The 56,732-nt window shown below is 64.2% G+C and carries 51 protein-coding genes, 1 tRNA gene and 1 pseudogene; 18 read left to right on the top strand and 35 right to left on the bottom strand.

From position 1 onward, the window contains the following. Positions 1–58 precede the first annotated feature (58 nt). From F6X61_RS06305 to F6X61_RS06270, 9 genes and pseudogenes are all read right to left on the bottom strand, one after another. The gene (locus F6X61_RS06305) at positions 59–814 is read right to left on the bottom strand and encodes a hypothetical protein (RefSeq protein ID WP_153785867.1); all 756 of its coding nucleotides are present in this window, start codon (positions 812–814) and stop codon (positions 59–61) included. Positions 815–828: 14 nt separating this feature from the next. Next, positions 829–1,031: pseudogene (locus F6X61_RS27525) on the bottom strand (RHS repeat-associated core domain-containing protein); the annotation flags it as partial. A gap of 176 nt (positions 1,032–1,207) precedes the next feature. Then, a complete protein-coding gene (locus F6X61_RS06300) occupies positions 1,208–1,564 on the bottom strand; it encodes a hypothetical protein (RefSeq protein ID WP_153785866.1) in 357 nt (118 codons plus the stop codon). Next, positions 1,564–6,294: an RHS repeat-associated core domain-containing protein gene (locus F6X61_RS06295; protein WP_256671313.1), complete on the bottom strand. Its 4,731-nt coding sequence runs from the start codon at positions 6,292–6,294 to the stop codon at positions 1,564–1,566. Before F6X61_RS06295 ends, F6X61_RS06300 begins: the two co-directional genes overlap by 1 nt. Next, positions 6,291–7,031, bottom strand: a complete 741-nt coding sequence (locus tag F6X61_RS06290) for a DUF4123 domain-containing protein (RefSeq protein WP_178125783.1) — start codon at positions 7,029–7,031, stop codon at positions 6,291–6,293. The genes F6X61_RS06295 and F6X61_RS06290 overlap by 4 nt, the downstream gene beginning before the upstream one ends. Continuing rightward, complete coding sequence (gene tssI / locus F6X61_RS06285) at positions 7,021–9,063, bottom strand: type VI secretion system tip protein TssI/VgrG (RefSeq protein WP_153785864.1); 2,043 nt, start codon at positions 9,061–9,063, stop codon at positions 7,021–7,023. Before tssI ends, F6X61_RS06290 begins: the two co-directional genes overlap by 11 nt. Before the next feature lie 321 nt (positions 9,064–9,384). Next, entirely contained in the window at positions 9,385–10,026 is a 642-nt protein-coding gene (locus F6X61_RS06280; protein ID WP_153785863.1) for a LysE family translocator, read from the bottom strand. Between the two features lie 79 nt (positions 10,027–10,105). After that, a complete protein-coding gene (locus F6X61_RS06275; RefSeq protein WP_153785862.1) occupies positions 10,106–10,438 on the bottom strand; it encodes a type II toxin-antitoxin system HicB family antitoxin in 333 nt (110 codons plus the stop codon). 146 nt (positions 10,439–10,584) lie between these two features. Further along, the gene (locus tag F6X61_RS06270; protein WP_153785861.1) at positions 10,585–11,550 is read right to left on the bottom strand and encodes a threonine dehydratase; all 966 of its coding nucleotides are present in this window, start codon (positions 11,548–11,550) and stop codon (positions 10,585–10,587) included. 76 nt (positions 11,551–11,626) lie between these two features. Here F6X61_RS06270 and F6X61_RS06265 point away from each other — a divergent pair, with 76 nt between their 5' ends. The 3 genes from F6X61_RS06265 (at position 11,627) to F6X61_RS06255 (ending at position 14,126) form a co-directional block, all read left to right on the top strand. After that, a complete protein-coding gene (locus F6X61_RS06265; RefSeq protein ID WP_256671312.1) occupies positions 11,627–12,991 on the top strand; it encodes a PLP-dependent aminotransferase family protein in 1,365 nt (454 codons plus the stop codon). Between the two features lie 467 nt (positions 12,992–13,458). After that, positions 13,459–13,707: a hypothetical protein gene (locus F6X61_RS06260; RefSeq protein WP_153785860.1), complete on the top strand. Its 249-nt coding sequence runs from the start codon at positions 13,459–13,461 to the stop codon at positions 13,705–13,707. 149 nt (positions 13,708–13,856) lie between these two features. Further along, on the top strand, positions 13,857–14,126 hold the full coding sequence (locus F6X61_RS06255; protein WP_153785859.1) for a DUF3077 domain-containing protein: 270 nt from the start codon (positions 13,857–13,859) through the stop codon (positions 14,124–14,126). 136 nt (positions 14,127–14,262) lie between these two features. Here F6X61_RS06255 and F6X61_RS06250 read toward each other — a convergent pair whose 3' ends face one another. Next, a complete protein-coding gene (locus F6X61_RS06250) occupies positions 14,263–14,520 on the bottom strand; it encodes a DUF2790 domain-containing protein (RefSeq protein ID WP_125465102.1) in 258 nt (85 codons plus the stop codon). A 245-nt stretch (positions 14,521–14,765) separates the two neighbouring features. Here F6X61_RS06250 and F6X61_RS06245 point away from each other — a divergent pair, with 245 nt between their 5' ends. Next, positions 14,766–15,215 carry a GNAT family N-acetyltransferase gene (locus F6X61_RS06245; RefSeq protein ID WP_178125782.1) on the top strand — a complete coding sequence of 150 codons (450 nt, stop codon included), beginning with the start codon at positions 14,766–14,768 and terminating at the stop codon, positions 15,213–15,215. On the opposite strand, the gene def is transcribed toward F6X61_RS06245, so the two are convergent. The 3 genes from def to F6X61_RS06230 all read right to left on the bottom strand — a co-directional run bounded on the left by def (position 15,170) and on the right by F6X61_RS06230 (position 17,040). After that, the gene (gene def, locus F6X61_RS06240; RefSeq protein WP_153785858.1) at positions 15,170–15,706 is read right to left on the bottom strand and encodes a peptide deformylase; all 537 of its coding nucleotides are present in this window, start codon (positions 15,704–15,706) and stop codon (positions 15,170–15,172) included. The two genes, F6X61_RS06245 and def, sit on opposite strands and share 46 nt — an antisense overlap. Further along, positions 15,703–16,662 (bottom strand): YihY/virulence factor BrkB family protein, encoded by a 960-nt coding sequence (locus F6X61_RS06235; protein WP_153785857.1) that lies wholly within the window; start codon positions 16,660–16,662, stop codon positions 15,703–15,705. The genes def and F6X61_RS06235 overlap by 4 nt, the downstream gene beginning before the upstream one ends. 198 nt (positions 16,663–16,860) lie before the next feature. Beyond that, positions 16,861–17,040: a CsbD family protein gene (locus F6X61_RS06230; RefSeq protein ID WP_125465105.1), complete on the bottom strand. Its 180-nt coding sequence runs from the start codon at positions 17,038–17,040 to the stop codon at positions 16,861–16,863. A 243-nt stretch (positions 17,041–17,283) separates the two neighbouring features. Here F6X61_RS06230 and F6X61_RS06225 point away from each other — a divergent pair, with 243 nt between their 5' ends. After that, positions 17,284–18,756 carry a nitrous oxide reductase family maturation protein NosD gene (locus F6X61_RS06225; RefSeq protein WP_153785856.1) on the top strand — a complete coding sequence of 491 codons (1,473 nt, stop codon included), beginning with the start codon at positions 17,284–17,286 and terminating at the stop codon, positions 18,754–18,756. Positions 18,757–18,850: 94 nt separating this feature from the next. Beyond that, a complete protein-coding gene (locus F6X61_RS06220) occupies positions 18,851–19,081 on the top strand; it encodes a YheU family protein (RefSeq protein ID WP_110996347.1) in 231 nt (76 codons plus the stop codon). On the opposite strand, the gene csrA is transcribed toward F6X61_RS06220, so the two are convergent. Both csrA and F6X61_RS06210 read right to left on the bottom strand, forming a co-directional pair. Next, entirely contained in the window at positions 19,078–19,260 is a 183-nt protein-coding gene (gene csrA / locus F6X61_RS06215; protein ID WP_153785855.1) for a carbon storage regulator CsrA, read from the bottom strand. The two genes, F6X61_RS06220 and csrA, sit on opposite strands and share 4 nt — an antisense overlap. A gap of 325 nt (positions 19,261–19,585) precedes the next feature. Then, positions 19,586–20,401, bottom strand: coding sequence for an SDR family oxidoreductase (locus tag F6X61_RS06210; protein ID WP_153785854.1), 816 nt, complete (start codon positions 20,399–20,401; stop codon positions 19,586–19,588). Positions 20,402–20,630: 229 nt separating this feature from the next. Between F6X61_RS06210 and F6X61_RS06205 the strand changes: the two genes are divergently transcribed. Beyond that, positions 20,631–20,783 carry a DUF3309 family protein gene (locus F6X61_RS06205; protein ID WP_110996334.1) on the top strand — a complete coding sequence of 51 codons (153 nt, stop codon included), beginning with the start codon at positions 20,631–20,633 and terminating at the stop codon, positions 20,781–20,783. Position 20,784: 1 nt separating this feature from the next. On the opposite strand, the gene F6X61_RS06200 is transcribed toward F6X61_RS06205, so the two are convergent. The 6 genes from F6X61_RS06200 to F6X61_RS06175 form a co-directional block, all read right to left on the bottom strand. After that, a complete protein-coding gene (locus tag F6X61_RS06200) occupies positions 20,785–21,996 on the bottom strand; it encodes an EAL domain-containing protein (RefSeq protein ID WP_153785853.1) in 1,212 nt (403 codons plus the stop codon). 17 nt (positions 21,997–22,013) lie between these two features. Continuing rightward, positions 22,014–25,586 (bottom strand): transporter substrate-binding domain-containing protein, encoded by a 3,573-nt coding sequence (locus F6X61_RS06195; protein ID WP_178125781.1) that lies wholly within the window; start codon positions 25,584–25,586, stop codon positions 22,014–22,016. Positions 25,587–25,626: 40 nt separating this feature from the next. Beyond that, a complete protein-coding gene (locus F6X61_RS06190; protein WP_110996337.1) occupies positions 25,627–26,253 on the bottom strand; it encodes a response regulator transcription factor in 627 nt (208 codons plus the stop codon). 227 nt (positions 26,254–26,480) lie between these two features. Beyond that, a complete protein-coding gene (locus tag F6X61_RS06185) occupies positions 26,481–28,145 on the bottom strand; it encodes a cation acetate symporter (protein WP_110996338.1) in 1,665 nt (554 codons plus the stop codon). Then, positions 28,142–28,453: a DUF485 domain-containing protein gene (locus tag F6X61_RS06180; RefSeq protein WP_153785851.1), complete on the bottom strand. Its 312-nt coding sequence runs from the start codon at positions 28,451–28,453 to the stop codon at positions 28,142–28,144. Before F6X61_RS06180 ends, F6X61_RS06185 begins: the two co-directional genes overlap by 4 nt. Before the next feature lie 217 nt (positions 28,454–28,670). Then, positions 28,671–29,531: a glycine betaine ABC transporter substrate-binding protein gene (locus tag F6X61_RS06175; RefSeq protein ID WP_110996340.1), complete on the bottom strand. Its 861-nt coding sequence runs from the start codon at positions 29,529–29,531 to the stop codon at positions 28,671–28,673. 299 nt (positions 29,532–29,830) lie between these two features. On the opposite strand from F6X61_RS06175, the gene F6X61_RS06170 reads away from it, so the two are divergent. After that, positions 29,831–31,378, top strand: a complete 1,548-nt coding sequence (locus F6X61_RS06170) for a beta (1-6) glucans synthase (protein WP_153785850.1) — start codon at positions 29,831–29,833, stop codon at positions 31,376–31,378. Positions 31,379–31,547: 169 nt separating this feature from the next. On the opposite strand, the gene moaB is transcribed toward F6X61_RS06170, so the two are convergent. After that, on the bottom strand, positions 31,548–32,087 hold the full coding sequence (gene moaB, locus F6X61_RS06165; protein ID WP_153785849.1) for a molybdenum cofactor biosynthesis protein B: 540 nt from the start codon (positions 32,085–32,087) through the stop codon (positions 31,548–31,550). A gap of 182 nt (positions 32,088–32,269) precedes the next feature. On the opposite strand from moaB, the gene F6X61_RS06160 reads away from it, so the two are divergent. Further along, on the top strand, positions 32,270–33,157 hold the full coding sequence (locus tag F6X61_RS06160; protein WP_153785848.1) for a LysR family transcriptional regulator: 888 nt from the start codon (positions 32,270–32,272) through the stop codon (positions 33,155–33,157). Here the strand turns inward: F6X61_RS06160 and F6X61_RS06155 are convergent. Further along, complete coding sequence (locus F6X61_RS06155) at positions 33,145–33,924, bottom strand: AraC family transcriptional regulator (protein WP_153785847.1); 780 nt, start codon at positions 33,922–33,924, stop codon at positions 33,145–33,147. The two genes, F6X61_RS06160 and F6X61_RS06155, sit on opposite strands and share 13 nt — an antisense overlap. A gap of 331 nt (positions 33,925–34,255) precedes the next feature. On the opposite strand from F6X61_RS06155, the gene F6X61_RS06150 reads away from it, so the two are divergent. The 5 genes from F6X61_RS06150 (at position 34,256) to F6X61_RS06130 (ending at position 40,834) form a co-directional block, all read left to right on the top strand. Continuing rightward, positions 34,256–35,872 (top strand): APC family permease, encoded by a 1,617-nt coding sequence (locus tag F6X61_RS06150; protein WP_153785846.1) that lies wholly within the window; start codon positions 34,256–34,258, stop codon positions 35,870–35,872. 114 nt (positions 35,873–35,986) lie between these two features. After that, positions 35,987–36,913, top strand: a complete 927-nt coding sequence (locus F6X61_RS06145) for a 4-hydroxyproline epimerase (RefSeq protein WP_153785845.1) — start codon at positions 35,987–35,989, stop codon at positions 36,911–36,913. Positions 36,914–36,954: 41 nt separating this feature from the next. Further along, entirely contained in the window at positions 36,955–37,902 is a 948-nt protein-coding gene (locus F6X61_RS06140) for a dihydrodipicolinate synthase family protein (RefSeq protein WP_153785844.1), read from the top strand. Positions 37,903–38,006: 104 nt separating this feature from the next. After that, positions 38,007–39,584 carry an aldehyde dehydrogenase (NADP(+)) gene (locus F6X61_RS06135; protein ID WP_153785843.1) on the top strand — a complete coding sequence of 526 codons (1,578 nt, stop codon included), beginning with the start codon at positions 38,007–38,009 and terminating at the stop codon, positions 39,582–39,584. A gap of 2 nt (positions 39,585–39,586) precedes the next feature. Beyond that, positions 39,587–40,834 carry an FAD-dependent oxidoreductase gene (locus F6X61_RS06130; protein WP_153785842.1) on the top strand — a complete coding sequence of 416 codons (1,248 nt, stop codon included), beginning with the start codon at positions 39,587–39,589 and terminating at the stop codon, positions 40,832–40,834. Positions 40,835–40,915: 81 nt separating this feature from the next. Here the strand turns inward: F6X61_RS06130 and xenA are convergent, their stop codons facing one another. Continuing rightward, positions 40,916–42,007 carry a xenobiotic reductase XenA gene (xenA, locus tag F6X61_RS06125; protein WP_153785841.1) on the bottom strand — a complete coding sequence of 364 codons (1,092 nt, stop codon included), beginning with the start codon at positions 42,005–42,007 and terminating at the stop codon, positions 40,916–40,918. 51 nt (positions 42,008–42,058) lie between these two features. On the opposite strand from xenA, the gene F6X61_RS06120 reads away from it, so the two are divergent. Beyond that, the gene (locus F6X61_RS06120; RefSeq protein WP_153785840.1) at positions 42,059–42,394 is read left to right on the top strand and encodes a helix-turn-helix transcriptional regulator; all 336 of its coding nucleotides are present in this window, start codon (positions 42,059–42,061) and stop codon (positions 42,392–42,394) included. A gap of 198 nt (positions 42,395–42,592) precedes the next feature. On the opposite strand, the gene mqo is transcribed toward F6X61_RS06120, so the two are convergent. The 8 genes from mqo to dapA all read right to left on the bottom strand — a co-directional run bounded on the left by mqo (position 42,593) and on the right by dapA (position 50,930). Then, a complete protein-coding gene (gene mqo / locus F6X61_RS06115; protein ID WP_125465125.1) occupies positions 42,593–44,230 on the bottom strand; it encodes a malate dehydrogenase (quinone) in 1,638 nt (545 codons plus the stop codon). A gap of 345 nt (positions 44,231–44,575) precedes the next feature. Next, positions 44,576–44,764: a YhfL family protein gene (locus tag F6X61_RS06110; protein WP_110992320.1), complete on the bottom strand. Its 189-nt coding sequence runs from the start codon at positions 44,762–44,764 to the stop codon at positions 44,576–44,578. Between the two features lie 371 nt (positions 44,765–45,135). Further along, on the bottom strand, positions 45,136–46,719 hold the full coding sequence (locus tag F6X61_RS06105) for a methyl-accepting chemotaxis protein (RefSeq protein ID WP_153785839.1): 1,584 nt from the start codon (positions 46,717–46,719) through the stop codon (positions 45,136–45,138). 510 nt (positions 46,720–47,229) lie between these two features. Further along, positions 47,230–47,319 (bottom strand) — tRNA-Ser (locus tag F6X61_RS06100). A 91-nt stretch (positions 47,320–47,410) separates the two neighbouring features. Then, on the bottom strand, positions 47,411–48,121 hold the full coding sequence (gene purC / locus F6X61_RS06095) for a phosphoribosylaminoimidazolesuccinocarboxamide synthase (RefSeq protein WP_103444794.1): 711 nt from the start codon (positions 48,119–48,121) through the stop codon (positions 47,411–47,413). 29 nt (positions 48,122–48,150) lie between these two features. Beyond that, positions 48,151–48,909: an MBL fold metallo-hydrolase gene (locus tag F6X61_RS06090; protein ID WP_153785838.1), complete on the bottom strand. Its 759-nt coding sequence runs from the start codon at positions 48,907–48,909 to the stop codon at positions 48,151–48,153. After that, entirely contained in the window at positions 48,910–50,025 is a 1,116-nt protein-coding gene (bamC, locus tag F6X61_RS06085; RefSeq protein WP_153785837.1) for an outer membrane protein assembly factor BamC, read from the bottom strand. A 17-nt stretch (positions 50,026–50,042) separates the two neighbouring features. Further along, positions 50,043–50,930, bottom strand: coding sequence for a 4-hydroxy-tetrahydrodipicolinate synthase (gene dapA / locus F6X61_RS06080; protein ID WP_153785836.1), 888 nt, complete (start codon positions 50,928–50,930; stop codon positions 50,043–50,045). 260 nt (positions 50,931–51,190) lie between these two features. Here dapA and F6X61_RS06075 point away from each other — a divergent pair, with 260 nt between their 5' ends. Continuing rightward, complete coding sequence (locus tag F6X61_RS06075) at positions 51,191–51,751, top strand: glycine cleavage system protein R (protein WP_110992325.1); 561 nt, start codon at positions 51,191–51,193, stop codon at positions 51,749–51,751. A 10-nt stretch (positions 51,752–51,761) separates the two neighbouring features. Next, positions 51,762–52,235 (top strand): peroxiredoxin, encoded by a 474-nt coding sequence (locus F6X61_RS06070; protein WP_153785835.1) that lies wholly within the window; start codon positions 51,762–51,764, stop codon positions 52,233–52,235. 125 nt (positions 52,236–52,360) lie between these two features. On the opposite strand, the gene F6X61_RS06065 is transcribed toward F6X61_RS06070, so the two are convergent. Beyond that, positions 52,361–53,431, bottom strand: a complete 1,071-nt coding sequence (locus tag F6X61_RS06065) for an AI-2E family transporter (protein WP_153785834.1) — start codon at positions 53,429–53,431, stop codon at positions 52,361–52,363. A 21-nt stretch (positions 53,432–53,452) separates the two neighbouring features. Beyond that, entirely contained in the window at positions 53,453–53,692 is a 240-nt protein-coding gene (locus F6X61_RS06060) for a sulfurtransferase TusA family protein (RefSeq protein WP_110992328.1), read from the bottom strand. Positions 53,693–53,798: 106 nt separating this feature from the next. Between F6X61_RS06060 and F6X61_RS06055 the strand changes: the two genes are divergently transcribed. After that, positions 53,799–55,235, top strand: coding sequence for a M48 family metalloprotease (locus F6X61_RS06055; protein ID WP_153785833.1), 1,437 nt, complete (start codon positions 53,799–53,801; stop codon positions 55,233–55,235). Between the two features lie 87 nt (positions 55,236–55,322). Here the strand turns inward: F6X61_RS06055 and nadA are convergent, their stop codons facing one another. Next, a complete protein-coding gene (nadA, locus tag F6X61_RS06050) occupies positions 55,323–56,381 on the bottom strand; it encodes a quinolinate synthase NadA (protein ID WP_125465132.1) in 1,059 nt (352 codons plus the stop codon). Positions 56,382–56,732 lie beyond the last annotated feature (351 nt).

Below are 56,732 nucleotides of genomic sequence, written 5' to 3'. Positions count from 1 at the left end.
CTGACAAAAATTGACAACATCTTCAACTAGAACACCAGAGCAAACACCGCACAACCTTCTAAAGCTCATGCCTTACATCATCAAAATTTTCATAGAGCTTCACCAACCTATTACAGGCAGCCATTATCGCTACCCTTTCAGGCCCAACACCTTCAGATCGGACGTTTTTTTCACACCAATCACGGATATAAAAAGCCCCAACAGACATGGAACAAACGACATACTCATCCATATAACCAAATGACATCTCAACCCCTTTGCCACTCAAATGCGCTGGGATATTTTCCGGATCCTCATCACACCCCAGATAAACCCCAGACATACCTACACTTATCCCCTTGAAATTCAAGAGAGACTCAAGCAGATCCTCAATACAACCATTCACACCAAAGCCAGAACAAAGAAAAACACCCAAAAGGCAATCTTTTGGAATTTCATTCTTAACAAGGACCGTCATACCACCGTAAAGCCTCACCAACTTATCACAAGAGTTACTCACCCTCTCCTTTTCCGCGACCACATTAGCACCACACCACTCCTCTATGAATTTAGCACCTTCAACCATAGAGCAAACAACATACCTATCCATATACTCAAACGACATATCAAAACCCTCAATATCCAGATAATCGGGAATACTGAGGGGATCGCTATCACACCCAAGATAGACACCTGCCACTTCCAACCCAACACACTTTAAGTCCAGAAGCCCATCGAGCAAAACACCTATAAAACTCCGACACTCCAAGCTACTCGTTACTTCAAAAACATCCATACAAGCTTTCATTACCTTCTCATCGTTAGCGCCAATCATATTACCCCCTTCAAATACCCATTGACCCCACCCGCCAATCCAATCGGATCCGGCGTCAGATACCACGCGGTGTAATGCAGCCCGGCTTCTTCATCGTAGTACTGCCCCTGAAACCGCAGGGGTTGTCGATGTGGTCCACGTCCGGGCGCAGGACATGGCCGTAGGCGCGGTAGCGCGCCAAGCAGCGAACGCGCCCGCTGCTCGATGTCAGAACCTGCAGTCGAGGTGCTAGTGCAGGGTTTCGGCGGGACCATCGCCGTCGCGCAAAAACATTGCTATGTAGCGGAAGCCACCATCCCGTCTACGGAACTGCTCGACAGACCTGAGAGTCCCCCTGCGAGCAGGGACTTACCCTTCTCCAGATTGCCCCTGCAAGCCCCAGATTTAACTTAACTATTTCAATAATAGATCCCTTATGTATGCACTGCGAACCCCACCTCCAATCCAAAAATCCCTCACAGCATTTATAACCTCTGAATCCGCACGAAGCGCAGAGTAGGCTTTCTCATGCAGAAAATGATTAGCCCCCTCATCCAACATATATCCATACAAGCTCTCCACCAAAATACATCCGACAGCAGCCCTAACCATCCAAGACTCCTTACATTCTTCAAGAATATGAATCGCCGGAGAAATCAACGAAACATCCGCCAATATAATCTCCCAATCCTCCCCCATTTCCTCAATAGGAAGACCTAGCAACTCAGAAACCCGCACACATACATCTAGCGGCGCACCATAGTAGGTCATCAAGGCATCTCCCCTGGAAAAGCCGTTATCATTCGCCCTAACCCATTCCTAACTATTGTCACTTTAAACACTGGTGAGAATGTCCCATCTGGATTAACTAACCTAGCGGGCACATGACTTGGAAGATCCACAACAACTTTCCCAACCCCCGGTACAGAACTAACAAATTCCGCCGCAGCAAAGTCATCCAGCCATTGTCCATTCGCTCTATTCATTTTCTCAGCTCTACTCTTAAGAAATCGTGTATTCTCCTTCCCATGACGAGTAAATGCATGTCCGTATTTACTTCCATCATACGGATCAATAGGGGCGCGAACATCATCCGTACGGTGTGCTTTTTCGAGAATTGTGCACGACTCTTCTCCAGGGCAATTACTTAACCCCAGCGGATCCACCCACCGCGTCGGATTCACACCATACAAATACCCATTGACCCCACCCGCCAATCCAATCGGATCCGGCGTTAGATACCGCCCTGTCTGTGGGTTGTAATAACGGTGCCGGTTGTAATGCAGCCCGGTTTCTTCATCGTAGTACTGCCCCTGGAAGCGCAGGGGGTTGTCGACCTGGTCCACGTCCAGCCGCAGCACGTGGCCGTAGGCGCGGTAGCGCGCCGACCAGCGGATGCGGCCGTTGGCGGCGGTCAGCTCCTGGGGAGTGCCGAGGTGGTCGAGGTGGTAGTGCAGGGCTTCGACGGGGGTGTCGCCGTCGCGTAGCAGCATCACCATCGGGCGGAAGCTGCCGGGTTCGTACACGTAACTGCGCCAGCGGCCCTGGGAGTGCTCGGCCAGCAGGCGCTCGCCCTGCCAGATGAAGGCGGTTTCGGTGCCGTCGACGTCCTTGGACACGCGCCGGCCAAAGGCATCGTAACGGTAGCGGGCCTGGCGGCCGTCGGGCAGCTGGACGCTGGCCAGGCGGTGCTGGCTGTCGTACTGGTAATGGGTGACCAACTGCTGGCCGTGGCCGCGGCGTTCACTGGCCTGGTTGCCGAAGCGGTCGTAGCTGTAGTGGCAGTCGCCGTGCATCAGCAGGCGGTTGGCCTGCACCTGCACGTCGCGGGGGTCGCCGCGCAGGCCGCTCTGGGCCAGGAGGTTGCCGGCGGGGTCATGGACGAAATACTCGGCCAGTTCGCCGCGCACGCTGGTCAAGCGGTCGAGCGGGTCGTAGTGGTAGCTGCGGGTGCCGCGGCGGGTGTCCTCCAAACGCGCCAGGTTACCGCTGTCGTCGTAGTGGTAGCGGCGCATGAACACCGGGCCTTCCTTGCGATCGACACGCTGGCTTACCAGGCGGCCCTGGCCGTCATGCTGGAACTGGCTGAGCAGCTCGCCCTGCTCGCGGGCCAGTTCCTGGCCGAGGCCGTGGCGGTGGGCGGTGAGGCGCTGGCCGTCGAGGTCGATGGTTTGCAGGTGGCCACCGGGCTGGTAGCGGTAGTCGAGGCGGCTGCCATCGGGCAGGCGGCAATGGCTGACCTGGCCCATCACGTCGTAGCCGTAGTGCAGGGTCGCCCAGCCCTGGTGCTCGGTAACCAGGCGGTCGCAGAGGTCGTACTCGTAGGCCAGCGGCCAGTGGCCGTCGTCCACCCGCACCAACCGGCCCAGGGCGTCGTACTGGTGGCTGACCTGCTGACCATCGGGCAGGGTCTTGACCAGTAGCCGGCCTTGCTTGTCGCGGGTGTAGCGGGTCAACCAGGGCTCGCCGTCGTCGCCCAGCTCGGTCTTTTCCAGTAGCTGGCCGTTAAGGTCGTAGTCGTAGCGGATGACGCGCCCGTCGAAACCGGTTTCTTCGGCGAGCAGGCCGTTGGCGTGGTAGGCCAGGCGGTAGCACTCGTCGCGCTCGTTGATGATTTGCGACAGTTGCAGCTGGCCGTTGTCGTAGCGGTAGTGCAGGCAGCTGCCATCGGGGTTGATGCGCCGCGACGGCAGGTGCAGGCCGCCTTCGTACTCGAAGCGGGTCACCCGGCCCAGCTCGTCGCTTTGCGCGGTCACCCGGCCATAGGCGTTGTACTGATAGCGGCGCACACCGCCGCCAGGCAGCGACACTTCGCTCAGGCGCCCGGCCAGGTCCCAGGTGTACTGGGTGGCCGAGGCATTTTCGCGAAGGCGCATCACCAGGCGGCCGAGGGCATCGTAGCGGTAGCGCCGCGAACCGCCGCCGGGCAGGGCTTCGCTGACCAGTTGCCCAGAGGCGTTCCAGCCCAGCTCGTGCAGGCCGCCATCGGCCTGGCGGATGGCGACCAGGCGGCCCTGTTCGTCGTAGCGGTAGCCGGTGACCTGCCCACAGGGGTCGGTCTGGCTCAGCACATCGCCCTGGGCGTTGCGCTGGTACAACCAGCGCGCCTGGCCGCGGCGCACCTCGCACACATGGCCGTCGCGGTAGTGGTAGTGGGTAGCCTCGCCGTCCTCGGGGCGCACCGACAGCAGCTGCCCGGCGTCGTCGTAGCTATAGAGGGTTTCGGCACCCAGCGGGTTGCGCTCGCCGATCAGCCGACCCTTGGCGTCGTAGGTCTTATGGTGCTCGGCGCCGTCGGCATCCACCTGGCGCACCAGCCGGGCCTTGTCGTCGTGCTGATAGAACTGCTGACTGCCATCGGCGTTGTGCACCGTCACGCCGCCCTGGCCGTCCCACTGGTAGCGGGCCTCCAGGCCCGGCACGCTGGACCAGTGGCGCACGCAGCGGGCGTGCCGGCCCTCGCCTTCCCACTCCCAGTAAAACGCCGCGCCCCCCGCCAGCTGGCGTTCGAGGATGACATTGGCGGCGTCGTAGCGGTAGCGTTCGCGCTCGTCCAGGCCATTGCCGGCCTCGGTCAATTGCCCGGCGTCGTTGTAGTGGTAGGTGGCCAGGGTCGCCACCCGCACCCAAGGCGCCTGCTCACGCCCCTTGCTGTCGTACATCGACTGCCAGAACTGCTGCTCCACCGTCACCAGGCGGCCTTGCTGGTAGCTCAGCAGCAGGCGGTTGCCGGCGCCGTTGTCGATGTGCTGCAAGCGGCCGCTGTGATCGTACGCCAGGCTTACGCGGTTACCGTAGGCGTCGCTCAGGGCCATCAGCCGGCCATCGATGAAGTGCAGGTAGCGCGGGCGGGCGCCGGCCTCGGCGATCACCAGCTCGCCGTCGGTCTGGCCCAGGTAGATGGCCGCGCTGCACAGGCTGTTGCCGATCACCGGGCGCTGGCTGTCCGGCATCGGGAAGTGGGTGCGGCGGTTTTCGTGGTCGCACCACAGCACGCCCTGGCCGTCAGCCTGCAAGCGGTGGCACAGACTGTGGCTCCAGCCGGGGCCCAGGCCGTGGTCGATTTCAGCCGCGCTGGTGCGATACAGGCGCACCCACTCTACCGGCAGCACGCCGAACAGCTCGGCATCCTTGAGGGTGAGCAGCTCCTCGCCGGTGACCATCGACACCGGGCAGCGGTGGGTGGCTGTCTCGTCGGCGCGCTGGGCGGGCTTGTCGCTGGGGGTGCGCGGCTGGCTGGGGGCGTCGGGCAGGTCTTGCTCCTGCTCCACCCGGAGCGTGCTGTGGCGCTTGCCGCGCACCACCGACACGGCGTCGTCCACGGCCAGGTCGAGGCCCTGCGCGGCGCTCTTGATTGCCAGCGGCACCTTGGCCGCGCTGTTGACCTCGACACTGCCGCCGGTCAAGAGCGGCTGGGCGCGTTTGGTGTGGGTCGCCAGGGCATGCTGGCGGCTGAGATCGATCAGCCGTTGCAGGCCGTCCAGCAAGCCGCCGGCCCCCCGGGCGGTATTGCTGGCGTACTTGAGGCCCTTGGCGGTGAGGCGGAACGCCAGCCCCAGGCCGCCGGACAGCACGATCCCCAACAGCACATCCAGCAACAGCCCGGCATTGAGCATGGCGTAAGCCTGGGCCTGCCACTCGGGCGGGCTCAGGGCCAGCCACTGCAGGATCGCGGTGGCGTAGTAGAACATCAGCAGCTCGTCGTCGAGCATCAGAAAGGCGGTGTGCAGCAGGCTGCCGGCCTGGGCCTTGAGCTTGTCGAAGTCAGCCTCGCTGATGAACTGCAACAGCTGGTCGCGCGCGCCGTCGAGGTTGAACAGCAGCTTGACCAGGGCCTTGAGGTCGTCGAACAGGTTCATCAGCACGCTGCCGACACCCTTGGCCATTGCCTTGTGGATATCGTTCACCCGCTGCATCGACCCCACCGGCGGCATGCTGTCCCAATGCGGGGCGATGCGCTCGGCCCACTCGCCGTCCAACCAGCCCTTGAGCTGGTCGAGCAGGCTGTCGTACGAGGCGTACAGGGCCTGGACCTCGGCCGGGCTGACCTTGGGATGGAAGTGCAGACGGTAGCGGCGGTTGGCGTGGCAACCGCTGATGGTTGCCTGGCCGTTGGCATCGAGCACCCCTTCGAAGCGTTGCGGTACCTGGCCCGCCGCCACCTGCTCGACCAGTTGGTAGGGGGTGCCGCCGATGGGCACGAAGGCCAGGCTTTCGAAACGGTGCACGATGTTCAGCACGCCATTGGCCGGGCAGTTCGCGTAGCCGGTGATGCGCCGTTCGCCAAGGCCCTTGGCCTGGCGCATCACCTCGTTGCCGGCACTGTCGGTGAAGCGCAGCTCTTGCTCCAGGTCCAGCGCCCAGCCCAGCAAGAAGCTGTCCTGCAGCGCTTCGAAGGTGGCGAGGCTGTGCTGGCGGAAAGCGGCGATGCGTGCCGGGCCATCGGGCTTGTGGGCATCGAGATTGTCGAGGAGGAACTTGGCGTAGATGATCAGGCTCATGGCGTGATGTCCTTGTTCACGTGCGCCAGCAGCCGTTCCAGGGCTGGCGGGTCGAGCGGAGCACCCAGGGCCAGGCGCGCGACCTTGCAGCGCAGGTTGGCCTCGGGGAGGGCGAAGTAAAGGTCGGCATGGGCCTCGCGCAGCCATTGCATGAGGTTGTCCAGCACCGGGCCGGGGTCGTGCCGGTGCAGGTGCTCGAATAGCGCGGCGCTGGCCTGCCACCAGGGGAAAGGTTCGATGTTCAGGCGCTGTGCCTGGCGCAACGGGCGGGCCTGGCCGTTGCTCCAGACGCGGCTGAACACCGGCAGCAGCGGCGCCTCGCCTGGCGCGTGGTGATCGAGCAGGGCCAGCAACTGATGGCCGTCCCACAGACGCAGGAACACCGCGGTGCCGTCGGGCAGCTTCACCTGGGTCAGGCTGCGCAGGTAGTCGAACACCAGGGTCGGTGGGTGCGAGGACACCGCCAGCCAGCCCCAGTCAAGGCAGCGCTGGTTGCCGCACCAGATGAGGAAGTCCCCTTGCGGCGCGGCCTCCACCAGGTAAGGCATGGCCTCCAGCCAGCCGGCATAGGGGGTACCTTTCCACAGTGGCTGGGGCACGTGAGAGCCATCGCGCTGCCGGTAGGCGGCCAGCGTGTCGGCCTTTGCAAGGCTGCCGAACACCAGGTAAAGCCGCTCACCATCAGCCAGAGGGCTGGCTGCCAGCCAATCTTGGGGGGCAAGGGTTTCACAGCTCACAGGCACCCTCCTTGCACCGCTCGCATTCCTCGCAGAACGCGGCATTGCGCCGGAAGGTGTCGAGCTGCGCCTGGGTCAGCGGCAGGCCCGCCACCGAGCGTTCGGCCTCGGCCGTGATACCCGGCAGCAGCGGCGCGGCCGGGGTGCCGGCGGCGACCTGGCCACTGGAGTCGACATACAGCGAGCCACCCACGGTTACCCCGCCAGCCGCGATCCGCACGAAACCACCGCCCGCCCGTAGCACCACCTCGCTGCCGGCATCCAGCACCAGGCGCTTGCCGGCCGACAGGTGGATTTCCTGCCCGGCCTCCACCAGCAGGGCCTGGCCCAGGGTGATGTGCCGGCTGTTGGCGACGGTCAGGTGGTCGTCGCCGCGCAGCTCGGTCTTGCGGTCGCCGTGCACGGTGCGGTGCTGCTGAGCGTGGTATTCGCTGTGCACGTCGGCCAACACCGTGTCGTGGCGCTCATGGCCGACATGGCTGCGCTGGTCGTGGCCGATGCGCTGCTCCCAGTCTCGCTGGGCGTGGATGTAGATCTGCTCCTGGCCGGCGCGGTCCTCGATGCGCAGCTCGTTGTGGCCTTGGGCCGCGGGCGAGCTGTGGGTTTTGAACACGCTGCGGGTCTTGTGGGCGGGCAACTCATAGGGCGGCTGGTGCTCGGCGTGGTACAGGCAGCCGGTGACCAGCGGCCGGTCGGGATTGCCGTCGAGGAAGCTCACCAGCACTTCCATGCCCACCCGCGGGATGACCAGCCCGCCGTACTGGTTACCGGCCCACTGGCTGGCGACGCGCAGCCAGCAGCTGGTCTTTTCATCGAGCCGGCCATCGCGATCCCAGTGGAACTGCACCTTGATCCGGCCAAGGCGGTCGCAGTGGATCTCCTCCCCTTGCGGGCCGGTCACCCGGGCGGTCTGGGCGCCGTGCACGCGAGGCCGTGGGCTGGGGGCTGGAGGCCGGTAGGGGGTGCCCCAGGGCAAGGCCTTGAAGGTGTTGCGGTAGCCTTGCCAGGCCTCGCCGGCGGTGCTGGCGGCGGCCTCCTCCAGCACTTGGGGCTGGTGGCCCTCGTGGGTCACCTCGGCCAACAGCCAGAGCGCGTTCCAAGCGGCGCGCGGGTGTGCTTCGAGGGTGAAGAAATAACCGCAGCGCAAGGCCGGTTGGTCACTGTTGCCTTCGGCTTGCAGGTAGTCGGCGCGGTGGCCTTCCAGGGCCCGCTGGCTCAGTTGGCGGCCACGCTCGCGGTCGGTGAAATCCCCCGGGTAGCCGTAGTCCTCCAGGTCCGGCTGGGGCACAGGCAGTTCGGGTTGATGCTGGGCTTCGAGCAGCAGCTTGGGCTTGAGCGGGTCATAGTCGCGCCGGCTGACCCGCCCGGTACGCGCCGCCACCCGCGCGCCGAACTGGCTGACCACCGGCTGCTGCGCGACCTGGCCGCTGTCCGGCGCGAAGGGGGTGGGCCGCGCCAGGCGCGGGAAGGCGCTCTGCTCGTCGCCGAACACCAGCAGGTGGGCGTCGGCGCTGTGCTCGAAGTGGTAGTGCAGCCCCTCCTCCTCGCACAGGCGCTGCACGAAGGCGAGGTCGGTCTCGTCGTACTGGGTGCAGTACTCGCGTTTTGGGTATGGGATGGGGCCGAGGCGGAACACGTAGGCGTCGGCGAGGATGCCGTGGGCCTTGAGCACCGTGGCGATGATCTGCGGCACATTTTGCTGCTGGAAGATCCGCAGGTTGCGGCAGTGCACCAGGCTGGCCAGGCGCGGTACCAGCTCCAGGTGATAGTGGGTCAGCCGCCGCCCGCTGTCGGCTTGGGCGACGCTGGCGACCTGGCCGTGGAAGCACTGCTCGTCATTGCCGACCCGCAGCGTGGCCAGTTTGTGCAGCAGGCTTTCGAGGTCGAGCGACGGGTCTTCACTGACCAGTTCGAGGTGGAATGAATAGGGGCAACTCAGTGCCTCTGCCCCTTTGAAGCGCAAAACCTGCAAGTCCGTTTGAACACCATGAACTTGCAAACTGAAAAGGGGTTGATCGCCAGGACCGGACATTCGCATTCCTTATGACAGGTACGTCCAAGGCGCCCCACTTGCATTCCGTGCAAGTAAAGGGTCGCGCCAGAGCGGTAAATAAGCACCCGAATCATAAGGCAATGAAAATGCGCAAGTTTCTGCGCACCTGCACACAAACCATTGATTTAAAAGAAGAATTACGAAATTACTTCAAATCGTTACTTATAAAAATAATGCAGGATTTTAACCTCTCTGCATTTATCAATTCAGATGCCTCCTATATGCGAATAGGAAGGATCTGAATAATTAAGAAAACGTTTAAACAAACTTATAAACAGCACCCGGCACAACCAGGCCGTTTCAGACGGGAACAGCCAGAATGAACTCGCGATACCCGGACAAGATCACGTACACCGCGAAGTAGCAGAAGATTGCCGCCGACAGCAGGTACGACCAGGTCAGCAGCCGATCGCCGAGCAAGCGCCCGCCATGGCTGGCGATGCCGCACAGCGACAGGCACCAGAACAACCCGGCAGCGAAGAAGCCGGCGAGGAACATCCCGGCTTCGAACAGGCTGCCGCCCCCCGAGCGGGAGATCAGCACCCCGCCTACGGCGGCGAACCAGAGGATCGCGCTGGGCGAGGACATGGCCAGGAAGATCCCGCGCAGGAACTCGCGCCAGCCCGACTCCACCACCACCTGCCCACGCCCCTCCAGGTGCCCGCCGCGCCAGGCCGCCAACAGCATCTTCACGGCAAACCACACCAACAGTACCGAACCGCCCAGCCACAAAGTCCAGCGAACCGCTTCGAACTGCAGCAGCACGGTCATCCCGGCCAGCGCCGCCAGGGCGTAGATCAGGTCACCAACGCAGGTGCCCAGGCCCAGCCAGAAGCCCTGGAGAAAGCCGCGCTGCATGGCCAGGGTGATCATGGCGATATTGGCCACGCCGATGTCCAGGCACAGGGACAGGCTGAGGAGGAAACCGTTGGAAAAAGGCATGGCGCACTCGGTGCAGTGAGAAAGTTGGCCTATTGAACACTGGCCGGGGCGCGCGGGTATTGGAAAAAATTGCGCCTGCTCAGGCCATCGCCGCCTGCTCGAAGACCTCATCGGCCCATTGGTTGAGGCTCTTGCCGGCAGCATGGGCGGCAATACTGGCGGCCGCATGGACTTCCGGGCGGATGCGCAGCATGACTTTGCCAGAGGCTGGTTTTTCAGGGGTGATGCCCTGCTCGGCGCAATCGGCCAGGTAATCGTCCAGCGACTCGCGAAACGCTTCGTGCAGCTCGGGTACGGAGCTTGCGTGGAAACTGATGATATCGCGCAGGCCAAGTACACGGCCGACGAAGATATCGTCACGGTCGTCGTAATCGATGCGGGCGGCATAGCCCTTGTAACGCATGCAGCTCATGGTCGGACTCCTGCCCGCAGCAGAATCTCACGGGCTTCTTCAATCTGATACCGCCTGGCCTCCTTGCCAGGAAGTGGGCGGTGGCATCGCCAGCACTGCTCACAATGCTATCAAATTAAGATAGCACTCCAGCCCAGAGCATTCATTCAGGATTTTTCATCACCCGCCAACACCCGCGCATAGCGCTCACGGTCCACATTCGCCCCGCTCAGCACCACCGCCACCCGCTTGCCGGCCTGGCGCTCGCGCTCCTGCATGAGCGCAGCCAGCGCGGCAGCTCCTGCCCCTTCGGCGGTGTTGTGGGTCGCTTCATGATACAGGCGCATGGCGCTGGCGATCTCGTCATCGCTCACCCGCACGATGCGTGCTGCATGCTCGCGCACCAGCGCAAAGGCCTCTGGATGGGGGACCCGGCAGGCCATGCCGTCGGCAAAGGTGTTGGCGCTGGCGGTGGTGACGATGCGGCCTTGCTCGAAGCTTTGCGCGTAGGCATCCGCCGCGCTGGATACCACACCGACGATCTCGGTGCGCAGCCCCAGCAAGTTGCGCGCCTGGATCAGCCCGCAAATGCCCGAGCCCATGCCGATCGGCACATACACGCAATCCAGGTCGGAGACCGCCTCGAACAGCTCCAGGGCGTAAGTGGCGACGCCCTTAACCAGTTCCGCATGGAACGACGGCACCATGGCATAACCACGCACTTCGGCCAGGCGCGCCGCCTCTTCACGCGCCACGTCGAAATCGACGCCATGCTCCACCAGTTCGGCGCCGAGGGCGCGCATGGCGGCGTTCTTCTCCCGCGAGTTGCCTTCAGGCACCACGATCACCAGGGGCAGGCCAGCCTGACGTGCCGCCAAGGCCATGCTCTGGCCATGGTTGCCACGGGTGGCGGTGACCAGACCACGCGGCAACACCGCCTGCGCCTGCAGCGAACGCACATAGACCAGCCCGCCGCGCACCTTGAACGCGCCGGTGGGCGCATGGTTCTCATGCTTGACCCACAACTGGCAGCCAAGCCGCTCCGCCAGCAGCGGCCAGGCGTGCTGCGGGGTCGGCGGAACGTGCTGATGGACGTAAGTGGCCGCTTCACGCAGCGCGGGCAGGTCGAACATGACGATCATCCTTCATCGGTACGAGGTTGAACCGATCCTAAGCGCCGGGCATTGTATGGGTCCAAAGTTATATTGCATGGGTGGCAATATCGTGTGGACTCCAACCCTGGCCGATGACGGCCAGCCGCGTTACCTGGCACTGGTGGCAGCCATTGCCGAGGCCATCGAACGCGGAGAACTCAAGGTGGGTGAGCGCCTGCCGCCCCAGCGACGGCTGGCCTGGACCCTCGGCCTCAACCCCAGCACCACGCAGCAGGCCTACCGCGAAGCGGCGGCGCGGCACCTGGTGTCCGGCGAGGTGGGGCGTGGCACCTATGTGCTGGCGGGCAGCAAGGAGGCGACGCTGTTCCGTCTCAAGCAGCCGGACCACCAGCAGGCGGTCATCGACCTGTCGACCAACGTGCCGGTAGCCGACCCGCACAACCTGGACCTGCGACACAGCTTGCTGACCCTGCTCGGCCAGGGTGAAACCGCCCTGCTCGAACACTACCTGGGCCCCGAACAACTGCTGCTCGGCCGAGTGCAGGGTGCCCGCTGGCTGGCCAACCGCGGCCTGGCCCTGGCGCCGGATGAACTGCTGCTGTGCGGCGGTGCCCAGCAAGGCCTGACCACGATATTGCAGTCGCTGTGCCAGGCCGGTGAACCGGTCATGGTCGAGGCGCTGACCGCCCCGGGCATCAAGGCCGCCTGTCGCCAACTGCGCCTGCCGGTGCACGGTGTAGCGCTGGATGAGCAGGGCCTGTGCCCAGAGCAACTGGACCGGGTTGCCCGCGCCAGCGGTGCTCGCCTGCTGGTAACCACCCCGACCCTGCACAACCCGACCGCTGCCTGCCCGAGCGACGCCAGGCGCCAGGCCTTGGCCGAGGTGGTCAGGCGCCACCAACTGCTGGTGATCGAAGATGACGTGTATGGGGCGCTCTCGGACAACCCACCGCTCTATCCGTTGCTGGAAGGCCGCGGCATCCTGATCAGCAGCCTGTCCAAGACGGTCGCCGCCGGGCTACGCCTGGGCTGGATCGCCGCCCGCCCGGGCTTGCTCGAACAGATCGACCCCCATGCCCAGGCCACCCACTGGCCGGTTTCGCCGCTGAATTTGCACATTGCCTGCCAGTGGATTGCCGACGGCACCGCCGCACGTCGACTAGCCTGGCAACGGCAGGAAATCAGCGAGCGCTGGCGCCTGGCGCGGGCGATATTGGGCGATCACCTGGTGGCCGGAGCAGTGCCTTCACCGCATGCCTGGGTCGCCACGCCCGGCGATGCCGAAACGCTGGTGGTGCGCTGCCGCGCGCAGGGCGTCGAGGTGGTCCCGGCGAGTGTGTTCGCGATTGGTACTCAGACGCTGCAGGCGGTGCGGATCAGCCTGTCGGCGGCACTTGGCCGCGCCCAGTTGAAACAGGGGCTGGAGGTGGTTGCCCGGGTGATGGCGGAACAGGGGTAAGAGACGCTGGGTTGAATTGCCTGTACGGGCCTCATCGCCGGCAAGCCGGCTCCCACAGGTATGTGCCATGCCTGAACCTTGCGCCGCCCACTGTGGGAGCTGGCTTGCCAGCGATGCGCCACGACAGTGGCGCCCGCTTCACTGATTCAATCTTGCCCCCAAGTCTTTAAGACTTTCCCCATTCCCTGTAGTCCATTTCCCAAACATACTCCAAACCCCTTTCAAGCCATTGCGGTGGTATGGGTCGGGTTCTAGTCTCGGCCAGTCGTTGCAAATTCAACGACCGGCTTTGACAGGCCGACCGAAGTTACCAACGCATCAATTGGCTTTTATGGCGGTTGTGCGTGGGGCACTTTCAAGTGCGCCGGGTTCCTAGCTTCCTCGGTCTGTCAACCCACGTACCGCCGCCACCCACTTGTTTGACAGCAAATCGTGGTGGCTTCATTTCATGAAGCTGGGAGTTCACCATGTTGAAGATCGTCCCCGATCCACCCCACAACCATCACTCTCTTGAAGACACCCTGATCCAGGCCACGGAGTACGCCCTGTGCGCGCAGGCTGTGGCGCAACAGGCCATTTCGGTCCAGCAGTCCAAGTCGCCCACGTCAATTCTGATCATGGCGTTGATGCATGAGATCGAGGCGCTGCGGGTGCTGCTTGAGTCAGCGTTGATTCAGGTGCAGATGCCGCAGATGGAGCGCCGGGCGTTCCACTAGGCCGTAGGTCTTATGTCGCCTGGTCTGGCGCTATCGCGGAGCAAGCCCGCTCCCACGCAGGCATAACGCTGCGGGCTGGAGGGCGTGGGAGCGGGCTTGCCCCGCGATAGGGCCCGCCCAGGCACCGATCATTTCAGGGAGAGTGAGCCATGAACACAGACGACACCACGCCCCGTACCACTGCGGGCAAAACCAAGTTCTACCAAGGCGAAGGCAAGACCGACCCGCTGTTCTGCATCGAGCCCGGCATCCCTTGCCAGCATGCGCGGGACCAGGCTTCGGAGCTGATGGGCTGCGTGCGTGACCTGACCATCGCCGGGATCATGGAGGAAAAGCCGCAACTGCTCTGGGCGTCGTATTACCTGAGCGCGCTGGCCAAGGCGCTGATGGATGATGCCGAATTGGGGATGAAGCACTGAACTTCCACATCTGCCTCAGCTACGACCTCGTGTCGCGAAAGTGCTGCTCTGCGGCCCTTTCGCGGCACAAGGCCGCTCCTAGAGTGGGCGTACAAGTTCAGGGTACAGCGGCCTGTCGGTGATGAAAGGGTCAGACTCAACCCTGCTGACAGCCCTCGCCCATGGCACGATACTGCAGCGTGTGCACCTGCCCTTGATGATCCTCATAGGTCATGGTGGCGGGTACCACTTCACAGACGTTGGGAATGGTCGACAGGTTGATCACGCGCTTGATGTCGAGGTTGGTGGAGTAGTCGTACTGCTCGACCACAGGTTGGCTGGCGGCGGGCTTGGCCTCGTCTGCCAGGGCGAACGAGGACATACCGACCAATGCAAGAATCAGTAGAGCTTTCATGGGCAACGACCTTGATGGCTATCAAGCTGATCGAGTGACTTCTGATGCCGTCAATGGCGCGGAGAAGTTGTCATCGGCGATGCCAATGACACGAAGTACCGATCCCGCTTTGTCGTACTGCTGGGGGGATGGGGAAAATTCTACTCCCCGCCTGGAATAGTTGAACCCCGAAGTAGGACAATCACCCTTGCCGGTTTTGCAACAATCTGCGACAAAGCCAGGCCCTGATTGTTACCCGCCTGATCATGTCCACACTGACCTTCACTCTCCTCCCCCACCTGCAACGCCGCCTGCTGGACCATTTCTACCGCCAGCACGGCTCACGCATGCGCGCCGCCGGCGAGGGCGAGCAGTGGGTGGCGCGCGCGGGCGAGATGATCGCGGGGATGAACCTGATAACCGTGGCGGACGGCCGCTGGCTGACCGGGCTGTTCGTCGTGCCGGACTGGCGTGGCCAGCGGGTGGCAGCACGGCTGATCGAAGCAGGCCTGCAAGGCACTGCTGGCCCGACCTGGCTGTTCTGTGAGCCGCAACTGGCACCCTTCTATGAGCGTCTGGGCTTCAGCGTTACCGAGCAGTTGCCCGAAGCCCTGGCCTCGCGCCTGGCCCGCTACCGGCGCAGCAAGCCGTTGCTGGCGCTGGTGCGCAATCAGTCCTCGGCCACATCAAGCCCGGGGAACAGCACCTCGGTGTAGCCGAACTTGCTGAAATCCTGGATGCGCGAGGGGTAGAGCCGGCCGATCAGGTGGTCACATTCATGCTGCACCACCCGGGCATGGAAGCCGTCGGCGAAGCGGTTGATCGGGTTGCCCTGCGGGTCGATGCCCGAATAGCTGATGTGCTTGTAACGTGGCACCACACCCCGCAGGCCCGGCACCGACAGGCAGCCTTCCCAACCGTCCTCGACCTCCGTGGCCATCGGCGTGATCACCGGGTTCAACAGAATGGTCGTGGGCACCGCCTCGGCTTCCGGGTAGCGCTCGCTGCGCTCGAAACCGAAGATCACCAGCTGCAGGTCGATACCGATCTGCGGCGCCGCAAGCCCCACACCGCCAACGTGGCGCATGGTCTCGAACATGTCGTCGATCAACTGTTGCAGCTCGGCGCTGCCGATCATCTGTGCGGGCACGGGCGGGGCGATGCGCAGCAGGCGTTCGTCGCCCATCTTGAGGATGTCACGGATCATCGGGTGTTCGACTCGTGGGGGTGAGGTTCGGGTGTCACCGGGTGCTCATGGCCAAGTACGGTGATGGTTTCCTGCGGATTGTCATGGGCAAAGTCCTTCTCGCCAGGGTTCTTGCCCTCGCTCGACATATGCTCGATCACCGCGTTCATCTCCGCCCCCAGCAGCAGCACGGCGGCAGAAATGTAGAAATACAGCAAGAGCACGATGATCGCACCAATACTGCCGTACATGGCGTTGTAATCGGCGAATGTCTTCACGTAATAGGCAAAGCCCAAAGACGCGATGATCCACACCACCACCGCCAGCACCGAGCCAGGGGTGATGAAGCGAAATTTCTGCTTCACGTCGGGCATCACGAAATAGATCAGCGCCACCGCGACCATCATCAGGATGATGATCGCCGGCCAGCGCAGCACGGTCCAGACGATGACCACCGCCTCCTGCAGGCCCACCTGGGCGGCGATCCACTCCATGACCTGTGGCCCGAGCACCATCAGCGCAGCGGCGGCCAGCAGCATGCCGGCGATGCCGATGGTGTAGATCACCGACAACGGAATCCGCTTCCACAAAGGCCGCCCTTCGGGCACGTCATACGCGGCGTTCATCGCGCTCATCATCAGGCGCACGCCCGCCGACGCGGTCCACAGGGCAATCACGATACCCACCGAGAGCAGGCCACCTTTGGATTGCTGCAACTGGTCGATCACCGGGTTGACCTGCTCCAGCGCCTGCGGTGGCAGCACCAGCTCCGACTGCAGGCGCAGCCAGGAGAAGAAATCCGGCAAATGCAGGAAACCGATCAGGGCGATCAGGAACAGCAGGAAGGGGAACAGCGAGAACAGCATCTGATAGGCCAGCGCGGAGGCATAGGTGGACATCTCGTCGTCAAGGAACTCCTTGACGGTGCGCACCAGCACGCGGTGCAGGGGCAGGCCGCGCAGGTCGGGGAAAATCATAGCGTCTCCTTTCGCCGCTTGATCATCTGAGGGTCTAGTTCACTACAGGGAAAGGCCTGTCAATGCAGACAAGTCTAATAGACCCTGCCGCCGCCGTGGTTGCTCAGTGTGCAGGTTAAGAAAAACGCCTCACCCGCCCCCACGTCGTGGGAGCGGCGGTGCGCCGATGCGACTTGCACCGAGATCAACTCTCCAGTTTCAAGGCTTCTTCAGCGCATCCTTGGCCTTGCCCACCGCCTGCTGCGCCTCGCCCTTGAGCTCCTGGGCCTTGCCTTCGGCGCGCAGCCGATCGTTGTCGGTCACCTTGCCGACGCCTTGCTTGATGTTGCCCACGGCCTCGTTGGCCAGACCTTTGGCTTTGTCTTTGGTGCCACTCATGGGATGTCTCCTTGCGCGAAAGACACGGAAAATCGTGCCGACAGGGGGTCGACCCGCGCCCCTTTGCCAGAGTTTCAATCGGTTCGATTGCCGCCAGCCGAACGGCAAACAGCGGGCGAATACCGCACCGATTCACCTGCCACGGCGCCGCGAAGCCGAACGGCTGCCCTAGAATCGCCCCCAGACAGCCCGCCCGTACACGGCGCGGCACATAACAACAAACAGTCAGTGGAACCCCGCACCATGCGCTTGATGCCTGCGCTGGCAGCCCTGCTGCCGCTGCTCCCCTTGCCCGCCCACGCCGCCGCGCCTGCCCAGATGCAGACGCTGACCGTCAACCGCTATGCCGACGACGGCCAGCCCGGCAGCCTGCGCTGGGCCATCGAAACCAGCAACCTGAACCCCGGTCACTACCGCATCGATATCGCCGCCGTGGGTAAACCGCCCCATGTGATCCGCCCGGCCCGAGCGCTGCCGGAAATCAAGGGGCCAGTCAGCATCACCGGCCTGGCCTGGGCCCGCGACGGCCAGTACATCACCATCGATGGCTCGGGCTACATCAAGGACCAAGGCGTGCACACCTGCCCAGGCGCCCTGCCCGGCCAGTACGGCACCAACGTGCGCACCACCACCAACCCCGGCCTGGTACTGCGCGATACCCAAGGCGTGCACATCCAGGGCCTGGAAGTGCGTAACTTCTGCATCGGCATCCTGGTCAACCGCGCCAGCCACAACGTCATCGAAGACAACCTGATCGTCGCCAACAAGGGCGGCGCCGGCATCATGCTGACCGGCGACGACGGCGCCGGCAACCCGACCGCCACCACCACGAACAACAACAAGGTCCTGCGCAACCAGCTGATCGACAACGGCGATGGCCTGGAGCTGACCCGTGGCGCGGCGTTCAACCTGGTCGCCGACAATCTGTTCCGCTCCACCCCAGCCAACCCGGAACCTTCCCAGGGCATCGAGATCCTGCTGGGCAACGACAACAGCGTGGTGCGTAACCGCTTCGAAAACTATTCTGACGGCCTGCAGATCAACTGGGGCAAGCGCAACTACCTGGCCGCCAACACCTTCAGCGGCAACTCCATCGGCGTCAGCGTCACCGGCGAGGGCAACGTCCTCGACGGCAATCTGATCCACGGCAACCGTATCGGCGTAGCGTTAAGGCCAGAGCCGGACATCACCGCCACCCGCCTCACCGCCAACCGCATCTGGAGTAACAGCCAGGATATCCGCCGCTGCGAGGCCGGGGGTTCGTGCGTGGCCGACCAGCGCACCGGCGCCATCGTCTTCGGCGTGCCGGCCCAGGCCCACGCGCTGTACGTGGGCTCGCGCGGCATCGGGGCGCAGTTGGCGAAGCAGGACCAGGCAATCATCTGCGACCCCAAGGGCGAACCCAAACCTTGCCAGCCGCTGCCCAACCACAACCAGCAACCGCCGACTCTGATCGCCCTGGAGGGCAATGTGCTGCGCGGCGAGGTGCAGGGGCCGGCATCGAGCCTGCTGCGGGTCGAGCTGTTCGGCAATGCCCAGGCCGAGGCGACCGAGGCCGAGCAGTATCTGGGTGAAGTGCTGATCAAAAGCGATGCCAAGGGTCAGGCGCGGTTTGCTCAGGCGCTTGTCCAAAGCGAAGGGCTGCAAAGCTTCACCGCGACCGTCACCACCGCTGATGGCGCAACTTCAGCGTTGAGCAAAGCACTTCGTCGTTGAGGCAACCGGCCTTGTCGCCACCAAGCTGGCGGCAAGGCAGCCACTGCCGATTTCACGTAGCATGGGTACTTTCCCACCACCACTGTCCATCGCCATGCTGATTCCCTACGAGCAACTCGAAGCCGACACCCTCACCCGCCTGATCGAGGACTTCGTCACCCGCGACGGCACCGACAACGGCGACGACACGCCACTGGAAACCCGTGTACTGCGGGTGCGCCAGGCGCTGGCCAGGAAGCAGGCATTCATCCTGTTCGATTTCGAGAGCGAGCAATGCCAGCTGCTGGCCCGGCATGATGTGCCGGCGGAACTGCTGGCGCCCTAGGCCTGCACTTTCGCCTGCTGCTCTTTGATCCGCTTGTACACCTCCACCCGGTGTACATCGACATGGCGCGGTGCGCTGATGCCGAAGCGAACCTGGCCATTCTCGACCGACACCACCTGGATGCTGATGTCGTCCCCGATGAAAATCACCTCACCCACTTCACGCCCGATTACCAACATGCTCCGATCCTCCAGCCATATGGAAAACCGGAGACTGCCTTGATGGCTTTCTCCTACTCAATCGCTCTGGGGTGAAATAGACCTAGCCTACTCGCATAGGTAAAAGGTCCTACAAAAATGCGGCTTAACCATAATGCCAGTCAGTTAAGCCAATTGGGGCCGCTGCGCGACCCTTCGCGGGTAAACCCGCTCCCACAGGATTGCACAAAATCTCTAGCTAACGCTGTAGCTGTGGGAGCGGCGGTTCGCCGCTGCGATTTACCCGCGAAGGGCTGCAAGGCAGCCCCATTGGTGGCGATGAAGCACTAACTGACGGGCATTAGGCTCAACCAGCACTTTTGCCGGCCTTGGCGCGCATCTTGACCGCCATATCGGCCATTTCGTCATACAGCCGCTGGGGCGCCTGGCACTTGAGCTGCCATGCCTGGCGACCGGCTTCGTGGGGCAAGATGAGGAATTCGCCGGCGGCCACCTGTGCATGAATGTACTCGGCAATATCGGCAGCACTGATGGGCGAACCTTCCAGCAACTTGCCCACCTGTGCTTTCATTGCCGGGGTCGGCCCACGGAACGAATCGAGCAGGTTGGTCTGGAAGAACGACGGGCAAACCACGTGCACCGCCACCCCGACCTGGCGCAGCTCCACCAGCAGGCTTTCCGACAGCGCCAGCACCCCGGCCTTGGCCACGTTGTAGTTGCTCATGCCCGGGCCCTGCATCAGCGCGGCCATGGAGGCGATGTTGATGATCCGCCCACGGCTGCGTTCGAGCAGCGGCAGGAACGCCTTGCATCCCTTGACCACGCCCATCAGGTTGACCGCGATCTGCCAGTCCCAGTCTTCCAGCGACAGCTCGCTGAAGAAGCCGCCCGAGGCCACCCCCGCGTTGTTGACGATCACGTCGCAGCCCCCCAGGCGCTGTTCACAGGCCTGGGCCAGGGCGGTGAGCTGGCTGTAGTCGCGCACGTCGCAGCGCTGGACAAAACCGTCGCCACCGACGGCGCGCACCAGCTCCAGTGTCTCGCGCAGGCCCACCTCGTTGACATCGGCCAACGCCAGCTGCCAGCCCTCACGGGCCCAGCGCAGGGCAATCTCACGGCCCAGGCCGGAACCGGCCCCGGTGATCATCATTCGCTTGTGCATGGTCGCTGCCTTGTCCTGAACAGTGGGAATGCCCGGCAGTCTAGCGACAAGCAGGGTTGCGCCGGTGTGGCATCAGGCCGCTGAATGTGAGGGTATCGGGCGACGCCGGGGAACTGGCCGGCGTGTACCGACAGCAGATTGAATCTTTACCGGCGCGCACCGGTCGGAAACTAAGAGCGGCCAGCATTGTTCCGCGGCCCTTGACCCCCAACCACGCAAGGACTCCGCCATGACCACGATCCTCATCATCATCCTGATCCTGCTGCTGATCGGTGGCTTACCAGTCTTCCCCCACTCGCGCAGTTGGGGTTATGGCCCTTCAGGCATCGTCGGCGTGGTGCTGGTGGTGCTGTTGATCCTGGTGTTGCTGGGGCATATCTGACCTAGCCACGCGGCGGCACCAGGCGCAAATCACCGCGCAGGCGCCGCAACAGCGCCTCGCGGTCCAGCGGCAGGGCGAGGTAGTCGCCCTGGGCGCTCTCGCAGCCCATCCCCAGCAAGGCCAGGTGCTGTTCTGCGCTGGAGACCCCGACCACCGTCAGGTGCTGTTCGAGGGCCAGCGCCAGGTTCAGGCAATGCTGCACCACCGCACGGCACCGGGCTTCGTGGGGCAAGCCGCGAATGAAGCGCTCGGCCAGTTTGATCCGGGTGAACGGCAACTGGCACAACAGCTGGCTGCCGGCCTGGTCGCTGCCGAACTCGGCCAGGCTCAGCTCGCAGCCCAGCGCCCGCAGGCGCAGCAAGTTCTCAAGCTCCACCACGGTGATGTGGTAGAGGCTGCGCCCGCTCAGCTCGAAGCACAGGTGACGCATGTCGAAGCGCTGCTGGTGCAGCAAGGTGCGAATGCGCAACACCAGCGAGCGGCCCCGCAACTGCGGCCCCTGCAGGCGCAGGGTGATGCGCAACCGGCGCCCCTCGCCCTGCAGTTCGCTGTGCAGCGCCAGGCCCTGCTCAAGCAGTAGCAACGCCAGTTCATCGAGCAAGCCACAACGCTCCACGACGGGCAGGAAGATCTCCGGTGCCAGCACCCCCATCAGCGGATGGTGCCAGAACGGTATCAGGTCAACGCCAGTGATGCGCCCGTCGCGCAGGTCGAAACTGGGCAGATAGAACGCCGTGAACTGCCCGTCGCGCATGCCGCGGCGCACCCCTTCCTCACCCGGCCAGAGCACCGCCGGGCGGGGTGAGGCGGTATCCGGCGGCAGCGGATTCGGCAGGCACTGGCGCAGCATCTCCACCGACAAGGGCGGATCCATGTCGGCGATGAAACGCATGCCTAGCCGCTCCACCAGTTGCTGTACGCCGCGGCGCATGCTCGGGCTCAGGCTGCTGGTCAACAGCACCGCACCCGCCAACCTGGCCTTGCCCAGCCGATGGAGGAACTCCAGGGTATCCATGCTGCCGTCGCTCCCGCCCGTCAGGGCACACACCGCCAGATCGACCCGTCCGGTCTGCTGCAGACCTAACAGGGCTTCATTGGCATCCTGTGCCTGCAACACCTCGGCACATCCCAGGTAACCAAAGGTCTTCACCGCGATCACCCGCTGGAAGCGGTGCTCTTCGACTACCAGCACCCGCAACCCGTCTACCTCCATGTTCCACCTCTCGCTGCTCAACTCTGACCGACGTGCCTGTCACGTGCGGCGCTGTTCTGTGTGCTGTAGCGCTGCAACACCCGTTCAAGCTCACTCAGCGCCTGGCAAACGGCCTCCAGTTGCCCGGGCGGGAGCGTGCCGCCGGCACAGCTGCGCTCGACCTGCTCGCAGGCCTCGATCACCTTGCGGGCGCGAATGATGCGCGCCCCACCCTTGATCCGGTGAGCCAGCGCAGCCAGTGCCCCCAGATCCTCGTTTTCGCCATGGCCGAGCAGTTGGCCAAGGTCTTTGCGGTTGCTGGCCAGCAGGTCATTGAGCAGCGCGTCCAGCGCCTGCTGGTCGCCCCCGGTCAGACGCTCCAGGCTGCTCAGGTCGAAGCCGTCGCCCACGGCGACGGGCGCATCGTCACTCACCCGCGGCATGCCCATCAGTGCTTGGGCGAGGGCCTTGAGCCCCAACGGCTTGAAATGGCAGGCATCCATGCCAGCACGCTCGCAGCGCAGGCGCTCACCTACCAGCGCATTGGCCGTCAGCCCCAGCACCCGGCAGGCCCGGCGCCCCTGCCGGCGCTCGTGCAGGCGAATCGCCCGGGCCAGGGTGTAGCCATCGAGCACGGGCATGTTGCAGTCGCTGATCACCACATCGAAATCGCCCTGCAACCACGCGCGCAAGCCTTGGGCGCCATCTTCGGCAACGCTGGCGCGATGGCCTAGGTAGCCCAGCTGATTGGCCAGCAGCAGGCGATTGGCCGGATAGTCATCGACCACCAGTACCCGCAAGCTCTCACTCTTTGCCAGCAGGGCGTCGGGCGCCTCCTGCGCCGCCAGCGCTTCGCGGGCCTTGACCCGCTCGAGCCGCAGTGCCAGATCGATCCGCGTGCCCACGCCCAGGGTGCTGCGCAGGTGCATGTGCCCGCCCATCAACTCGCACAAGGTACGGCTGATCGACAGGCCCAGCCCCGCCCCGCGCCGTGCAGACTGGCGGTTGTTGCTGGCCTGCCAGAACAGCCCGCCAAGCCGTGACAGCTCCGCCTCGGGAATGCCGATACCGGTGTCCTCCACGGTCAGCTCGACCGCCATCGCACTTACCTGCACGGCGCTGCGCAGGCTTACCCGGACACTGCCACGGTGGGTGAACTTGATCGCGTTGCTCAGCAGGTTGGCAAGGATCTGCTTGAAGCGCAGCGGGTCGAGCAGTACCTCGGCGTCCGCCGGCCCCTCCAGCTCCAGCAGCAGTTGCAGCCCCTTGCTGCGTGCCTGCTGCTCGAACAGTTGCACCACCTCGGCCACATGCTGTTGCAGACACACCGGCTGCGGCGCCAACTGCAGGTGACCGGTTTCGATGCGGGTAACGTCGAGGATGTCGCCGATCAGCTCGAGCAGGCTGCGCGCCGCGTCCGAGGCGACTTCGATCGACAAGCGGTCGAGCACCCCCTGCTCGGCCTTGCGCAAGGCCAGTTCGAGCATACCCAGCACGGCGTTGAGCGGCGTGCGTATCTCATGGCTCATGGTGGCGAGGAAGTGAGTCTTGGCCTGGTTGGCGCTGTCGGCATCATCCTTGGCCGCCTGCAACTGCACCTGCAGGTGCTGGCGTTCGGTGACATCGATCCAGCCGGCGATCACCCCGGCCTGGCCATCACGCAGACCGCGGTAAGGGAGCATCCAGTGAGACAGGGTCCTTTGCCGACCTTCGCCCAGGCTGACCTGCAGGTCTTCGACATGCACCCGGCCGCTGGCCAGCACCTCGCGCCAGGCGCCCTGCCAAGCCAGTGCCTCACTCTGGCCCAAAGGCTGGCCAATGACCGCCGCCTGGCTGACCTGCAAGGCCTGCAGGTAACTGTTGTTGCAGGTCAGCAGGCAGCCGTGCTGGTCGCAGACGTAGATCGGATGTGGTGTGCCGTCGATCATCACGCGCATGAAAACCAACTGGTCGGCCAGTTCGCGCTCGGCCTGCTCGCGCACCCGCACCAGCCGGCGCAGGTAGCGGACCCAGGCCAGTGCCAGCAACAGCGACAGGGCGACTGCGGCAAAACCTTGCAGTACCTCCTGCCGATAGCGTTGCCAGAAACTGTCGGCAACGATCACCTCGCTGCGCCAACGGCGGGCCAATGCGTCCATTTCCTGGGGAGACAGGCTGAGCAGCGCCTTGTCGAGGATCGCCTGCAGCTCCAGCGCGCCTCGTGGGCTGGCGAAAGCGAAATAGGCCGGCTCCAGGGCGAGGCTGGCACTGATCTTCAGGCGTGTCGGCGCCAGCCGCTCGGTCAACGCCCGTGCACCGATCATGGGCACCAGCGCAGCATCGGCACGGCGGCTGGCCACGCGCCAGACCGCATCCACCGGCCCATCGGACTCGACCAGGTGGATGTCCGGATAGTGCTGGCGCAAATACGCCTTGGGATAGCCGCTGCGGGTCACAGCCAGGCGCTGCCCGGTCAGTTGCTCCAGGGTAGATACCGCGTTGCCGTTGTCCGCAGTGACCAACACCTGCGCCGAACTGGCAAAACTGCGGCTGAACGCCAGGTGCTGCTCACGTTCATTGCTGGGCGTAACACCGGCGATCAGATCGGCCTCGCCCCGGGCGGTACGCTCGATCATGCGCTCCAGGGTACCGCCGGCCACCAGGTCGAAGGTCAGGCCGGTGCGCCGGCCAATGCGCTGCAACACATCCACCGCCAGCCCGCGCAAACGCCCCTCTCCGTCGCGGTAGCTGATGGGTGGGTACTGATCGTTGAGCAGCACCCGCAACGGCCCCTGGCCCTGTACCCAACTCGACTCCTTGTCACTCAGTTGCAGCGAGCCGCGCTCCACCACCCCCTGCCCGCCCCAGCGACGACGGATGCGCGCATGCTCCTGCGGCTCGATGCTGGCCAGCACCGTATCGACCAGGCCGTGCAACGGCGTGTCGTGCGGATGCATGGCGAACCCCAGCGGCTGGTTTTCCAGCCCGGGGCTGTCGAAGGCTTCCAGCGGCCCGACCAGCCCCTTGCGGATCAGGTACTGACTTTCCAGTGCGCCCCCCAGGTAAAGATCGGCCTGGCCAAAGGCCAAGGCACCCAGTGCTGCACGGGTGGAAGGGAATACCTGGACCTTCGCCTGAGGATATCGAGCGAGTACGCTGTCGAGTCTGCGGTAACCTTCGCGCATGGCCACGCGCAAAGGCACATCGGCCGCTGGTTCATCCTCTCGCAGCACCACCACTGGCAGGTCTTGCGCATAGGGTTGCGATAGCCGCAGGCCGGCATCGCTGGCCTGCCGGGCAGTCACACTGGCCAGCAGGTCCACTTCATGCGCCCGCAACGCCTCGATTGCGGCATCGAGCGAAACATACACACGGATTTGCACGGGCAACTGCAGGTGCCCGGCCAGCAGCCCGGCATAGTCGGCGCTGATCCCTTGGTAGTCGCGCCCGGTACCAAGGATGTCCAGCGGTGGGTTGTCCGGCCTCACCACCGCCAGCCGGAGCTGCTGTCGCTCCCACAGCCAGCGCAACTGCGCTTCGTCCGGAGTCAACCGGGGGCCGGAAAAGGTCGAGCGGCCGTGCAACTGCGGCAGTTGATCGGCGGCCAGAAGCGGTGCGCAACACAACAACACAGCCAGCAGCCCCCTGTGTATCAGCCCCACGGGATGACCACTAGATCAGCAGGTTGCGACGGGCGACGTCGGCCAGTTCGATCACCGAACCGACCCGTAGTTTGTCCAGCAGCCTGGCTTTGTAGGTGCTGATGGTCTTGTTGCTGAGCAGCATGGCTTCGCCGATGGCCTTGTTGCTCAGGCCCCGCGACAGGTGCTGGAGGATGATCACTTCCCGGTCGCTGAGGCCGGAAAGGCGTTGCGCTTCACTGGCGTGGATGTCCTGGCGGTTTACCGAACTCAGCGACACCTCGGGGAAATAGCTGTAGCCCGAGCGCAGGGCCAGCACCGCCTTGCTCAGCTCGCAGAGATCATCGGACTTCGACACGAAGCCGGCAGCCCCGGCCTTCATGCAGCGCAACGAGAAGCACTCGGCCAACTGCGAGGTGAGCACCAGGATCTTCGGCGGCTGTGGCAGCGCCCGCAACCGGGCCATGACCTGCAGCCCATCCAGGCCGGGCATGATTATGTCGAGGATGACCAGATCGGGAGTGTGCTCGCGGGCCAGCTGCACGGCATCGACGCCGTTGTCGGCCTGGCCGATGATGTCCAGGCGCTCCTGACGCAACTGCAGGCACACGCTGGCGCGGATAAAAGGGTGATCGTCCACCACGAGGGCTTTTTGCATGGCGTTGTCCTCTTCGTTGAGCGGTTTGCTGGCTCGCAGTACGAGTAGACGCGCGAGGCGGCCATTGCGGGCCTTGGTGGCACATTGTTCACCTTGCCCCTGGCCCCGAATGCACGATGCGTCCTAAATCAAACAAGAAATTTCCTAAGATCGAGTCCACCTTCCCTACTTTTCAGCGCACAAAAAAAACGCCCCGCAAGCGGGGCGCTTTTCATATAAGGGTTGGATCAGTGCGAAACCGCACCGCTGGCCCCAAGGCCGGTCTGCGAGCGGACGAACTGCGGGTAGAACAGCGCGCGTTCGTCTTCGGCAGCCTTGGACTTGTCGGTTACCGAGAAGAACCAGATACCGACAAAGGCGATCAGCATCGAGAACAGCGCCGGGTACTCGTAGGGGTAGATGGCTTTCTCGTGGCCGAGGATCTGTACCCAGATGGTCGGGCCGAGGATCATCAGGCCCACCGCGCTGATCAGCCCCAGCCAGCCGCCGATCATGGCGCCGCGGGTGGTCAGCTTCTTCCAGTACATCGAGAGCAGCAGTACCGGGAAGTTGCAGCTGGCGGCGATGGAGAAGGCCAGGCCGACCATGAAGGCGATGTTCTGCTTCTCGAACAGAATCCCCAGGCCGATCGCCAGTACGCCCAAGGCGATGGTGGTGATCTTCGACACGCGGATCTCGTCCTTGTCGTTGGCCTTGCCCTTGCGCCAGACGCTGGCGTACAGGTCATGGGACACCGCCGAGGCACCGGCCAGGGTCAGGCCGGCAACCACCGCCAGGATGGTGGCGAAGGCCACGGCCGAGATGAAGCCGAGGAAGATGCTGCCACCCACGGCATCGGCCAGGTGCACCGCCGCCATGTTGTTGCCACCCAACAGGGCGCCGGCGGCGTCCTTGAAGTCCGGGTTGGTGCTGACCAGCAGGATCGCGCCGAAGCCGATGATGAAAGTCAGGATGTAGAAGTAGCCGATGAAGCCGGTGGCGTAGAGCACGCTCTTGCGGGCTTCCTTGGCGTCACTGACGGTGAAGAAGCGCATCAGGATGTGCGGCAGGCCGGCGGTACCGAACATCAGCGCCAGGCCCAGGGAGAACGCCGAGATCGGGTCCTTGACCAGGCCGCCCGGACTCATGATCGCCTCGCCCTTGGCGTGCACCTTGATCGCCTCGGAGAACAGGGTGTTGAAGTCGAAGCCCACGTGCTTCATCACCATCAGCGCCATGAAGCTGGCACCGGACAGCAGCAGCACGGCCTTGATGATCTGTACCCAGGTAGTGGCGAGCATGCCGCCGAACAGCACGTACAGGCACATCAGCACGCCGACCAGGATCACCGCAACATGGTAGTCGAGGCCGAACAGCAGCTCGATCAGCTTGCCGGCACCGACCATCTGCGCAATCAGGTAGAACGCCACCACCACCAGCGAACCGGAGGCCGACAGGGTGCGGATTTCCTTCTGCCCGAGGCGGTAGGAGGCAACGTCGGCGAAGGTGTACTTGCCCAGGTTGCGCAGGCGTTCGGCGATCAGGAACAGGATGATCGGCCAGCCGACCAAAAAGCCGATGGAGTAGATCAGGCCGTCGTAGCCCGAGGTGAACACCAGGGCCGAGATACCCAGGAACGAGGCCGCCGACATGTAGTCACCGGCAATCGCCAGACCGTTCTGGAAGCCGGTGATCTTGCCACCGGCGGCATAGTAGTCGGCGGCAGAGTTGTTGCGTTTGGAGGCCCAGTAGGTAATGCCCAGGGTAAAGGCGACGAAGGCCACGAACATGGCGATCGCGGCAACGTTCAGCGGTTGCTTCTGCACCTCGCCGGTCAGGGCATCGGCTGCCCACACGGCGGGTGCGAAAGCGCCGCAGGCCAGGACGGCCAGGGCTTTGGCATGACGGATCATTGCTTGGCCTCCTCGAGGATTGCCTTGTTCAACTCGTCGAATTCGCCGTTGGCGCGGCGCACGTAGATGGCAGTCAGCACGAATGCCGAAACGATCAGGCCGACGCCCAGGGGGATGCCCCAGGTGATCGACGAGCCGGGGCTGAGCTTGGCACCGAGCAGGTGCGGGCCGTAGGCGATGAGGAGGATGAAGGCGCAGTAGAGGCCGAGCATGACTGCCGAGAGAACCCAGGCGAAACGCTCGCGCTTGGTGACCAGTTCCTTGAAGCGCGGACTGTTCTGTATCGATTGGTAAATGCTGTCGTTCATTGTTTTTGTCCTAGCAGCACAGATGTAGGGAGAACCCGACTCCACTTTATGCTGCCGCTGGACGCCAACCAGACGACCTTAGTCTTAGATGCAAGGGTGTTTTACAGATTTCGCAACAACCACAAAAGCATCGCGGGGCAAGCCCGCTCCCACGCCCACCCCCTGAGGGACGGCGTGGGAGCGGGCTTGCCCCGCGATCGGACCTTCCGGCCAACCGTTACTTGCCAGTCCACTCCTTGACCCGCTCCGGATGCTTGGCCACCCAGTCCTTGGCCGCCGCTTCCGGCTTGGCGCCTTCCTGGATCGCCAGCATCACTTCGCCGATCTCATCCTTGGACTGCCACTGGAATTTCTTCAGGAACTCGGCCACTTCCGGGGCCTTGGTGGCCAGTTCCTTGCTGCCGATGCTGTTGACCGTTTCCGCGGCGCCATACACGCCTTTGGGATCTTCAAGGAACTTGAGCTTCCACTTGGCGAACATCCAGTGCGGCACCCAGCCGGTAACGGCGATGGATTGCTGCTTGGCATAGGAACGGCCGAGCTCGGCGGTCATTGCCGCGCCGGAGCTGGCGGTCAGTTTGTAGCCGGTCAGGTCGTAATCCTTGATGGCCTGCTCGGTCTTGAGCATGACCCCGGAGCCTGCGTCGATGCCGACGATCTTCTGTTTGAAGCTCTGGTCGGTCTTGAGGTCTTCGATGCTGTTGGCCTTGACGTATTCGGGGACGATCAGGCCGATCTTGGCGTCCTTGAAGTTGGGGCCGAAGTCGACCACGTTGTCCTTGTTCTTGGCCCAGTACTCGCCATGGGTGACCGGCAGCCAGGCCGACAGCATGGCGTCGAGTTTGCCGGTGGCCACGCCCTGCCACATGATGCCGGTGGCCACGGCCTGCAGTTTCACGTCGTAGCCGAGCTTCTGCCTGATCACTTCGGCGGCCACGTTGGTGGTCGCCACGCTATCGGACCAACCATCCACGTAACCGATGCTGACTTCCTTGGCCATGGCTTGCGCAGTGCTCATGGCCAGTACCAAAGCAGTGCCCACGCCCAGGAAACGTCGCATTCTTGTAAAAGTCGCCATCAAAGCATCCCCTCGTCAGGTCTTGGAGATTCCATCATCAACCTGACACATCAGGCGACCTGCTCTGTCAGCGACCTTTAGCGAACGATCAGCGACAGCACTGTGCCATTAGCGCCAGCAGCCCGCGCCGACCTGCGCGATCCTTGCATGCCAAACGCTTGGCGCCGGGCTACTATCACAGGTTCGCCCGCACAGGACCCATCGCCGGCAAGCCGGCTCCCACTGGGTCCATGCGATTCCCCGTGGGAGCCGGCTTGCCGGCGATGGGCCGCGCAGCGGCCCTGCTCACGAACCCGACGATGGACCGCCCGATGTTGCGCACGACCTACCTGCTCGCCTGCCTGCTCGCCCTCCTCGGCCTCGGCGCCCTCTGGTACGGCCTCGGCAAGCCGGTGCAGCTGCCAGACGCCGCCAGCCCCACACACAAATTGCAGTGCGCCTCCTACACGCCGTTCGACAAGGACCAGTCGCCGTTCGACCAGCCCTTCCGTTTGCGCCCGGCGCGCATGGACGCCGACCTGGCACTGCTGGCCGAGCGTTTCCAGTGCATCCGCACCTACTCGATGACCGGCCTTGAAGCCATCCCGGCGCTGGCTCGCAAGCACGGCCTGAAGGTGATGCTGGGGGCCTGGGTCAACGCCAACCCGGTGGACACCGACAAGGAAGTCGAGCTGCTGATTGCCGCCGCCAACGCCAACCCCGACGTGGTCAGCGCGGTGATCGTCGGCAACGAGGCGCTGCTGCGCAAGGAAGTCACCGGCGAGCGCCTGGCCGGGCTGATCAACCAGGTGAAAAGCCAGGTCAAGGTGCCGGTTACCTACGCCGATGTCTGGGAGTTCTGGCTGCAGCACCCGCAGATAGCGCCTGCGGTGGATTTCCTCACCATCCACCTGCTGCCTTACTGGGAGGATGACCCGCGTGGCATCGATGCGGCCCTGGCGCATGTCGCCGACGTGCGTCAGGTGTTCGGCAACCGCTTTGCGCCCAAGGACATCCTGATCGGCGAAACCGGCTGGCCAAGCGAGGGCCGCCAGCGCGAGACGGCGGTGCCGAGCCGGGTCAACGAGGCGCGTTTCATTCGTGGTTTCGTCGCCCTGGCCGAGGCCAATGGCTGGCACTACAACCTGATCGAAGCCTTCGACCAGCCGTGGAAGCGCGCCAGTGAAGGCGCGGTGGGCGGCTACTGGGGGCTGTACGACGCCGACCGCCAGGACAAGGGCGTGCTCGAAGGGCCGGTGAGCAACCTGGCGCTGTGGCCACAATGGCTGCTGGCCTCGCTGCTGTTGCTGCTGGCGACCCTGGCCCTGGCCGGGCGCCCGGCGAATGCCCGCGCCGCCTTGCTGTTGCCGCTGCTGGCCGCGCTGGGCGCCGGCAGCCTGGGGCTGTGGGGCGAGCTGATGCGCACCAATGCACGGTTTGCCGGCGAATGGCTGTGGGCCGTGCTGCTGGCCGGGCTCAACCTGCTGGTGCTGGCCCAGGCGGCCTTGGCCCTGGCCCGCCGCGATGGCTGGCGGCAGCGGTTGTTCGCCTGGCTTGAAGGCCATGCTGGCAAGTGGTTGCTGGCCGCGGGGTTCGCGGCGGCGGTGAGCATGCTGGCGATGGTGTTCGACCCGCGCTATCGCAGCTTCCCCAGCGCGGCGCTGCTGCTGCCGGCGGTGGCCTACCTGCTGCGCCCGGTGCGTGCGCCTCGGGCGGAGGTGGCGTTGCTGGCGTTCATCGTTGGCGCGGGCGTGGCGCCGCAGTTGTACCAGGAGGGGTTGGCAAACCGGCAAGCATGGGCTTGGGCGCTGGTCAGCGTGTTGATGGTCGGGGCGTTGTGGCGCAGTTTGCGTTTGCGCAAGGCCTGAAGATGCCGGTCAGTCAAGCCAACTGGGGTCGCAGCGCGCCCCTTCGCGGGTAAACCCGCTCCCACATGGACCCCGCTCGATTCAGACTTTGCGTGATCCTGTGGGAGCGGGTTTACCCGCGAAGGGGCGCAAAGCGGCCCCAGCAATCTCGAGTGAACAACATTACTCATCAACCGCGGCTTTCGCACAACTCGATCGGTTTCAGATGCGCAACAAAATTGCACGGCCGATGCCGGGCATCCAACTGCTCGGCCAGGATCCCCTCCCACGCCGTGCGGCACGCCCCGGTCGACCCCGGCAGGCAGCACACCAGGGTGCAGTTGGCCAACCCGGCCAGCGCCCGGCTCTGCACGGTCGAAGTGCCGATATCAAGGATCGACAACGCGCGGAACAACTCGCCAAAACCATCGATGCGCTTGTCCAGCAGGCACTCGACCGCTTCGGGTGTACTGTCGCGGCCGGTAAAGCCGGTGCCGCCGGTGATCAGCACCACCTGGACCTGCTCATCGGCAATCCAGGTGGCGACCTGGGCGCGGATCTTGTACAGGTCGTCCTTGAGCAGCTCACGTGCGATCAGCCGATGGCCGACCTCCACCGCACGGCTGGCCAGCAGCTCGCCGGAGGTGTCGTTGGCATAACTGCGGGTATCGCTGACGGTCAGCACGGCGATGTTCAGTGGTACGAACACCGCGTCCGGTTTGACACTCATTGGGTTCTGCTCCGTGATTGGCCTCGCGGCCACGTTAGAGGCAAGCCTCGGCCTGCGTCCAATCGATACGGCGAACCAACCGATCAAGGGCCTCTATCGACCGGTAACCATTAAAGATTGGCCAGCCCGCGCGGAGTTGGTTAAGGTCGCCGAACCCGCCACCCCGCTCGCCAGGCCGCACCATGGACATCAAGCAGCTCAAGTTCCTCATTGCCCTCGACCAGACCCGCCACTTCGGCCAGGCCGCAGCGCTGTGCCATATCACCCAGCCGACCCTTTCGATGCGCCTGCGCAACCTGGAAGACGAGCTGGACCTGGTGCTGGTCAAGCGTGGCCAGCGCTTCGAGGGTTTCACCGAGGCCGGCGAGCGCATCCTGGCCTGGGCCCGTACCCTGCTGGCCGCCCACGATGGCCTGCAGGCCGAGGCCGCCAGCTGCCGTGGCCAGGTGGTCGGCAGCCTGCGCCTGGGCACCGTGCCGCTGGCCAGCTTCAACCCCATGCAACTGCTGCTGCCGCTGCGCGAAAAATACCCCGAGCTGAGCTTCCAGCTGTCGTCGCTGAGCTCCGAGCAGATCATCGACGGCCTGTCGCGCAACCAGCTGGACTTAGGCATCTGCTACCTCGACCAGGTCAATGCCAGCTTCTTCGAAGTGATCGAGCTGAGCACCACCACCATGGGCCTGCTGCACGACACCCGGCATTTTCAGTTCGACGCCGACACCCTGCGTTGGGACCAACTCGGCGAAATTCCGCTTGGCCTGCTGAGCAAGGGCATGCACTACCGCCAGTCACTGGATCTGAGTTTCCGCAGCCGTGGCCTTGAGCCCAATTCGGTACTGGAAAGCGACTCGACCTTCCAGCTGATCCAGGCCATCAATGCCGGGGTGTGCTGCGCGATCATGCCGCTGGATTGCGGCCTGGAGGAGCTGAGCACGCACCTGCGGATCATCCCGGTGGCCGACGCCAGCATCCACAGTCCGGTGGGCCTGCTGCTACGCCGTAGCGAGCCACGCTCGGCGATTGCCGAGCAGTGCTTCGCCGAGGCCAAGGCACTGTTTCAACCTTCCTGAGCTGTCGCCTGGCGATACTGCCTCGGGGTAAACCCGGTCAGCTGCCGGAACTGGCGGCTGAACGCGCTGTGGTCGGTGTAGCCGCAGCGCAGGGCGACCTCGGTGATCGGCAGGTCCGAATGCAGCAACTGATGGGCGTGTTCCAGGCGGGCTTTGTGGATCATCTGCCGTGGCGTCAGGTGGAACACCCGTTTGCAGTAGCGCTCCAGCTGCGCCACTGAAATCCCGGCAATACGGGTCAGCTCGCCCATGCTGATCGGCTGGTGAAAATGCGCGCGGATATGCGCGTCCACCGCGGCCAGGCGCTGATAGGCGGGGTGGGTGTCGGCGGCGGATTGCAGATCCACGGAAATACCCACCAGGCCGATGATCCTGCCGGCGCGATCATGGAGCGGGCGCTTGTGGGTCAGGCACCAGCCCGGTTCGCGGCTGCCGTACAGGTGCAGCTCCAGCTGGTCCTCCAGCACCAAGCCTTGCTCCAGCACGCGGCGGTCCTGCTCGGTGTAGCCGGGGCCGAGCCGGGCCGGGAAGACTTCGGCGCTGGTCTTGCCCAGCAGGGGTTGCAGTTGCTTGAGGCCGCAGCGCTGTACCAGCGTGCGGTTGGCCAGCACGTAACGGGCCTGCTCGTCCTTGATGAAGATCGCCGCGTTGGCGATGACGTCGAGCATCGGCAGCAGCCAGACCACCCCGGTAAGCAGCGCCTCCAGGGACTCGGGGCGGTGCTGGTCGAGCTGCTGGTAGAGGGTGGCGAGAGGTTGCTGGGGCATCGGTATCTTCGCTCCTGATTGTCGGCCTCTCGCGGGGCAAGCCCGCTCCCACGATGCTCAGTAGGCGTGGGAGCGGGCTTGCCCCGCGATTGCCACGCACAGCCATTACCGCAATGGCCTGCAGCCTATCCAGCAACCTCGCCCTTCACCAGCGCTTTCGCGAACTGTGCCGATTTCGTCATCCCCCTTGCCGAAAACCATCAAGAACCCCCGCCCCGATCGGTCCACTCTATGCCCCACGCAAGCCGCCCATGATCTACAAGAACGCGGCCCGAAAAGCCGCATCGTGACATCAGACCTGCCTATCCAAAACCTACAAAAAGGCGACCCCATGTCAGGCAAATTCAAGAAACAGCTGTCATTGCTGGACCTCACCTTCATCGGCCTCGGCGCCATCTTCGGCTCCGGCTGGCTGTTCGCCGCCAGCCACGTGTCGGCCATCGCCGGCCCGGCCGGGATCCTGTCCTGGTTCCTCGGCGGTTTCGCCGTACTGCTGCTGGGCATCGTCTACTGTGAGCTCGGCGCTGCGCTGCCGCGCGCCGGTGGCGTGGTGCGCTACCCGGTGTATTCCCACGGCCCGCTGCTGGGCTACCTGATGGGCTTCATCACCCTGATCGCCTTCTCCAGCCTGATCGCCATCGAAGTGGTCGCCTCGCGCCAGTACGCCGCGGCCTGGTTCCCCAGCCTGACCAAGGCCGGCTCCAGCGACCCGACCGTGCTCGGCTGGCTGGTGCAGTTCGCCTTGCTCGGGCTGTTCTTCGCGCTCAACTACCGCAGCGTGAAGACCTTCGCCAAGGCCAACAACCTGGTCAGCGTGTTCAAGTTCATCGTGCCGTTGCTGGTGATCGGCGTGCTGTTCACCTTCTTCAAGCCGGAAAACTTCGAGGTGCAGGGCTTTGCCCCGTTCGGCATGTCCGGCGTGGAAATGGCCGTGTCGGCCGGCGGCATCATCTTCGCCTACCTGGGCCTTACCCCGATCATCTCGGTGGCCAGCGAGGTGAAGAACCCGCAGCGCACCATCCCCATCGCGCTGATCCTCTCGGTGCTGCTGTCCACCGCGATCTACGCCCTGCTGCAACTGGCCTTCCTCGGCAGCGTGCCGACCGAAATGCTGGCAAACGGCTGGGCCGGGGTAACCAAGGAACTGGCCCTGCCCTACCGTGACATCGCCCTGGCCCTGGGCGTCGGCTGGCTGGCCTACCTGGTGGTGGCCGATGCGGTGGTCTCGCCCAGCGGCTGCGGCAACATCTACATGAACGCCACCCCGCGGGTGATCTATGGCTGGGCGCAGACCGGCACCTTCTTCAAGTACTTCACCCGCATCGACGAGCAGTCCGGCATTCCGCGCCCGGCACTGTGGCTGACCTTCGCCCTGTCGGTGTTCTGGACCCTGCCGTTCCCGTCCTGGGAAGCGCTGATCAACGTGGTCTCGGCCGCCCTGGTGCTGAGCTACGCGGTGGCACCGGTGACCGTCGCCGCCCTGCGCCGCACGGCCCCGGACATGCCGCGCCCGTTCCGGGTCAAGGGCATGGGGGTGCTCGGCCCACTGTCGTTCATCATCGCCGCGCTGATCGTCTACTGGTCGGGCTGGAACACCGTGTCGTGGCTGCTGGCCCTGCAGATCGTGATGTTCGTGCTGTACCTGCTGTGCCGCCGCTTCGTGCCCACCGAGCACCTTTCCATTGGCCAGCAGGTGCGCTCGTCGGCCTGGCTGATCGGCTTCTACGCCGTGACCATCCTGCTGTCCTGGCTGGGCAGCTTTGGCGGGCTGGGGGTGATCGGGCATCCGTTCGACACGGCGGTCGTGGCTGCTGCGGCGCTGGGTATCTATTACTGGGGCGCCGCCACCGGCGTGCCGACTCACCTGGTACGGCTGGATGGCGACGACGAGAGCGAGGCGGCCGGACAGGTGCGCAGCGGCCATCGGCCTGCGGCACTGGCCTCCTGAAAACCGACAGGAACGCGTGGGAGCGGGCTTGCCCCGCGATTCAAGGCAAGCGGCTTCATCGCGGGGCAAGCCCGCTCCCACGGTGCCACCTTAAATCTGCAACGGATAACGCCCATGAAACAGATCCACGTCATCGACTCCCACACCGGCGGCGAACCGACCCGCCTGGTCATGAAGGGCTTCCCGCCATTGACCGGCCGCAGCATGGCCGAACAGCGCGACGAACTGCGCGAGTTGCACGACCACTGGCGCCGCGCCTGTCTGCTGGAACCACGCGGCAACGATGTGCTGGTGGGGGCGCTGTACCGCCCGCCGGTTTCCAGCGACGCCACCTGCGGGGTGATCTTCTTCAACAACGCCGGCTACCTGAACATGTGCGGCCACGGCACCATCGGCCTGGTCGCCTCCCTGCAGCACCTGGGGCTGATCGAACCGGGGGTGCACAAGATCGACACCCCGGTGGGCCAGGTCAGCGCCACCCTGCATGCGGACGGCGCGGTCACCGTGGGCAACGTGCCGTCCTGGCGCTACCGCCAGCAGGTGGCGGTCGAGGTGCCGGGCTTTGGCCCGGTGCGCGGCGACATCGCCTGGGGCGGCAACTGGTTCTTCCTGGTCAGCGAACATGGCCAGCGCCTCGAACTGGACAACGTCGAGGCCCTGACCGACTACACCTGGAAAATGCTCAAGGCCCTGCAAACCCAGGGTATCACCGGCGAGCACGGCGCGCCGATCGACCATATCGAGCTGTTCGCCGACGACGCCCACGCCGACAGCCGCAACTTCGTGATGTGCCCGGGCAAGGCCTATGACCGCTCGCCCTGCGGCACCGGTACCAGCGCCAAGCTGGCGTGCCTGGCCGCCGACGGCAAGCTCGCCGAGGGCCAGGCCTGGGTGCAGGCGAGCATCACCGGCAGCCAGTTCCAGGGCCGCTTCGAGCGCGAGGGCGAGCGTATCCGCCCGTTCATCACCGGCCGCGCCCACATGACCGCCGACAGCACCCTGCTGATCGACGAACAAGACCCGTTTGCCTGGGGCATCTGATCCCGCTTTCTTCCCGACGAACACTGCAAGGAGTGACAACAATGACTGACAACATCTTCACCGGTTGCATGCCCGCCCTGATGACCCCGTGCACCGCGCAGCGCACCCCCGACTTCGATGCCCTGGTGCGCAAGGGCCGCGAACTGATCGAGGCCGGCATGAGCGCAGTGGTGTACTGCGGCTCGATGGGCGACTGGCCGCTGCTGACCGAGGCCGAGCGCCAGGAAGGCGTGGCGCGCCTGGTGGCCGCCGGCATCCCGACCATCGTCGGCACGGGCGCTGTGAACACCCGTGAGGCGGTAGCCCATGCCGCCCACGCGGCCAAGGTTGGCGCCGCCGGCCTGATGGTCATCCCCCGCGTACTGTCCCGTGGCGCCTCGCTGATTGCCCAGAAGCATCACTTCTCGGCGATCCTCGCAGCCGCGCCCAAGCTGCCGGCGGTGATCTACAACAGCCCCTACTATGGCTTCGCCACCCGCGCCGACCTGTTCTTCGAACTGCGCCGCGAGTACCCCAACCTGATCGGCTTCAAGGAGTTCGGCGGCGCCGCCGACCTGCGCTACGCCGCCGAGCACATCACCTCCCAGGATGACGACGTGACCCTGATGGTCGGCGTCGACACGCAAGTGGTACACGGCTTCGTCAACTGCAACGCCACCGGCGCCATCACCGGCATCGGCAACGCCCTGCCACGCCAGGTGCTGCAACTGGTGAGCCTGAGCAAGCAGGCGGCCAAGGGCGACGCCAAGGCCCGGCGCCTGGCGCGGGAGCTGGAAGCGGCGCTGGCGGTGCTGTCGTCGTTCGATGAAGGCTGCGACCTGGTGCTGTACTACAAGCACCTGATGGTGCTCAACGGCGATACCGAATACAGCCTGCACTTCAACGAGACCGACGCGCTCACCGACGCCCAGCGCCACTATGCCGAGCAGCAGTACAGCCTGTTCCGTGCCTGGTACGCCAACTGGTCGGCCGAGCAGAACGTGGTCTGAAGCCCTGCTCGCCAGCAAAGACGGCTCCTGTGGGAGCCGGCTTGCCGGCGATCACCGGCCTGGCCGGTGCCATCCTCCGAACCCTCCGCCCCAAGGACGCCCCCATGCCCCTCACCGGCAACCTGCTGATCGGCCAGCGCGCCGTAACCGGCACCCAGGCCGCGATCCGCGCCATCGACCCGACCACCGACAAACCGCTCGATCCGCCTTACCCCGGCGCCAGCGCCGAGCACCTAGCCCAAGCCTGCGCCCTGGCCTGGGCGGCGTTCGATGAATACCGTGAAACACCGCTGGAACGCCGCGCCCATTTCCTCGAAACCATCGCCGAGCAAATCGAAGCCCTGGGCGATGAACTGATCCACCGCGCCGTCGCCGAAACCGGCCTGCCCGCGCTCCGTATCCAGGGCGAACGCGGCCGCACCTGCACCCAACTGCGCACCTTCGCCCGGGTAGTGCGTGCCGGCGAATGGCTGGACGTGCGCGTCGACCACGCCCTGCCCACGCGCCAGCCGCTGCCGCGCGCCGACCTGCGCCAGCGCCAGGTGGCCCTGGGCCCGGTGGCGGTGTTCGGTGCCAGCAACTTCCCGCTGGCCTTTTCGGTGGCCGGTGGCGATACCGCGTCGGCGCTGGCAGCGGGCTGCCCGGTGGTGGTCAAGGCCCACGGCGCCCACCCCGGCACCAGCGAGCTGGTCGGCCAGGCCGTGGCCCGGGCGGTGAAGTTGTGCGAACTGCCCGAAGGCGTGTTCTCCCTGCTGTACGGCGCCGGCCGCGACGTCGGCCTGGGCCTGGTCAACGACTCGCGCATCAAGGCGGTCGGTTTCACCGGCTCGCGCAGTGGCGGCGTGGCCCTGTGCCAGGCCGCCCAGGCACGCCCGGAGCCGATTCCGGTGTACGCCGAAATGAGTTCGATCAATCCGGTGTTCCTCTTCGACGCCGCCCTGCAAACCCGCGGCGAAACACTGGCACAAGGTTTCGTCGCCTCGCTGACCCAGGGCGCCGGCCAGTTCTGCACCAACCCCGGGCTGCTGATCGCCCGCCAGGGCCCGGCGCTGCAACGCTTCATCGCCGCCGCCGGCGAACAGCTGCAGCGCACCGCCGCGCAGACCATGCTCACCCCTGGCATCTTCGCGGCCTTCGCCGCCGGCGTCGCCGCGCTGGCCGAAAACCGCAACGCTCAACTGGTCGCCAGCGGCCAGGCGCCGCAGGGGCCGAACCAGTGCCAGGCGCAGTTGTTCGTGACCGAGGCTACGGCTTTTTTGGGTGACCCGGCCTTGCAGGCCGAAGTGTTTGGCGCGGCTTCACTGGTGGTGGCCTGTGACAGCGATGCGCAGGTGCGCCAGGTCGCCGAGCACCTGGAAGGGCAACTGACGGCCACCTTGCACCTGGACGACACCGACCTCGACAGTGTCCGGCAACTGCTGCCGACCCTGGAGCGCAAGGCCGGGCGCATTCTGGTCAACGGCTGGCCGACCGGCGTCGAGGTGTGCGATGCGATAGTCCACGGCGGGCCGTTCCCCGCCACTTCCGATACCCGCAGCACCTCGGTGGGCACGGCGGCAATCCTGCGCTTCCTGCGCCCGGTCTGTTACCAGGACCTCCCCGATGCCCTGCTGCCCGCCGAGTTGCAACAGGGCAACCCGCTGCAGCTGCGGCGTCTGGTCGACGGCAAACGGGAAGGCTAGGCATGCTCGAAACCCCTGAAACCGATATCGCCGTGGTCGGCGCCGGCATCGTCGGCGTCGCCTGTGCCCTGCAACTGGCCCGCCAGGGCAAGCGGGTGTTGCTGATCGACCGCCAGGCGCCCGGCCATGGCGCCTCCTGGGGCAATGCCGGGCACCTGGCCACCGAGCAAGTGTTCCCGATCGCCGACCTGTCGATCCTCAAGCGCCTGCCGGCCATGCTACTCGACCCGATGGGCCCGCTGCGCCTGGACTGGAAGTACCTGCCCAGGGCGTTGCCCTGGTTCACCCGGCTGCTGCTCAACCTGCGACCGGCGCCCTTCCAGCGCAGCGTGGACGGCCTACGCGTGCTCAACGAAGCCAGCCTGGGCGCCTGGCAGCGTTTGCTGGACTCGATCGGGCGCAGCGATCTGCTGCATGAGGATGGCTCGTTGCTGGTATTCGAACGCACCGAATCGCGCACGGCACTGCAGGCCTTGCGCACACGCCTGCAGCAGCAGGCGGTGCCGGTGGACTACTGGTCGGCGCAGACCGTACAGGCCGCTGCGCCACAGTTGAGCCCGTCGATTCAGGGCGGCCTGTTCTTCCCGCGTACCGGGCATTTCGTCGACCCGTATCGGGTGGTCGACGCGTTGTTCGATGCCGCCCAGGCCGCCGGTGTGCGGCTCGCCCAACGGCAGGTAAACGGTGGCCGGCTGCACGCTGGCGGGGTCACCCTGGGCAGTGACCAGGGCGAGCTGCAGGCCCGTCAGGTGCTGATCGCCTGCGGTGCGCATTCGGCAAGGCTGGTGCACAGCTTGACCGGCAAACGCGTGCCGCTGGACACCGAACGCGGCTACCACCTGATGCTGCCCAACGAGCAGCAGCGGCTGCCGTTCGCGGTCACCTCGCTGGAGCGCAAGTTCATCATGACGCCCATGGCCGGTGGCTTGCGCCTGGCCGGCACGGTGGAGTTCGCCGGGCTCGATGCAGCACCGAGCATGCAGCGGGCGTGGCAGCTGCATCGGTTGAGCAAGGGGTTGTTCCAGCGCGAGCTGGATGCCGAGGGGGCGACGCCGTGGATGGGGTTCAGGCCGTCGTTGCCGGATTCACTGCCGGTGATCGATCGGGTGGCGGACGGCAAGGTGCTGCTGGCGTTCGGGCACCAGCACCTGGGGTTGACCCAGGCGGCGGTGACGGCGCAGTGGGTTGGGCGCTTGGCAGACAACCCGATGGATTGCCGAATGGCCGCCTATCAGCTGGATCGGTTCTGAACAAATGGCAAATCGCGGGGCAAGCCCGCTCCCACGGAACGTGCGTGGGAGCGGGCTTGCCCCGCGATAGGCCGGATCAACTCAGCGATAACGCTCAAGCCAGTGCGCGTAAGGCGCAGGCAGCGTCCACGACGCCTTGTCCACCCCCAGCGCCTTGGCAGCGAAATACGGCCAGTGCGGATCAGCCAGGTGCGCACGCCCTACCGAGACCAGGTCCAGCTGGTTGGCCTGCAGCGCCCCTTCGGCCAGCTCCGGCGTACCGAAGCCCCACGCCGAAGTCACCGGCAGTTTCGCTTCCCGGCGTACACGCTCGGCAATCGGCCCCATGAAGGCCGGGCCCCACGGAATGTTGGTGTCGGGGATGGTGAAGCCGACGCTGACGCTCAGCAGGTCCAGGCCGCCGGCCTTGAAACGCCGCGCCAGTTCGATGGACTCCTGCAGGGTCTGCTCGTCACGCCCGTCGTATTCCAGCACACCAAAGCGCGCCGTCAGCGGCAGGTGCTCCGGCCACACTTCACGCACGGCCGCCAGGGTTTCCAGGAGGAAGCGGCTGCGGTTGTCGAAACTGCCACCGTAGGCGTCGGTACGCTGGTTGGAGTGCTCGGAGAAGAAGCTCTGCCCCAGGTAGCCGTGGGCAAAATGCAGCTCGATCCACTCGAAACCGGCATCACGGGCACGGCGGGCGCCGTCGACGAAGTCCTGCTTGACCCGGGCGATGTCATCCAGAGTCATGGCCTTTGGTACTTTCGGCAGGTGGGCGCCGAAGGCGATGGCCGATGGGGCGATGGTGTCCCAGCCGCGTGCGTCGTCGGCGGCGATATGGTCGTCACCTTCCCACGGGCGGTTGGCGCTGGCCTTGCGCCCGGCGTGGGCGATCTGGATGCCCGGCACCGAACCTGCGGCCTTGATCGCCTGCACCACCGGCACGAAGGCCTGGGCGTGGGCATCGCTCCAGATACCGGCGCAGCCGGGGGTGATACGGCCTTCCGGCGACACGGCCGTGGCTTCGACCACCACCAGGCCGGCACCGCCCCGGGCCAGGCCGGCCAGGTGGACATGGTGCCAGTCGTTGATCATGCCGTCCTCGGCCATGTACTGGCACATCGGCGGGATGGCGATGCGGTTGCGCAGGGTGACGTCCTTGAGGGTATAGGGTTCGAACAGGGCGGACATGTCGTTACTCCGGGGTGAGTTAACTTACGATTGTTCGATCATATTCGAACTATGGCAATTTGTGAAACCCCCGTTATCATGTCGGCCATGCGAACCTATACCCACCCCTCCCCCGACAACCTCAGCCTGGAGCGCCTGCTCTACGCCCTGAGCGACCCTGTGCGCATGGAAATCGTCCGCCACCTGGCCGGTGTGGCCGAGGCCAGCTGCGGCGAACTGGATGGCGGGCGGCCGAAGTCGAGCATGTCCCATCACTTTCGCGTGCTGCGCGAGGCGGGGCTGGTGTTTACCCGCAATGTGGGGACCACGCACATGAACTCGCTGCGCAGTGATGAGCTCGAGGGGCGCTTCCCCGGGCTGCTGGGCAGCATTCTCGGGCAGCGCTGACAGGCGAGCAATCCGTGGGAGCGGGCTTGCCCCGCGATGACACCTCACGCTCGACACGCCAGCCTGAGCTGACAGCATCGCGGGGCAAGCCCGCTCCCACGACCGCGTACAAATCGGCAGGCACAAAAAAACCACGAGGCCGCCCGGGGCGACGCTCGTGGTTGGTGTTGCCGGGTTTCCCCGGCAAGCAGCAAGGCCTTACAGCGCCATGTCGTTGGCAGGCTTGCTCTCGACCGCTGCGGCTGGCGCAACGCTGGTGCCGACGCTCTGGTCGATCACTGGCGGCTTCTCCAGCTGCAGTACTTCGGCGGTGTAGTTCCACTCTTTCTGGGTGGCCGCTGCCGAATCGTTCAGCTTGGTACCGTAGCTCGGGACGATCTCCTTGATCTTGGCCTGCCACTCAGGGGTAGCGACCTTTTCCTTGAACACGGTCTGCAGCACGTTGAGCATGATCGGCGCGGCAGTCGATGCACCCGGGGAGGCACCCAGCAGGCCGGCGATGGTGCGGTCTTCGGAGGCAACCACTTCGGTGCCCAGCTTCAGCACGCCGCCCTTCTCTTCGTCACGCTTGATGATCTGCACGCGCTGACCGGCCTGCCACAGGCGCCAGTCTTCTTTCTTGGCGTTCGGGAAGTAGGTGCGCAGGGCTTCGAAGCGGTCATCATCCGACAGCATCAGCTGGCCGGCGAGGTACTCGACCAGTGGGTACTGTTCGATACCGACCTTGGTCATCGGCCACACGTTGTGCATGGTGGTGCTGCCCAGCAGGTCCAGGTACGAGCCGTTCTTCAGGAACTTGGTCGAGAAGGTGGCGAATGGCCCGAACAGGATGACGCGCTTGCCGTCCAGCACGCGGGTGTCCAGGTGCGGTACCGACATGGGTGGCGCGCCGGTCGAAGCGATGCCGTAGGCCTTGGCCATGTGCTGCATGGCAACGGTCGGGTTCTCGGTCACCAGGAACGAGCCGCCCACCGGGAAGCCTGCGTATTCCTTGGCTTCCGGGATGCCCGACTTCTGCAGCAGCTTCAGCGCGCCGCCGCCGGCACCGATGAACAGGAACTTGGCGTCGGTAGCCGATTCGGTACCGTCCTTCAGGTTCTTGTACTCGACGTGCCAGGAGCCGTCCGCATTGCGGGTAATGTCCTGCACTTCGGTGGACAGCTTGAGGTCGAAGTTCTCTTTGGTCTTCAGGTGGCCGACGAACTGGCGGGTGATCTCGCCGAAGTTGACGTCGGTGCCGATTGGCGTCCAGGTCACGGCCAGCTTCTGGTTCGGGTCACGCCCTTCCATCATCAGCGGGACCCACTTGGCGATCTGCGCGTGGTCTTCGGAGTACTGCATCGGGCGGAACAGCGGGCTGGTCTGCAGCGCGTCGTAACGCTTCTTCAGGAACTTGATGTTGTCATCGCCCCAGACGAAGCTCATGTGCGGGGTGGTGTTGATGAACGAGTGCGGGTTCTTCAGTACACCCTGGCGCACCTGCCAAGCCCAGAACTGGCGGGAGATCTGGAACGACTCGTTGATCTCGATGGCCTTGGTGATGTTGACGTTGCCGTCTTTGTCTTCCGGGGTGTAGTTCAGCTCGGCCAGCGCGGAGTGGCCGGTACCGGCGTTGTTCCAGCCGTTGGAGCTTTCTTCGGCGACGCCGTCGAGGCGCTCGACCATTTCCATCGACCAGCTTGGCTCCAGCTCGTTGAGCCAGACGGCCAGGGTGGAGCTCATGATGCCGCCGCCAACCAGCAGCACGTCAACTTTTTTGGTCTCTGCTGCGTGCGCTTGCATGAAGCTCGCTGCAACAGCCAGACCCAGCAAGGTCTTGCCAGCTTTCTTGAACATTGATCGATCCCAGTGTGTAGAACGGAGGGTGGGCCTGTGGCTGGCCCAGGTATTCCATGTTCTTCAGCGCAGGCTTGTTGTGATCATTGTTCAGCAGCCAGAGAGCATTGGACGCGCCAGCCTTTGGTCGGATTGACCGACAAGGCTGAAACGATTTACGGATTGTATATGAATTGCCAGCACAAACAAATTGCGGGGCAAGCTGCAAGGCGGTGGGTTGTCACGCGACAAGGTGCCACGCCTCATTGGGCAGTAGCGGGCGACAAAAACAAAAACCCCCGGCCACATCCATGGCCGGGGGTCTTGGATCAGGTCGCAAACGACCCGATCGGGGTACTACCAAGATTACTGCTGAGGCAGTTTGTCGATCGCGCCGCAGCCGCCGATGATCTTGGAGATGGAAACCGATGGGTGGAACAGGTAGTCGTACGAGCAGTTCTTAGGCTGGTTGTAGACTTGGCCGGTGCAGCCGGACAGCAGGGCAACGCCCGAAACGAGAGCAACGGCAACAGTAGCTTTGATCAGCTTTTTCATAAAAAATCCTTTAGTCCATGATCCGCCATCATTCTGATGGCCGCCGGATGATACGGGAAAAGTTTCCCGAGTAGAAGCCAGATAGTGCATTTGGACTAACTGCCCTGTTCGCCAGCAAGTTTCACGACAGCGACTAAGCCATGTTCAAGCACCGCATTATCGCGCACGCACAGCGCACCGCATGTAATGAACTCAGTACCTGCTGGAATGAACTCGACCCTGCTGTGCCGATGATTTAGCGATAATCGCTAAACACCTGAATGCTCTGGGCAAAACAAGCTACATGCTCTACCGATTGTGCCTCACTCCACTTAGCCCCATGAAAGACAAGCCCGCACAACCGCCGGTTGCACGGGCCTTCGATCGCCTGATCAGAGCTTGAACTGGCCCACCAAGGTTTGCAGTTCCGCCCCCAGGCGGGCCAACTTGACGCTGGACGCCGCTGTTTCCTCACTGGCCGCCGCAGTCTGTTCCGAGACCTCGCGCACATTGAGCACGCTGCGATTGATTTCCTCGGCCACAGCACTTTGCTGCTCCGAAGCGGTGGCAATTTGCAGGTTCATCGATTCGATGGTGGCCACCGAACGGCTGATACTCATTAATGAAGTGCCCGCCCGGCGCGTCAACTCCACGCTGTTGCTGGTCAGTTCGCGGCTGCGCTCCAGAATATCGCCCACTTGCTGCGTACCACGGTGCAGGCCGCCAATCAGCCCTTCGATTTCTTCGGTGGAAGTCTGGGTACGTTGCGCCAGGCTGCGAACTTCATCGGCAACTACCGCAAAACCACGGCCGGCCTCGCCTGCACGTGCGGCTTCGATGGCTGCGTTCAAGGCCAGCAGATTGGTCTGCTGGGCGACCGACTTGATCACATCCAGCACCGTACCGATCTTGTCGCTCTCACGCTTGAGTTCGGCCATGGCTTGCGTCGAGTGCCCCACCTCGGCGTCCAGGTGGGTAATCTGCTCGATGGCCTGATTGACCACCACATCACTTTCGCGCGCCTCCTGGCTGGCATTGACCGCCGCATTCGATGCCTGCTCGGCACTGCGCGCCACATCCTGCACGGTAGAGGCCATCTCGTTCATGGCCGTCGCCACCTGATCGGTCTCGACCTTCTGGCTGCTGACGCCTGCGCTGGTCTGCTCGGTCACGGTGGACAACTCCTCGGCGGCACTGGCGATCTGCACCACACCGTCACGTAATCCACCGATCAGATCTCGCAGATTCAGGGTCATGCGCTGCATGCTGGCTTGCAGTTCACCCAGCTCATCACGCCGGGATACCTGGATATCCTGGCTCAGGTTGCCATTGGCGACCCGCTCGACGCTCTGCAGCACCTCTTTCAAAGGCACGACGATCAGGCGGGTGATCGACCAGGCGGCCAGCACGCCAAGCATCAGCGCCAGCACGGCGGCGACGATCAAGCGCTGGATGAACGACTGCACTTCGTTGTCACGCTTGCTCGACTGGCTGTCCGATAACTGCCCGAACGCCTCGAGCAGGCTCTTCAGGTTGCCCTCCAAGGCATCGAGGGCCTGGGCCGCCTGGGCATCGTTGTGACTGTCGATGGCGCGGGCATAGTCCTGGAAATGGGCGCGGTAAAGTTCGACGGCGCTACTTGCCTGCTTGGTCCAGCGCAAGTCGTTCGGATCGCTCAGCAGTTTGGCGAGCGTATCTACCCGAAGATTGAGTTCATCAAGCGCCTTGACCAAGAGCGTTGCTTGCGCGGTACCAGGAGAGACTGTGTAGTTCAAGCGTGCAATGCGAACCTCGCGTGCCTCTTCATTGACCTTGGCGATACTGCTGAGTTTGGCACTGCGCTCGCCCAGACCGCTCAACCCTCCCCAGCCAATACCCGCGATAATGATGGTCAGCAATAAAACCAGTGCAAAGCCCAAGGTCAGTTTCGACCTCACACTCATATCGGCCAGCACCTTCACACTTGCATCGAACATCTGCACAGCCCTTATATCTATGTTCTTCAGACAACCATCGCCGGGCAATACCCGCAGCAGTCCGGTTGCACGAGGTAGGGAATGCCGTCAGGTCCCGCAGAAGTGACGGCGCAAGAGAAATAGAGCAAGGCCCGTACAGGATGAATGCGCGCAATTCATGCGCCCTCGTAAACACAAAGGGAAAGCCTGAGCGGATTCGAAGGATTGGAACGGCGCGAACACATAGCACTAAGCCATCATTCGCAGAGGAATATACATCTGAGGGAAATTTTCGACAACAGAACACCACGCCATTTGTAGCCAATATCTAGATGACATTGTGAACAATGTTAATCTGGTGCTCACCATATCGTTGATGCGCCGCCCCGCTTCCCAGGTAATCCGTGCATCACCTGACGCCGCGAGGGGCTGTCGTCGAACATGGCGAAGGGAGTCAATGCTGACAGCAACCCAGAAACGACGAAGCCCCCGAAAACTCAACGTTTTCGGGGGCTTCGACTACTTCGCGTATGGCGGAGAGATAGGGATTTGAACCCTAGGTACTGTTGCCAGTACAACGGATTTCGAATCCGTCCCGTTCGACCACTCCGGCATCTCTCCAATGGCGCGCATCATACCAGCGATTTTGATTCTGGCAAATCTTTTTTGAAAAAAATTCGCGTGGTATCAGGCGCTTGCGTGAACGAGCCGCTTACAGCGGCACGCCCAGGCGTTTTGCAACTTCTTCGTAGGCCTCGATCACATCACCCAGGCCCTGGCGGAAGCGGTCCTTGTCCATCTTCTTGCGGGTCTCTTTGTCCCACAGGCGGCAGCCGTCCGGGCTGAACTCGTCGCCCAGGACGATCTGGCCGTGGAACACGCCGAACTCCAGCTTGAAGTCGACCAGCAGCAGGCCTGCGTCATCGAACAGCTTGGTCAGCACTTCGTTGACCTTCAACGACAGCTTCTTCATCTCGACCAGCTGCTCGGCGGTGCCCCAGCCGAACGCGACAACGTGGGATTCGTTGATGAAGGGGTCGCCCTTCTCGTCGTTCTTGAGGAACAGTTCGAAGGTGGACGGCTCGAGCTTGATGCCCTCCTCCACGCCCAGGCGCTTGACCAGGCTGCCGGCGGCGTAGTTGCGCACCACGCACTCGACCGGGATCATGTCGAGCTTCTTGACCAGGCACTCGTTGTCACCCAGCAGTTTGTCGAACTGAGTCGGCACGCCGGCTTCTTCGAGCTTCTGCATGATGAAGGCGTTGAACTTGTTGTTCACCATGCCTTTACGGTCGAGCTGCTCGATGCGCTTGCCGTCGAACGCCGAAGTGTCGTTACGGAACAGCAGGATCAAGCGATCGGCGTCATCGGTCTTGTAAACCGACTTGGCCTTGCCACGGTAGAGTTCTTCGCGTTTTTCCATGATGGGCTCCGCTTGCTTGAGTAGGTGGGCTAGGCGATCAGGCGCCAGTCGAGCCCATGGTCTTGATTAGCCACCTGGAGCCAGTCCGGGTCGCACCCGAGGGCGTCGACGAAGCACTGGCGGGCCAGCTGTGGCTGGTTGTTCTTGCTGCTGAGGTGGGCCAGCACCAGGTGCTGAAGGTTCTGCCAGCCCAACTCGGCCACCAGGCTTGCGGCCTGGTGGTTGTTCAGATGTCCTTGGCTGCCACCGACCCGTCGCTTGAGGAACTGCGGGTAGTGTCCGCGTGCCAGCAGGTCACGGCAGTGGTTGGCCTCGATCAGCAGGGCGTCGAGGGCCTGGTAACGCTGCAGCAGGTACATGTCGTAACTGCCAAGGTCGGTCAGCATGCCGAAGCGCCGGCGACCATCGCTGATCACGTACTGCAACGGCTCGTAGGCATCATGCTCGACCCGTGCGGCGCTGACCTGCAGATCGCCGACCTGCAGTGTATCGCCACAGCTGAGAAACCCCGCTACCTCCACCGGTTTGCGCAGGCCACGCAGAGTGCCCTGGCTCATGTAGACCGGTACATTGTAGCGGCGCGCCAGCAAACCCACCCCATGCACATGGTCGGCATGTTCGTGGGTGACCAGCACCGCGCTCAGTTGCGTGGCCGACACCCCGAGCAGCGCCAGGCGCCGCTCGGTTTCCCGTAGCGAAAAGCCGCAATCGACCAGGATGAGCGTGTCACCACTGGCGATCAGCGTGCCGTTTCCCTGGCTACCGCTTCCAAGAACCGCGAAACGCACTTAGCCCAGACGGTCCTGGATTGCGCTCAGCACGCGGCGGGCCACATCGGCCGGGGCCACGGTATTGATGTTCTTCTCGACGGTGACCTGGACGTTTTCACCGACCTTGCTCAGGCGTACCTGGTAACGCTCGGCGCGGGCCTCGCGCTCTTCCTTGCTCGGTTCGCTGCCGAACAGACGGCTGAGGAAGCCAGGCTCCTTCTGCTTGTCGTCCGGTTTTTCCGACAGGTTGATGTAGTACAGGCCCAGGCTGCGGTTGATGTCCTCGACGCGCCACTCGCCCTGCTCCAGGGCGCGGCCCACGCCGGACCAGGCACGGTCGAGGTCGGAGCCCAGGTACAGCACCGGGTTGCCGCTGCCGTCCTCGCTGAGGCTGACCTGGCTCGGCGCATCGAAATCACGCGCGGCCAGCAGCGACACCGAACCGCCCTTCTCGGCGTTGCGGTTCATGCTGGCGAGCATTTCGTCGACCAGCAGCGCATCGGCGCCGGTATTGCTGGAAGTGGACGGGAACTCGGGCTCGGCGGTGCTGCCGGCCGGGCGCTCGACGCTGACCACATACACTTCCGAAGTGTTGCGCTGCACGCCGGGCTCCATGCGCACCCGCACCCGAACTTCGCTGTCGGGGCTGCTGGAGGCGCTGGCCAGACGCTGGCCAAGCGACGCGGAGAGCTCGTCGAAACGCTGCCAGCTGGTGCTGAATTCACCGGTCTGCGGGCGCTCTTCGGCAATGCGGAAGCCGTTGTCTTCGAAGAACTGGTGGGTCACCGGCCAGACTTCGGCCGGCGAGCGCTGGGCCAGCACCCAGCGGCTGCTGCCACTGCGCTGCAGGCTGAAATCGCTGATGTCGGCGGCAGCCGACAGCGGTTGCGGGCGCGGCACTTCGAACTCGCCGGTGGCGTGATCGTCGGCAACGTTGCGCGGGATCGGCAGCAGCGGATCCATGCGCTTGACGTTGCTGGCGTCCGGCGGCAGCTGCATCGGCGCGGTGGGCTGCGCCTGCAGGTAATCGCTGCCGCGGTCGCGGAAATAGCCATCCTCGCCCCACAGCCAGCCACAACCGCTGGTGCTGGAGATGATCAGGGCAAGGGTGGAAAGACCAGCCAGTCGCTTCATGCGGTGTACTTCCTCGATTAAACCAGTACGCCGGACTGGCGCAAGGCAGTACGGACTTTTTCGTGACAGCTGTCGCTCAGCCAGGTCAGGGGCAGGCGGATACCTTTGTGCATCAGGCCCATTTCAACCAGCGCCCACTTCACCGGGATCGGGTTGGCTTCGCAGAACAGGTCTTTGTGCAGCGGCATGAGTTTTTCGTTGATTGCGCGGGCCTTCTCGGCATTGCCCTCAAGGGCGGCCTCGCACAGGTCGGCCATTTCGCGCGGGGCGACGTTGGCGGTAACCGAGATGTTGCCCTTGCCGCCCATCAGGATCAGCTCGACGGCAGTCGGGTCGTCGCCGGACAGGACGATGAAGTCCTTGCTGACGCCTTCCAGGATCTGCTTGGCACGCACCAGGTCGCCCGTGGCTTCCTTGATACCGATGATGTTCGGCACGCTCGACAGGCGGATCACGGTCTCGGCCTGCATGTCGCAGGAGGTGCGGCCGGGCACGTTGTAGAGGATCTGCGGAATGTCGACGGCTTCGGCGATGTGCTTGAAGTGCTGGTACAGGCCTTCCTGGGTCGGCTTGTTGTAGTACGGGACTACCAGCAGGCAGGCATCGGCGCCGGCGTTCTTGGCGTTCTGCGTGAGGTGCACGGCTTCGGCAGTGGAGTTGGCACCGGTACCGGCGATGACCGGGATGCGCTTCTTGCTGTGCTTGACGCGCTCGACCACGTGCTTGATGACCAGGATGTGTTCTTCTACATCCAGAGTGGCCGACTCACCGGTGGTGCCGACAGCGACGATCGCGTGGGTGCCATTTTCCAGGTGGAAGTCTACAAGTTTGTCGAGGCTGTCCCAATCAAGACGCCCTTGTGCATCCATGGGTGTGACCAATGCCACCATACTGCCCGCAATCATGTAACTGCTCCTGCCGGAAAAAGAGAGCGGTAATGGTACTGGGGGCATCGGCCTTGCACAAGCGAAGCAGGCGGGCGGAGCATTCCCCTTCGCGCCGCTTTTCGCTACCCTTGATCCTTTGATCGGTACAGCGCGGCCCGCCGGGCCGTCGACAGTGCTCCCGGCCTGTGTTCATCGCCATGAAACCGTGGCCGTGCCCCCACGCAAACAGCAGGCTTGTCCCGTCCTGTACCGACCGCTCATCGCTTTAGGAATGCTGCATGTCCACCCCCACCGTTCGCGAACAATTCCTCGTCATCAGCGCCCTGGGCCCCAACCCGATGGAGCTGGCCAATGTTCTGAGCCGCGCAGCTTTCGAAAACCGCTGCGCGGTCGTCACCTCGCGCCTGAGCCGCCACGGCGAAACCAGCGCCCTGGTATTGCAGGTCGGCGGTAGCTGGGATGCCCTGGCGCGCCTCGAGACCACGCTGCCGGGCCTGGCCAAGAAGCACGGCCTGACCCTGGACGTGGTGCGCAGTGCCGAGCAGGAAGTACGCCCGCAGGCCCTGCCTTATGTGGCCTATGTCAGCGCCGCCTATCGCCCGGACATCATCAACGAGCTGTGCCAGTTCTTCCTCGACCACCGCGTCGAGCTGGACGCGATGACCTGCGACACCTACCTGGCCCCGCAGACCGGCAGCAGCATGCTCAATGCCCAGTTCACCGTGATCCTGCCGGCCGGCACCCAGATCAGCTGGCTGCGCGACCAGTTCCTGGACTTTGCCGACGCCCTCAACCTGGACGCGCTGATCGAACCGTGGCGCCCGCAGAACCCTGTCTAAGGAAGCCCTCATGGCCGTAGCACTCGACCAACCCGTTGCCGATTTCCAGGCCCAGGCCACCAGCGGCCAGGCCGTCAGCCTCGCCCAGCTCAAGGGCCAGCAGGTGGTGCTGTACTTCTACCCCAAGGACAGCACCCCGGGCTGCACCACCGAAGGCCAGGGTTTCCGTGACCAGTACGCGGCGTTCCAGGCCGCCAATACCCTGGTGTTCGGCGTATCGCGCGACGGCATCAAGTCGCACGAGAACTTCAAGGCCAAGCAAGCCTTCCCCTTCGAGCTGATCAGCGACAAGGACGAGGCGCTGTGCCAGCTGTTCGACGTGATCAAGCTGAAGAAGCTGTATGGCAAAGAGTATCTGGGCGTAGACCGCAGCACCTTCCTGATCGACAAGGACGGTGTGCTGCGCCAGGAATGGCGTGGGGTGAAGGTGCCGGGGCATGTGGATGCCGTGCTCGCGGCAGCCGAGGCCTTGAACAAGGCTTGATACCTGTACTGCGTGGGAGCGGGCTTACCCCGCGATGGCGCCAGCGAGGCCATACGTGTTGCCTGGCCAGGCGCCATCGCGGGGCAAGCCCGCTCCCACGAGGCCCGCTCCCTCGCGAATAGCCCCTAAAGCATCGGCGCGACCGATGCCTCCTGCCGCGGCCACGCATCCAGCACCGCCTTGAACAGCGTCGCCAGCGGGATCGCGAAGAAGATCCCCCAGAAGCCCCACAACCCGCCGAATAGCAGCACGGCGCAGATGATCGCCACCGGGTGCAGGCTCACCGCCTCGGAGAACAGCAGCGGCACCAGCACGTTGCCATCGAGCGCCTGGATGATCGCGTACACCGCCATCAGGTAGATGAACTGATCGCCCCAGCCCCACTGGAACAGCGCGATCAGGGTCACCGGCACGGTCACCACCACCGCCCCCACGTAAGGCACCACCACCGACAGCCCCACCAGCAGCGCCAGCAGTGCCGCGTAGTTCAGCCCCAGGCTGATGAAGGCGATATAGGTGGCGACACCGCAGATCAGGATCTCGATGCCCTTGCCGCGGATGTAGTTGGCGATCTGCCGGTTCATCTCGTCGCCCACCCGGTTGAGCAGGGCGCGCTCGCGTGGCAGGTAGCCACTGACCCAACGGCCGATCAGTTCACGGTCTTTGAGGAAGAAGAACACCAGGATCGGCACCAGCACCAGGTAGATCATCGCGTTGACCAAAAGCGGCAGGCTCGACAACGAGAAGGTCAGCGCCCACTGGCCGAACTTGCCGATTTCACCGCGCACCGACTCGATGGCGCGCAGCACCTGCTCGTCCGACACCAGGTGCGGGTAGCGCTCGGGCAGCAGCAGCAACAGCGACTGCCACTTGCCCAGCATGCCGGGCAGTTCATTGAACAGGGTGATCAACTGATGCCAGAGCAACGGCACCAGTACCAGCATGAACGCCGCCAGGGCGCCCATGAACAGCGCGAACACCAGCCACACCGCCAGCCGTGTCGGCACCTTGTAGCGCTCCAGGGCGTTGACCAGCCCCTGCATCAGGAAGGCCAGGACCATGCCCGCCAGCACCGGCGCGAGCATCCCGCCCAGCGTCAGCACCACGGTGAAGGCCAGGAACAGCAGGACCGCCAGCACCACTGCCTCCTCATCGGAGAAGTAGCGCTGCATCCAGTCGCGTAGCACTTTGATCATTGCCGATCCTTGAATGAAAACTCAGGCCTTGCGCAGCCAGTACGTGTACACCCCGGCCTCGGCCGTTTCGTGCAGCAGCGTATGACCGGCAAGCCGGGCAAAAGTGCGAAAGTCGCGTTGCGAGCCTGCATCGGTGGCGATCACCTTGAGCACCGCGCCACTGGCCAGGCGATTGAGCTCCATCTTCGCCTTGAGCAGCGGCAAGGGGCAGTTCAGCCCGCTGGCGTCGAGTTCGGCGTCGCAGGTCAGGGTGTCACTCATCGGGCGCGTCTCCACAGGCAGGGCAAAAAGGGCACTAGGATACCGCCACTGGTCGGCATCGTGCGACCCGGCTACAGTAAGGCTTTTGACCGACGCGAGCTTGTGCATGAATCTACTGCGCCCCACCCTGCTGACGCTGGCCTGCCTGATGGCCCTCCCCGGCCACGCCGACGACCTGCCGTCACTGGGCGATGCCAGTTCCGCGATCGTTTCGCCACAACAGGAGCACCAGCTCGGGCGTGCCTGGCTGAGCCTGCTGCGTGGCAACGTCAACCAGCTGAACGACCCGCAACTCAAGGATTTCGTCGAGACCAGCGTGTACAAGCTGGCCGAGACCAGCCAGGTGCAGGACCGGCGCCTGGAGTTCATCCTCATCGACAGCAAGGAGCTCAACGCCTTCGCCGCCCCCGGCGGCATCGTCGGGGTCAACGGCGGGCTGTTCCTCAACGCCCAGACCGAAGGCGAGTACGCCTCGGTACTGGCCCACGAACTGGCGCACTTGTCGCAGCGCCACTTCGCCCGTGGCGTCGAAGCCCAACAGCGCATGCAACTGCCGATGATGGCGGCGCTGCTGGCAGGCATCGTGCTGGCGGCGGGGGGCGGTGGCGACGCCGGCATCGGCGTGATTGCCGGCACCCAGGCAGCGGCCATTCAGGAGCAGCGGCGCTTCTCCCGGCAGAACGAACAGGAGGCCGATCGCATCGGCATCCAGAACCTCGAAAAAGCCGGTTACGATCCGCGCAACATGCCCAACATGTTCGAGCGCCTGGCGCGCCAGTACCGCTACGACGCCAAACCGCCGGAATTCCTCCTGACCCACCCGGTCACCGAATCCCGGGTGGCCGACACCCGCAACCGCGCCGAGCAGGCGCCGGCGGGTGGCGTCGAGGACAGCCTGCGCTACCAGTTGATCCGCGCCCGCGTGCAGCTCACCTACGAAGGCACCCCGGGCCTGGCCGCCAAGCGCTTCCGCGCCCAGCTTGACGAGAACCCGCAAATGGATGCCGCGCGCTATGGCCTGGCGCTGGCACAGATCAAGGGTGGCCAGCTCAACGAAGCGCGGGAGAGCCTCAAGCCACTGCTGGCCAAGGCGCCCAACGACATCACCTACAACCTGGCGCAGATCGACCTGGACATCACCAACAACCGCCTGGCCGATGCCCAGCAGCGCGCGACACGCCTGCAGGCGCTCTACCCTGGCAACTACCCGTTGAAACAGGTGCGCGCCGACCTGCTGGTCAAGCAGGGCAAGCCGGCCGAAGCGGAGAAAGTGCTGGATGATCTGGTCAAAAGCCGCCCGGACGATCCGGACGTGTGGTACGACGTTGCCGAAGTGCGCGGCCTGTCCGGCAACACCATCGGCCTACACCGCGCCCGCGCCGAGTACTTCACCCTGGTCGGCGACTTCGACCAGGCGATCCAGCAGTTGGACTACGCCAAGCGCCGTTCGGGCAGCAACTTCCCGCTGGCCTCGCAGATCGACCAACGCCAGCGCGAGATCATGGAGCAGCAGCGCATGGTCAAGGACATGATGGGGCGCTGATTTACAGCCAGAAAGCATCGCGGGGCAAGCCCGCTCCCACGTTCATGCGTGGGAGCGGGCTTGCCCCGCGATGCTTTCTGGCTTCGGTCAGGCGTTGCCCGACAACTTCAAGCGCGCCGCCTGGGTGAAATCGAGCATGCGGTTGAGCGGCTTGATCGCCTTGGGGATCAGCGCCGGCTCGACGAAGATCTCGTTGCTGCCGGTGCGCAGGCAATCCAGCACACGCTCCAGGGTATTCATGGCCATCCACGGGCAGTGCGCACAGCTGCGGCAGGCCGCGCCGTTGCCGGCGGTGGGGGCTTCGACGAATTCCTTGTCCGGGCACAGCTGCTGCATCTTGTAGAAGATGCCGCGGTCGGTCGCGACAATGAACGTCTTGTTCGGCAGGGTCTGCGCAGCCTTGATCAGCTGGCTGGTGGAACCCACCGCGTCGGCCAGCTCGATCACCGCTTCCGGTGACTCCGGGTGAACCAGGATCGCCGCGTCCGGGTACAGCGCCTTCATGTCGGCCAGTTGGCGCGACTTGAATTCTTCGTGGACGATGCAGGCACCGTCCCACAGCAGCATGTCGGCGCCGGTCTGCTTCTGGATGTAGCGGCCCAGATGCTGGTCCGGGCCCCAGATGATGGTCTCGCCGTTGTCCATCAGGCTTTCGACGATTTCCAGTGCGCAGCTGGAGGTCACGACCCAGTCGGCCCGCGCCTTCACTGCGGCGGAAGTGTTGGCGTACACCACCACGGTGCGCTCGGGGTGCTGGTCGCAGAAGTCCGAGAACTCCTTGACCGGGCAGCCCAGGTCGAGCGAGCAGGTGGCTTCCAGGGTCGGCATCAGCACGCGCTTTTCCGGGGTGAGGATCTTCGCCGTCTCGCCCATGAAGCGCACTCCGGCCACGATCACCGTGTCAGCGGGGTGGTTCTTGCCGAAGCGGGCCATTTCCAGCGAGTCGGACACGCACCCGCCGGTCTCCTCGGCCAGGGCCTGGATCACCGGATCGCAGTAGTAATGGGCGACCAGCACGGCATTCTGCTTCTTCAGCTCGGCGGCGATGGCCGCACGGTATTCGGCCTCCTGCGCGGGCGTCAGCGGGTGGGGCTGCTTGGCGTCGAGGTGGGCCTGTACCAACAGGCGTTCGGAAATCTGGGTCATGATCGCAGGACCTGCAGGGCGCGTACGCGCGTCAATCGAGTGTATCACCCGGCCCTGACAGATCGGCTAGCGGTGCCGGACGGCCAGCTGGGCGGGCCCTCGCGGCCCCTCTGCGGGCGCGGATTATTATCGGACGGCGAAGGCTACAGGCAATCGGAGCGATGCAAAAGGGGTTTTTGCGTGGCGGCTCTGAATGCAATCGCGGGGCAAGCCCGCTCCCACGCTAGAGCGAACGTGGGAGCGGGCTTGCCCCGCGAATTGGGCGTGAAACCTGCGATCAGCCCTGAGGCTGCAGCGCCGCCAGGTGGCCGCTGATCAGCATGGCGAACTCTTCGACGGTCATCTTCTTGC

Origin of the sequence: Pseudomonas sp. EMN2 (genome assembly GCF_009650555.1) — a bacterium.
Taxonomy (GTDB): Bacteria; Pseudomonadota; Gammaproteobacteria; order Pseudomonadales; family Pseudomonadaceae; genus Aquipseudomonas; species Aquipseudomonas sichuanensis.
Note: the sequence above shows the minus strand (reverse complement) of the source record. Positions and strands in the feature narration are given on the sequence as shown.

Coding starts and splice junctions, on each gene's coding strand:
- F6X61_RS06305 (WP_153785867.1), bottom strand. CDS start 814: ATGATTGGCGCTAACGATGAGAAGGTAATGAAAGCTTGTATGGATGTT.
- F6X61_RS06300 (WP_153785866.1), bottom strand. CDS start 1,564: ATGACCTACTATGGTGCGCCGCTAGATGTATGTGTGCGGGTTTCTGAG.
- F6X61_RS06295 (WP_256671313.1), bottom strand. CDS start 6,294: ATGAGCCTGATCATCTACGCCAAGTTCCTCCTCGACAATCTCGATGCC.
- tssI (WP_153785864.1), bottom strand. CDS start 9,063: ATGTCCGGTCCTGGCGATCAACCCCTTTTCAGTTTGCAAGTTCATGGT.
- F6X61_RS06280 (WP_153785863.1), bottom strand. CDS start 10,026: ATGCCTTTTTCCAACGGTTTCCTCCTCAGCCTGTCCCTGTGCCTGGAC.
- F6X61_RS06275 (WP_153785862.1), bottom strand. CDS start 10,438: ATGAGCTGCATGCGTTACAAGGGCTATGCCGCCCGCATCGATTACGAC.
- F6X61_RS06270 (WP_153785861.1), bottom strand. CDS start 11,550: ATGTTCGACCTGCCCGCGCTGCGTGAAGCGGCCACTTACGTCCATCAG.
- F6X61_RS06265 (WP_256671312.1), top strand. CDS start 11,627: ATGGGTGGCAATATCGTGTGGACTCCAACCCTGGCCGATGACGGCCAG.
- F6X61_RS06260 (WP_153785860.1), top strand. CDS start 13,459: ATGTTGAAGATCGTCCCCGATCCACCCCACAACCATCACTCTCTTGAA.
- F6X61_RS06255 (WP_153785859.1), top strand. CDS start 13,857: ATGAACACAGACGACACCACGCCCCGTACCACTGCGGGCAAAACCAAG.
- F6X61_RS06250 (WP_125465102.1), bottom strand. CDS start 14,520: ATGAAAGCTCTACTGATTCTTGCATTGGTCGGTATGTCCTCGTTCGCC.
- F6X61_RS06245 (WP_178125782.1), top strand. CDS start 14,766: ATGTCCACACTGACCTTCACTCTCCTCCCCCACCTGCAACGCCGCCTG.
- def (WP_153785858.1), bottom strand. CDS start 15,706: ATGATCCGTGACATCCTCAAGATGGGCGACGAACGCCTGCTGCGCATC.
- F6X61_RS06235 (WP_153785857.1), bottom strand. CDS start 16,662: ATGATTTTCCCCGACCTGCGCGGCCTGCCCCTGCACCGCGTGCTGGTG.
- F6X61_RS06230 (WP_125465105.1), bottom strand. CDS start 17,040: ATGAGTGGCACCAAAGACAAAGCCAAAGGTCTGGCCAACGAGGCCGTG.
- F6X61_RS06225 (WP_153785856.1), top strand. CDS start 17,284: ATGCGCTTGATGCCTGCGCTGGCAGCCCTGCTGCCGCTGCTCCCCTTG.
- F6X61_RS06220 (WP_110996347.1), top strand. CDS start 18,851: ATGCTGATTCCCTACGAGCAACTCGAAGCCGACACCCTCACCCGCCTG.
- csrA (WP_153785855.1), bottom strand. CDS start 19,260: ATGTTGGTAATCGGGCGTGAAGTGGGTGAGGTGATTTTCATCGGGGAC.
- F6X61_RS06210 (WP_153785854.1), bottom strand. CDS start 20,401: ATGCACAAGCGAATGATGATCACCGGGGCCGGTTCCGGCCTGGGCCGT.
- F6X61_RS06205 (WP_110996334.1), top strand. CDS start 20,631: ATGACCACGATCCTCATCATCATCCTGATCCTGCTGCTGATCGGTGGC.
- F6X61_RS06200 (WP_153785853.1), bottom strand. CDS start 21,996: ATGGAGGTAGACGGGTTGCGGGTGCTGGTAGTCGAAGAGCACCGCTTC.
- F6X61_RS06190 (WP_110996337.1), bottom strand. CDS start 26,253: ATGCAAAAAGCCCTCGTGGTGGACGATCACCCTTTTATCCGCGCCAGC.
- F6X61_RS06185 (WP_110996338.1), bottom strand. CDS start 28,145: ATGATCCGTCATGCCAAAGCCCTGGCCGTCCTGGCCTGCGGCGCTTTC.
- F6X61_RS06180 (WP_153785851.1), bottom strand. CDS start 28,453: ATGAACGACAGCATTTACCAATCGATACAGAACAGTCCGCGCTTCAAG.
- F6X61_RS06175 (WP_110996340.1), bottom strand. CDS start 29,531: ATGGCGACTTTTACAAGAATGCGACGTTTCCTGGGCGTGGGCACTGCT.
- F6X61_RS06170 (WP_153785850.1), top strand. CDS start 29,831: ATGGACCGCCCGATGTTGCGCACGACCTACCTGCTCGCCTGCCTGCTC.
- moaB (WP_153785849.1), bottom strand. CDS start 32,087: ATGAGTGTCAAACCGGACGCGGTGTTCGTACCACTGAACATCGCCGTG.
- F6X61_RS06160 (WP_153785848.1), top strand. CDS start 32,270: ATGGACATCAAGCAGCTCAAGTTCCTCATTGCCCTCGACCAGACCCGC.
- F6X61_RS06155 (WP_153785847.1), bottom strand. CDS start 33,924: ATGCCCCAGCAACCTCTCGCCACCCTCTACCAGCAGCTCGACCAGCAC.
- F6X61_RS06150 (WP_153785846.1), top strand. CDS start 34,256: ATGTCAGGCAAATTCAAGAAACAGCTGTCATTGCTGGACCTCACCTTC.
- F6X61_RS06145 (WP_153785845.1), top strand. CDS start 35,987: ATGAAACAGATCCACGTCATCGACTCCCACACCGGCGGCGAACCGACC.
- F6X61_RS06140 (WP_153785844.1), top strand. CDS start 36,955: ATGACTGACAACATCTTCACCGGTTGCATGCCCGCCCTGATGACCCCG.
- F6X61_RS06135 (WP_153785843.1), top strand. CDS start 38,007: ATGCCCCTCACCGGCAACCTGCTGATCGGCCAGCGCGCCGTAACCGGC.
- F6X61_RS06130 (WP_153785842.1), top strand. CDS start 39,587: ATGCTCGAAACCCCTGAAACCGATATCGCCGTGGTCGGCGCCGGCATC.
- xenA (WP_153785841.1), bottom strand. CDS start 42,007: ATGTCCGCCCTGTTCGAACCCTATACCCTCAAGGACGTCACCCTGCGC.
- F6X61_RS06120 (WP_153785840.1), top strand. CDS start 42,059: ATGGCAATTTGTGAAACCCCCGTTATCATGTCGGCCATGCGAACCTAT.
- mqo (WP_125465125.1), bottom strand. CDS start 44,230: ATGTTCAAGAAAGCTGGCAAGACCTTGCTGGGTCTGGCTGTTGCAGCG.
- F6X61_RS06110 (WP_110992320.1), bottom strand. CDS start 44,764: ATGAAAAAGCTGATCAAAGCTACTGTTGCCGTTGCTCTCGTTTCGGGC.
- F6X61_RS06105 (WP_153785839.1), bottom strand. CDS start 46,719: ATGTTCGATGCAAGTGTGAAGGTGCTGGCCGATATGAGTGTGAGGTCG.
- purC (WP_103444794.1), bottom strand. CDS start 48,121: ATGGAAAAACGCGAAGAACTCTACCGTGGCAAGGCCAAGTCGGTTTAC.
- bamC (WP_153785837.1), bottom strand. CDS start 50,025: ATGAAGCGACTGGCTGGTCTTTCCACCCTTGCCCTGATCATCTCCAGC.
- dapA (WP_153785836.1), bottom strand. CDS start 50,930: ATGATTGCGGGCAGTATGGTGGCATTGGTCACACCCATGGATGCACAA.
- F6X61_RS06075 (WP_110992325.1), top strand. CDS start 51,191: ATGTCCACCCCCACCGTTCGCGAACAATTCCTCGTCATCAGCGCCCTG.
- F6X61_RS06070 (WP_153785835.1), top strand. CDS start 51,762: ATGGCCGTAGCACTCGACCAACCCGTTGCCGATTTCCAGGCCCAGGCC.
- F6X61_RS06065 (WP_153785834.1), bottom strand. CDS start 53,431: ATGATCAAAGTGCTACGCGACTGGATGCAGCGCTACTTCTCCGATGAG.
- F6X61_RS06060 (WP_110992328.1), bottom strand. CDS start 53,692: ATGAGTGACACCCTGACCTGCGACGCCGAACTCGACGCCAGCGGGCTG.
- F6X61_RS06055 (WP_153785833.1), top strand. CDS start 53,799: ATGAATCTACTGCGCCCCACCCTGCTGACGCTGGCCTGCCTGATGGCC.
- nadA (WP_125465132.1), bottom strand. CDS start 56,381: ATGACCCAGATTTCCGAACGCCTGTTGGTACAGGCCCACCTCGACGCC.